The sequence below is a fragment of the Streptomyces sp. NPDC001832 genome (genome assembly GCF_040297265.1).
Lineage (GTDB): Bacteria > Actinomycetota > Actinomycetes > Streptomycetales > Streptomycetaceae > Streptomyces.
Window position 1 is genome coordinate 1 of the sequence record NZ_JBEOYU010000029.1, and the last position, 56,601, is coordinate 56,601.

Genomic DNA, 56,601 nt, shown 5'->3' on the forward strand with positions numbered 1-56,601 from the left:
CTGGACCCCCCGCTGCGGGCCGGGGGCCCCGCCGCGGCGGGGGGCACCCCCCTGGGTGGGGTGACCTCCGCCCGGTCGGAGGTCACCCGACAGGCTCTCAGGCCGCCGGCACCCGGTCCGTCGGCATGATCGTGGCCGCCGGGACGTGGGAGGTGTCGCGGCGGGCGAGCAGCCAGTACAGCAGGGCCGGTACGAGCAGGCCGACCATCCAGGAGATGTCCGCGCCGCCCAGCGGCTCCACCAGCGGGCCGGTGTAGAAGGTCGTCGCCAGGAAGGGGAGCTGGGCGACGATGCCGACTGCGTAGACCGTCAGTGCGTCCCAGCGCCAGGCGCCGTAGCGGCCGTCCGGGTCGGACAGGGCCGGAATGTCGTAGCGCTCGCGCGATATCAGGTAGTAGTCGACGAGGTTGATCGCCGACCACGGGGTGAAGAAGGTCAGCAGGAACAGCAGAAAGTCCTTGAACGAGGCGAGGAAGGTGTCCTTGCCGAGCAGGGCGACTGCCGTGCCCGCGATCATGATCACGGCGATGTAGGCGGAGCGGCCGCGCTGCGACAGCGCCCGCTGCCCGCGGAAGCCGCTGATTCCGGTCACCATCGACATGAAACCGCCGTAGGTGTTCAGCACGTTGATGGTCAGCTTGCCGAGTGCGATCACGAAGTAGAGCAGTGAGGCGATCAGCCCGGTGCCGCCCAGTGAGACGACGTAGCTGACCTGGTCGTCGAGGAACGCCTCGCCCGCGGATGCCGCGACCAGCACGCCGAAGGCCATGGACCACTGGGAGCCGAGCGTCGTGCCGGCCAGTGTCCACCAGAAGGTGGCGCGGGAGCTCGTACGGCGCGGCAGATAGCGCGAGTAATCGGCGACGTATGGCCCGAACGCCAGCTGCCAGGACGCCGCGATCGACACCGCGAGCAGGAACATCGGCAGGTCGAAGGCGCGGTCGGCGAGTGCGGCGCCGAGATCGATCCGGTCCAGCAACCGGATGCCGAGATAGATGAAGGCCAGCGCGCAGACCACACTGGCGACCCGGCCGAGGACGTGGACGACCCGGTAGCCGATCACCGCCATCAGTGCGGTGATCGCGGCGAAGACGAGGATGCCGGGGGTCTGCCCGAGGTGGGTGAGCTCGCCGACCGACTGGCCGGCCAGCACGGTGCCGCTGGCGAAGAAACCGACGTACATCACGACGACCAGGAGCAGCGGCACGACCGCGCCCCGCACCCCGAACTGTGCCCGGCTGGAGATCATCTGGGGCAGGCCCAGCCTGGGGCCCTGCGCCGAGTGCAGCGACATCACCGCTCCGCCGAGCAGATTGCCCACCAGCAGGCCGATCAGGGACCAGAAGGCGCCGCCGCCGAAGATCACCGCGAGTGCGCCACTGACCACCGCGGTGATCTGGAGGTTCGCTCCGAGCCAGAGGGTGAACTGGGAGAACGCGGTGCCGTGCCGTTCATCGTCCGGTACGACGTCGATCGAGCGGCGCTCGACGAGGGAGTCGGCCATCGGGGATTGCTCCTTGTTCTCTTAGCTCTTCTGCCAGGCCGTGTTCTTTTACTCTTCTGCCAGGCCGTGTGCCGCGGCCCAGCCGTGCGCCACGTCCTTTGGGTCCTTCCTGTCCTCGTCCACCAGACGGTTCAGCTCCGTGAGGTCCTTTGTCGTGAGGGTGGCGCCCAGGCGGGCCAGTGCCCTGCGGACCGTGGAGTCCGCCGCGCGGTCCGCGATCAGGGGGACCACGTGCTGGCCGGGGATCAGGTTCTTGGGGTCGGTGAGGACCACCCAGCCCTCGGCGGTGATGTCCGTGTCGGTGGTGAAGAGGTTGGCGACGTCGACATCGCCCTTCTTCAGCGCTCCCTTGACCAGCGGGCCGGAGGAGTCCAGCGACTTGAACTCCTTGAACTCGACTCCGTACACGTCCTTCAGGCCGACCGCCCCGACCGTCCGCTTCTTCACCTCGGGGGCCGCGCCGATGACCAGCTTGCCGTTCTGCTTCGCCAGGTCGGCGAGGGAGGTCAGGCCGTATTTCCTGGCGGTGTCCGATGTGACGACGAATGCGTCCGAGTCCTCCGCCATGCCGTACGGAAGGATCTGGAGGCCCTTGGGGAGGGCGATGGCCAGGGCGTTCTGCATCTCGCCCTCCTCGGTGGCCTTCGCCTTCGGGTCGAGGTAGTGCAGCAGGGCGCCCTGGTACTCGGGGAGCAGATCGATGTCGCCGCCCTCGAGGGCGGGGATGAGGATCTCGCGGGTGCCCAGGTTGGCGCGGACCTTTGTCTTCACTCCGGCGGCCTGCAGGGCTTCGGCGTACAGGTAACCGAGCACCTGGTTCTCGGTGAAGTTGGCCGTGCCGATGGTGACGCCGCCGGCGCTGGAGCCGCCGCCGGTGCCACCGCCGCCCTGGCCGTCCAGCGAGGTGATGCCACTGCTGCAGGCAGCGAGCGCGGGGACTGCGGCCGCGGCGAGGAGGCCGCCCAGCAGGGAGCGGCGGGTGGTGCTGCGGGGAGTGCGGGTCATGGGTGGTCTCCTCAGGCGGTGCGGTGACGGAAGAGGATGCGCTGCAGCCCGGACAGGGCCAGGTCCAGGAGGACGGCCACGACCGCCACCAGGACCGCGCCGCCCAGTACCTGGACGAGGTCGCGCTGGGCCAGGCCGTCGAAGACGTACCGGCCGAGGCCGCCGAAACTGACGTACGCGGCGACCGTGGCGGTGGCGACGACCTGGATCAGGGCCAGGCGCAGGCCGGTCATGATCAGGGGAAGGGCGAGGGGGAGTTCCACCTGCCACAGGATCTGGTGGCCGCGCATGCCCTGGCCACGGGCGGCGTCCTTGACCTCCGGGTCGACGGCGGTCATGCCGGCGTAGGTGTTGGTGACGATCGACGGGACGGCGAGCGCGACCAATGCAACGTACACCGGGGTCATCGACAGCCCGCTGGCCAGGAAGACGAGCACCACCAGACCGACCGTGGGCAGCGCCCGGCCGAACGACGAGAGGTTGATGGCGAGGAAGGCGCCGCGCCCCGTGTGGCCGATGAGCAGACCGATCGGGAGGGCGATCACCGTCGCGATCAGCGTGGCGAGGAGCGAGTACTGGAGATGCTCGGTGAGGCGGTGGGCGATGCCGTCCGGGCCCTGCCACTGCTCGGCACCGGTCAGCCAGGTGCCGAGGTCCGCGAAGAGTTCGTACATGTCAGGCCCTCTTTCGCTTCCAGGGGGTGAGCGCGTACTGCACGGCGACCAGCAGGGCGTCCGCGACCAGTGCGAGCAGCAGGGTCAGGGCGATGCCGACGATCACCGGGGTGGGGAAGTTGCGCTGGAACCCGTCGGTGAAGAGCTGGCCGAGACCGCCGTCGCCGATGTACGTGGCCACGCTGACCAGCGAGATCGACATGACCGTGGCGATCCGTACGCCCGCCATGATCACGGGGAGGGCGAGGGGGAGCTCGATGGTGAACAGGATGCGCAGGGGGCGGGTCCCCATCGCTTTGGCGGCCTCACGGGTGCGCGCCGGGACGGAGTCGAGGCCCTCGACCGTGTTGCGGAGGAGGACGACAAGTGTGTAGACGGTCAGGCCGATCACCGTGGTGGTGCGGGTGAGGCCTGAGACCGGCAGCAGGAGTACGAAGACCGCGATGGACGGGATGGTGAAGAGGATGTTCGACAGCCCCAGGAGGAAGCCGCGCAGGGGGCGCACCCGGTGGGCTAGGACGGCCAGCGGGAGCGAGATCAGCAGGCCGAGGAGTACGGCGGTCAGGGCGGCCTGCAGGTGGGAGACGGTCAGGGTGGTGAGGTCGCTCGCGTGGTCGGACATCCACGACCAGTCGATGGTCATGCGCTGCCCTTTCCGGCCGGGACCGTCGCGGGCCGAGGGGGCTCGGCCGCTGCGGAGTGGGCGGCGCCCGCCCGGGCGTGCACGGCCTCGCGTGCGGTGACCCCGGTCAGGACGCCGGCGTCGTCGATCCTGGCTATCAGTCCGGCCGGTGAGGTGACCGATTCGTTCAGCGCGGAGAGCAGCGAGTCCGTGTCGCGCAGCGGTCGTACGGGGAGGAGCGCGGCGTCCCCCGCCCGGCCCGGCCCGGTGGCTGCCGGGTCGAGCCAGCCGAGGGGTTCGCCCTTGGCGGAGACGACCAGTTGCCAGTCGGTGCGCCCGGCGGGGGCGGTTTCGTCGGCCCGCACCGTTGTCGCCGGTTGCCGGGGGAGGTCCGCGAGCGTGCTCAACGAGAGCAGTTTCAGGCCGCGTTCGGCTCCCAGGAAGTCGGCGACGAAGTCGTCGGCCGGGCGGGCGAGGAGTTCGGCGGGCGGTGCGCACTGCACGAGATGGCCGCCGGTACGGAAGACGGCGATCCGGTCGCCGAGCCGTACCGCCTCGTCGATGTCATGGGTGACGAAGACGATGGTCTTGCTCAGCTCCTGCTGGAGGCGGAGCAGCTCGTCCTGGAGCTGGGTCCGCACGACGGGGTCGACCGCGCCGAACGGCTCGTCCATCAGCAGGACCGGAGGATCGGCGGCGAGCGCGCGGGCCACGCCGACGCGCTGCTGCTGGCCTCCGGAGAGCTGGTGCGGGTAGCGCTTGGCGGCGTCGGCCGGAAGCCCGACCGTCTCCAGCAGCTCGGCAGCGCGGGCCCGGGCGCGCTTGCGTCCGTGGCCCAGCAGCAGCGGGACCGTGGCGATGTTGTCGAGGATCGTGCGGTGCGGAAAGAGTCCCGCCTGCTGGATGACGTAACCGATGCCCCGCCGGAGCTCGGCGGCGTCCGCTTCGAGGATGTTCCGGCCGCCGAGCGTGATCGTGCCGGAGCTCGGATCGACCATCCGGTTGATCATCCGGAGAGTGGTGGTCTTGCCGCAGCCGGACGAACCGACCAGGACCGTGATGCCGCCCTCCGGCATGGTGAGGCTGAGCTCATGAACTGCCGTCGTGCCGTTCGGGAAGCGCTTGTTCACTGCGTCGAATTTGATCATCGGTCGTCCCTTGCCCCGGCTGCATATAGTCATGCAGAGTTCTTGTTGACTGAATAGGTTGTCAATGCCTCGGGGTAAAACACTGGTGACAGAATCCCGAAAGGCAGGACCGGGTGTCCGGATGAGGAGTGATTGCGCATGATGTCGTCCCGCATGATGGACTCCTCGCCCTTCGGTGGGTGGGTCGCGGACCACGCCGTCACCATCGTCGAGCTCGACGGAGAGGCAGTCCCCGTCGCCGATGTCGTCCGGATTGCCCGCGGCGCCGCCCGGCCCGTGCCCGACGCCGAGGCGATGAAGCGGGTCGACCGGTCGTGGGTGGCCGCCCGGGAGCTCGCCGCGACCGGGCGGGTGTACGGGCGATCCACCGGGGTCGGCGCCAATCGCAACGAGGAGGTCCCGACCGAGGCCGCCGCCGACCACGGGCTGCGGTTGCTGCGCAGCCACGCCGGGGCCATCGGCGAACCGCTGCCCGCCCGCGAGGTCCGCGCGATGCTCGCCGTGCGTGCCAATCAGCTGCTCGCCGGCGGCGCCGGACTGCGGCCCACCGTCGTCACCGCGCTCTGTGAGGCGCTGGAGGCGGGGGCACACCCGGTGATCAATGAGTTCGGCTCGGTCGGCACCGGGGACATCGCCGCCCTCGCCCAGGCCGGGCTCGCGCTCGCCGGGGAACACCCCTGGCAGGGGCCCGGCGCCGCCCCCGAACCCCAGCCGCTCGACAACAACGACGCCCTCGCCCTGATCAGCAGCAACGCCCTCACCCTCGGTCAAGCCGCCCTCGCGCTCGACGAGCTGCGCCGGCTCGTCACCGCCACCGAGGTGGTCGCCGCGCTCTCGCTGCTCGCGGTCGACGGTTCGTACGAGGCGTACGCCGAACCGGTCCACGCCGCCCGTCCGCACCCCGGCTCTTACCGGGTCGCGGCGCGGATGCGGCAGTTGCTCGGTGCCCCAGACCGCCCGGGGCCCCCGCTCGGCCGGATTCAGGACTCGTACGGCTTCCGCTGTCTGCCGCAGATCCACGGGCCCGCGCAGGACGCCGCCGACGCGCTCGAACAGGTCCTCGCCATCGAGATCAACGCGGCCGCCGAGAACCCGCTGATCTGCCCGGACGCCGGCCTCAACGACAGTCCCGCCGCCTACCACCACGGCGGTTTCTACATGGCCCAACTCGCCCTGGCGCTTGACCACTTCAGGCTCGCTGTCGTGCAGGTCGCGCGGCTCTCGACCTCCCGGCTCTCGGCGCTCAACGAGCCGTCCTTCACCCGGCTGAGGCCCTTTCTCGCCGACGGTGAACCCGCCTCCTCGGGCGTGATGATCCTGGAGTACGCGGCCGGAGCCGCCCTCGGCGATCTGCGGGCGTTCGCCGCGCCCGCCTCGCTCGGCCACGCCGTACTGTCCCGGGGCGTGGAGGAGCAGGCGAGTTTCGCCTCGCTGGCGGCCCGCCAGACGCTGCGCGTGTGCGGCGCCTACCGGCAGGTCGTCGCCTGTGAACTCGTCTCCGCCGTAAGGGCGTTGCGGCTGCGCGATCTGCGGCCCGATCCCGGCCTGCCGGTCGGGCGGGCGTTCGAGCTGGCCGATTCGCTCCTTGAAGGGGAGTTCACGGACCGGCCGCTCACCGATGATGTGAAGGCGGCGGCAGGGGAGCTGCTCGACCGCTGCACGGACCTGTGGAACACCGATCTCACCACCACCAGCACCAGCATTAGGGGGACAGCATGAGCGGGAGCAGTCCGGCCGCGCGGTTGCAGCAGCTCTTCGAGGGGCACAGGCTCACGCCCACGCAGCGGCGGATCGCGCACTCGATGGTGCGCAGGGCCGGGGACGTCCCGTTCCTGTCGAGTGTGGAACTCGCCGAGCTCGCCGGGGTCAGCCAGCCGTCCGTCACCCGGTTCGCCGTCGCGCTCGGGTTCGACGGATATCCGGCGCTGCGCAGGCATCTGCGGGAGGTCGCGCCCGGACCGGTCGAGGGAGGTGCGGGTACCGCCGCCGATACCTACAACGAGTACCAGCAGGCCGTCCGCGCCGAGATCGAGAACCTGCAGCACCTCGCCGAACTCCTCGCCGACCCCGCTCCGGTCGAGCGGGCGGGGCGGCTGCTCGCCGCGTCGCGCCCGCTGCCGGTGCTCGGGCTGCGCGCCGCCTCCTCGCAGGCGCGCGGGTTCGGGTACTTCGCGGCCAAGGTCCACCCCGATGTCCGGGTGCTCGACGAGGGCGGCAGCATGCTGCACGACCGGATCGACGCCGCGCGGCGGGCGGGCGCCACAGCGCTGATCTGCTTTGCGCTGCCCCGGCATCCGAAGGAGGTCGTGGACGCTCTCGCGTATGCGCAGCAGCAGGGGCTGACCGTGGTGGCGGTCGCGGACTCCGCTTTCGCGCCCGTCGCCAAATACAGTGATCTGCTGATCCCGGCCGCCGTCGGCACCGGGCTCGCCTTCGACACGGCGTGTGCGCCCATGCTGCTGGGCCGGGTGCTGCTGGAGGCGATGTGCGACGACCTGCCCGATGCGCAGGCGCGGTTGGAGGAGTTCGACGCGCGAGCGGTGGCGCGGGGGCTGTTCGCCGAGTGACGGGTGGCGGCGACGGCCCGTTGGGGAGCCCCCCCACCGGCCTCGGCGATTCTCAGACATCGCTCATTTGCGGCGACTAATCTCCAGGCCCAGAAGGATCGACAGGAGCTGCAAAGAGAGGTACGGACGTGGGGCGCGGAGCGCAGTCGTTGGCGAGGGTGGCCGTGATCGTACGGGCCGGAGCCGCACCGCTGTGGTGGTTGGGGCTGCTCGCCGCGGCGCTCGGCGCATTTGTGCCGGGGCTCACTGGACTGAAGATCGGGCTGCTGGCCGGAGCGGCGCTGTTCCTGATCACCGCCGCCGTGGTGGCGCTCGCACGCGGTCGGCGGTACGCCGGACTGGCCAGTGGCGCCACCCGCGCCGGGCGGTCCGACTTTCTCCAGGACCGGGCCGTGACCGTACGCAACCGGCGACGCGGGAATCGGTGGTGGCTGCTCGGGGCGTTCCTTGGAGCGGTGGCGAGCGCGTTGCTGCTGCCCGCGGCCGGTGGGATGGTGCTCGCGGGCGCGGGGGCCGGGCTCTGGATCAAGGCTGTCAGGATCGGGCAGCGTGAGCGCCGGGACGACACCCTGTACTGGGTGCGGACCGACTGGGTGGAGCGTGGACGGCCCGCGGGCAAGCGGGTGAAGGGGTATCGGACGACTGGGCCGATGGCGGGTGACGCCGCGCCCGGCGGGGCGCGGCGTCGGCGCTGAGGCCGCCGGGTCAGACCTCCAGCTCGGCCTCGATCCGCTTCAGCTGGTGGCGGGCCATCGCCAGGTTGGCGCGGCCCGAGTCCAGCACCAGGTAAAGGAACAGGCCGTTGCTGCCGCGGGACTTGAGCAGCCGGATCATGTGGTACTGGGTGCCGAGCGTGATCAGGATGTCCTCGATCTCGTCCTGGAGGCCGAGGTGCTCCATGGTGCGGAGTTTGGCGCGTACGACATCGGTGTTGCCCGCGGCCGCGACCTCCAGGTTGAAGTCCTTGCCGCCGCCGAGGGTGCCCAGCGCCATTCCGCTGGTGTAGTCGACGAGGGCGACACCAAGGGTGCCCTCGATGGACGTCATCGCTTCCTTCAGTGACGCTTCGGTGTTCGCCATGAGTGCTCGTTTCCTTTCCTTGCCGGCCGAGGTGACCGGCTCCGTCTTCTGGCGTTCCTGGTGCGGTGCGACTGGTGCTACGTGCGGTGCGGGAGCGGGCCGGGGGCTGGGGTCCGTGGGCGCGGGGCATGCGGTGCCGGCGCGGGTTGTGCGGTGCGTTTCAGTGCGGCGTCGACCAGTTCGCCGATCCGGGTGCTCGCCCGGCGGCCTTCCAGGTGGAGCCGGCCGACGTTGATCCGGTCCTCGGCCAGCAGTGTGAGGAGGGCCGAGGAGCCTGCGGCGTACGTCGCGATGTAGCCGGTCTCGCCCCGTACGAGAAGTTCACGGAAGCCTCCCCGGCCGGTCGCCTCCGCCATCCGTATCGCGACGCCGAGCGCGGCCGCGGTCAGTGCGGCGACGCCCTCCGCCTCGACTCCCGGGGTGTCCTGCGCCAGGACGAGGCCGTCGGTGCTGGCTGCCAGCGCGCCCGCGAGGAGCGGCACCCGGGCCCGTAACCGCTGGAGTTCGTCCAGGACGTCCTGGACTTCGGCCTCGGGAACCATCAGATGTCTCCTCCCGGCACGCTGTCTGAGCGCGCGTATCACAGGGCCTCCAATGCGTCTCTGAGCCGGCGCAGCAGGGCGACCTCGGGGTCGGCCGTGACCTCGGGAAGCGTGATCCGGCCGGGCGCGGAGGCGGACGGGGCCGCCGTCTGCCGAACCGCTTCGACCAGTCCAGCGGCCGTGAGCCGCCGAAGGTCGACGAGGATGTGGAACGCCGAGCGGCCCAGGTGCTGGGCGATGTCGGATGCCGTACGTACTCCGTCCACCACGTCGAGTACGCGGCGCCGGCGCGACGGGACAGGGGCGTCGACGGGATGGGCCGCCCGGGCGAGCGGGGCGGTGTCGGTTACCGCGTCGGGCCAGATCCGGTCCAACAGCTCCCAGCGCCGGAGCGTCTCGCGCTGCACGGCATCGACGGGGACGGAGTGCACGGGGCCGATCCAGTGCGAAACCCCGTAACGGAACCGGGCCGGGGTCCGGGTGGAGGAGAGGGCGAAGAAGGCGGCGTCGTACAGCGCACTCAAGTGGCAGAGCTCCAGTGCGCCGCCGGGTATCCGTCCGCTGTCCACCAGGTAGCGGCCGACCCGCTGCCCGGCGCCCGCCTGGGCGACCGCGTCCCACCAGCCGTCGCGGTGCAGGGCGCCGTTCGCGGTGAGCAGGATGTCGAGGCCTGGTGTCGCGGGACTCTCGGCGTGCACGACCTGTCCGTCGGCGAGGTAGAGCGTGCCGCGGTCGCGCATCAGGGCGCCGGTGGCGTGCTCGGCGGCGAGACGCTGGAGCATGGGGGAGAGGGCGGAGGCTGCTCTCACGGGGAAGGGTCTCTCGGGTGAGGTTCTCGCGGGAGGTGTTCTCTCGGGCGCGGTGGTTCTCATGCCAGGACCAGTCGCTCCGCCATCTCGCCCAGCCTTATACGGGCCAGCGCCAGGTTGCCGTCGGAGCGGTCGAGCCACAGATGCAGGAAGACGCTGCTGTCGAAGGCCGTCTCGACGAATCGGATGATGTGGTAGCCGGCGCGGGTGGTGACGATGACGTCTTCCACCGGTGGCGCGGTGCCCGTCGAGGTAACGTCGTTCCCGTCCGGGCCTGCCAAGAGTTCCGGGACGGAGAGGGCGAACACGGGCTGCTCCACCGCCATGCGCGCCACCTCGGCCGTCTCGGCGGCGGTCGCCTCGTGATCGCCGTTGGGCGAGTCGCCGATGGCGCCTAGGGCGAGACCGCTCGTCCAGTCGACCACCGCGGCGCCGCGGGCACCGGGCAGCCTCATGACATCGAGCAGGCACTCGTCGATTCCGGGCATGCGGACTCCCTCCCGACCTGACGTGCGGCTGTGCCCCAGAGGCTACGCAACGTGCCCGCCCCAGGTGGGAGTTCTGGCATTTTCCATTGGTACATGCGGAAGGCGATCGGAAACGGTCGGACCCGCTGCCGCCCCTGTCATGTTCTGTCCGCGTTCGGTGTCGCATCCCGTCTTCAAGGCAGGTCTTTCGTGCGCGCCTGTTGACTACAAGTATTCAGAGAAGCAGGATGTGAATAGAAGCAACACAGTCGCGAGGAGGCATTGCCATGTCAGGACCCCGCCCCGTACGGGCGCCGCGCGGTACCGAACTGAGCGCCCTGGGATGGCAGCAGGAAGCCGCCCTCCGCATGCTGCAGAACAACCTCGACCCCGAGGTCGCCGAACACCCCGACAAGCTCGTCGTCTACGGCGGCACGGGCAAGGCGGCCCGCGACTGGCGTTCGTTCGACGCGATGGTGCGCACGCTGCGGACGCTCAAGCAGGACGAGACGATGCTCGTCCAGTCCGGGCGCCCGGTCGGCGTCATGCAGACGCACGAGTGGGCGCCGCGGGTCCTGATCGCCAACTCCAACCTGGTGGGCGACTGGGCGAACTGGGAGGAGTTCCGCCGTCTGGAGGCGCTCGGACTCACCATGTACGGCCAGATGACGGCCGGGTCGTGGATCTACATCGGCACGCAGGGCATCCTGCAGGGCACGTACGAGACGTTCGCCGCCGTCGCCGCCAAGAAGTTCAACGGGACGTTGGCCGGCACGATCACCCTGACCGCCGGGCTCGGCGGCATGGGCGGCGCCCAGCCGCTCGCCGTGACCATGAACGACGGCGTCGCGATCTGTATCGACTGCGACCCGCGCGCCATCGAGCGCCGCATTGAGCACCGCTACCTGGATGTGCGCGCCGACTCCCTGGAGCACGCGCTCCAGCTCGCCACCGAAGCGCGCGACGCGCGCAAGCCTCTCTCCATCGGGCTGCTCGGCAACGCGGCGGAGCTGCTGCCCCGAATGCTCGCCGAGGGCGCACCGATCGACATCGTCACCGACCAGACCAGCGCGCACGACCCGCTTTCGTACCTCCCGCTCGGCGTCGACTTCGACGACATGGCCTCGTACGCCGCCGAGAAGCCCGCCGACTTCACCCAGCGCGCGCGGGAGTCGATGGCCAGGCACGTGGAGGCGATGGTAGGCTTCATGGACGCCGGCGCCGAGGTCTTCGACTACGGCAACTCGATCCGCGGCGAGGCCCAGCTCGCGGGCTACGACCGGGCATTCGACTTCCCCGGATTCGTCCCCGCGTACATCCGGCCGCTGTTCTGCGAGGGCAAGGGCCCGTTCCGCTGGGCCGCGCTGTCCGGCGAGGCGTCGGACATCCACAAGACCGACAAGGCGATGCTCGAACTCTTCCCGGAGAACGAGTCGCTGCACCGGTGGATCAAGATGGCCGGCGAGCGCGTCCACTTCCAGGGGCTGCCCGCCCGGATCTGCTGGCTCGGCTACGGCGAGCGCGACCGTGCCGGTGAGCGTTTCAACGACATGGTGGCCTCCGGCGAGCTGGCCGCACCGCTGGTGATCGGCCGCGACCACCTGGACTGCGGGTCGGTGGCGTCCCCATACCGCGAGACCGAGGCGATGCTCGACGGGTCCGACGCGATCGCCGACTGGCCGCTGCTGAACGCCATGGTCAATGTGGCGTCGGGGGCCTCCTGGGTCTCCATCCACCACGGCGGCGGCGTCGGCATGGGGCGCTCCATCCATGCCGGGCAGGTGACCGTCGCCGACGGTACGAAGCTGGCCGGCGAGAAGATCCGCCGAGTGCTGACGAACGACCCGGGAATGGGGGTCATCCGGCACGTCGACGCGGGGTACGACATCGCGGAGTCCGTTGCCGCGGACAAGGGCGTGCGGGTTCCCATGACGGAGGAGCAGTGAGCCTGACGGGCGGAAGTGGTTCCGTGGGCGCCGAGGGTTCCCCGGCGCCCTCCCTCTCCCATGGTCCGCAGGGACCGAGAGGGGCCGGGCAGCCGTCCTTCCAGGCCATGTGGAAGGAACTTGCCCCCATCGGACGCCACCCCGAGAGCGGTGGGTACCGGCGGTACGCCTGGACCGGGGCCGATGCCGACTGCCGTGCCTGGTTCCGCGCGCAGGCCGAGGCACGCGGGCTCACCTACGAGGTCGACCGGAACGGCAATCAATGGGCCTGGCTCGGCGACCCCCTCGCGGGGGACGCCGTAGTAACCGGATCGCATCTCGACTCCGTACCGGACGGCGGTGCCTTCGACGGTCCGCTCGGTGTGATCTCCTCCTTCGCCGCGCTCGATGAACTCCGCCGCAGAGGAGCCGAGTTCACCCGGCCGCTCGCCATCACCAACTTCGGCGACGAGGAGGGGGCCCGGTTCGGGCTCGCCTGTGTGGGCTCCCGGCTCGCCGCCGGACAGCTGACCGTCGAGGCGGCACACCGGCTCCGCGACGGTGACGGCATTACCCTGCCGCAGGCCATGGAGGCGGCCGGGTACGACCCCGACGCCATCGGCCCGGACCCCGGACGGCTCGCCCGTATCGGTGCGTTCGTCGAGCTCCATGTCGAGCAGGGGCGCTCCCTCGACCTCACTGGCGACCCGGTCGGTATCGCCTCCGCGATCTGGCCGCACGGCCGCTGGCGGTTCGACTTCCGGGGCGAGGCCAACCACGCGGGGACCACCCGGCTGGTCGACCGGCGCGACCCGATGCTTACGTACGCCGAGACCGTGCTGGCCGCCCGCCGCGAGGCGGAGCTCGCCGGAGCCGTCGCCACCTTCGGCAAGATCAGCGTCGAGCCGAACGGGGTCAACGCCATCCCCTCCCTCGTCCGTGGCTGGCTCGATTCGCGCGCCGCCGACCAGGACACCCTCGACGCCGTCGTCATGGGCATCGAGCGGGCCGCCCGGGAGTACGCCGAGCGTGCGGGCATCGATCTCGATGTCGTACGGGAGTCCTTCACGCCCGTAGTGGAGTTCGAGCACGCCCTGCGCGACGAGCTCGGCAAGATCCTGAGGGGCCGGGGCGACACCGACCGCGCCGTACCCGTCCTCGGCACCGGCGCCGGACACGACGCGGGCATTTTGTCCGCTTCGGTCCCTACCGCCATGCTGTTCGTACGGAACCCCACCGGGATCTCGCACTCGCCGGCCGAGCACGCCGCCGAGGACGACTGCGTGGCCGGGGTGATCGCTCTCGCCGATGTACTGGAAGGTCTCGCGTGCAGCTGACAACGGAACCGACGGGCCGGCCCGTCGCCGTGACGTACTGGTTGTCCCACGCCTGGCTCGGCACCCATGTCGAGCCGGGCGTCGCCCTGGACGTGTCCGGCGGGATCGTCACAGGCATCCGCACCGGCGTCGCCAACCCGCCGCCGGGCGCCACCGTGCTGCGCGGGCTCACCCTTCCCGGGCTCGCCAACACCCACTCGCACGCCTTCCACCGCGCCCTGCGCTCCACCGTCCAGGTCGGCTCCGGCACCTTCTGGACGTGGCGCGAGACCATGTACCAGGTCGCCTCCCGGCTCACCCCCGATTCGTACTACGACCTCGCCCGTGCCGTGTATGCCGAAATGGCCCTGGCCGGCATCACCGCGGTCGGCGAATTCCACTATCTGCACCACGCGCCGGGCGGCACCCCGTACAGCAACCCGAACGCGATGGGCGAGGCGCTGATCGCCGCCGCCGACGCGGCCGGGATCCGGATCACTCTGCTGGACACGGCCTATCTCGCCGCCGGATTCGGTCAGCGAGCCGGCCGGTACCGGGAGCCCGACCAGCACCAACTGCGCTTCTCCGACACCACCGCGGACGCCTGGGCCGAACGCGCCTCCCTGCTCAAGGGCAGCGACCACGCCCTGATCGGCGCGGCCGTGCACTCCGTACGCGCCGTGCCCGCCGGGCAGTTCGCGACCGTGGCCAAGTGGGCCGAGGAGCGGCAGGCGCCCCTCCATGTCCACCTCTCCGAACAGACCGCGGAGAACGACGCCTGCCAGGCCGCCCACGGCTGTTCCCCCACCCGGCTCCTCGCCGACCACGGGGTCCTCGGCCCGCGCACCACCGGCATCCACAACACCCACCTCAGCAATGAGGACATCGCGCTGCTCGGCGTCTCGGCCACCGGCACCTGCATGTGCCCCACGACCGAACGCGACCTCGCCGACGGCATCGGACCCGCCGTCGCCCTGCAGCGCGCCGGCTCGCCGCTCTCCCTCGGGAGCGACAGCCACGCCGTGATCGACCTCTTCGAAGAGGCCCGCGCGATGGAGCTCAACGAGCGTCTGCGCACCCGTACCCGGGGCCACTGGACGGCGGCCACACTGCTGCGTGCCGCCACCGTCGACGGGCACGCCGCCCTCGGCCGGTCCGACGCGGGCACCCTGGAACCGGGCGCGCTCGCCGACTTCACCACCGTCGCCCTGGACTCCGTCAGAACAGCGGGACCGGTGCCCCGACTGGCTGCCGAAGCAGTCGTCTTCGCCGCCTCCGCGGCCGATGTGCGCCATACGGTCGTGGCAGGCCGGCACATCGTCCGCGACGGGCAGCACACGCTCGTCGAGGACGTCCCCGCAGCACTCGCCTCGGCCATCGCCGTCCTGCACGGCTGAGCCCGGACCCTCGCAAGGAGAGCAGTCCCCCGATGACGACGACCGCCATCACCAACATCGCCAGTCTGGTCACCAACGACCCCTCCCTCAGTGACGGTTCCCCCCTGGGCCTGATCCTGGACGCGGCCGTCGTCATCGAGGACGACCAGGTCGTCTGGACCGGTGAGTCAAGCAAAGCACCCGCCACTGACAACGCCGTCGACGCGGGCGGCCGGGCGGCGATTCCCGGCTTCGTCGACTCCCACTCCCACCTCCTGTTCGCGGGCGACCGCACCGAGGAGTTCAACGCCCGGATGTCCGGACGGCCCTACAGCGCGGGCGGCATCAGGACCACGGTCGCCGCCACCCGCGCCGCCACCGACGACGAACTCTCCGCCAACGTCGCCCGCTACCTCGCCGAGGCGCTGCGCCAGGGCACCACCACATTCGAGACCAAGTCCGGCTACGGCCTCACCGTCGAGGACGAGGCCCGTGCCCTGCGCATCGCGGCTCAGCACACCGATGAGGTCACCTACCTCGGCGCCCACATCGTCTCCCCGGACTACACCGACGACCCGGCCGGCTACGTCGCCCTGGTCACCGGAGCGATGCTCGACGCCTGCGCCCCGTACGCGCGTTGGGTCGACGTCTTCTGCGAGAAGGGCGCCTTCGACGGCGACCAGGCCCGCGCCATCCTCACCGCCGGCCGGGCCAAGGGCCTGCACCCCCGCGTCCACGCCAACCAGCTCGGCCACGGCCCAGGCGTCCAGCTCGCCGTCGAGCTCGACGCCGCGTCCGCCGACCACTGCACCCACCTCACCGATGCGGACATCGACGCCCTGGCCCAGGGCAACACCGTCGCCACCCTGCTCCCCGGTGCCGAGTTCTCCACCCGGGCCACCTGGCCGGACGCCCGCCGCATCCTCGACGCGGGTGTCACCGTCGCACTCTCCACCGACTGCAACCCGGGCTCGTCGTTCACGTCCTCCATGCCCTTCTGCGTCGCCCTGGCCGTACGCGACATGGGCATGACCCCGGACGAAGCCCTCTGGTCCGCCACTGCGGGCGGTGCGGCGGCCCTGCGCCGTACGGACATCGGCCGGATCGCCCCCGGCGCCCGCGCCGATCTGGTCCTCCTCGACGCACCCAGCCATGTCCACCTCGCCTACCGGCCGGGTGTCCCACTGGCCCACGCGGTCTGGCAGCGCGGCAAGCGCGTCGTCTGAGCGCGGCCGGCACAGACCGGCGTCCACGACAAGGCGCCCATGACGCCGCGTCAGACATGCGGAAGGACCCGCCCTTTGCCAGGCAGGTCCTTCCGCAAGGGGGCTCTCGGTGCGCCATGCGGGTGTCATGACCTTCCTCGCGATGGGGAGGTCGTTGCCGCGGGCACGCGCTGTGCCCGTTCACTCCTCCAGCGTCAGGCCCTTCCGGAGCTTGACCAGCGTGCGGGAGAGCAGCCGAGACACATGCATCTGGGAGATGCCCAGCTCCTCACCGATCTCCGACTGCGTCATATTGGCGACGAACCGGAGCGAGAGGATGGTGCGGTCGCGGCCAGGCAGTGAGGCGATCAGCGGCTTCAGGGACTCGACGTACTCGATGCCTTCGAGTCCGTGGTCCTCGTAGCCGATACGGTCCGCCAGCGCGCTTTCGTGCTCGCCCTCCTCGGGCTTGGCGTCCAGCGAGCTCGCGGTGTACGCGTTGCTCGCGGCCATGCCCTCGACGACCTCGTCGTTGGTGATGCCGAGACGGTCGGCGAGCTCGCCCACGGTGGGCGAACGATCCAGCTTCTGGGCGAGCTCGTCGCCCACTTTGGCCAGGTCGAGCCGCAGCTCCTGCAGTCGGCGCGGTACGCGCACCGACCAACTGGTGTCGCGAAAGAAGCGCTTGATCTCACCGACGATGGTCGGCATCGCGAACGTCGGGAACTCCACGCCACGGCTGAGCTCGAAGCGGTCGATCGCCTTGATCAGGCCGATGGTGCCGACCTGGATGATGTCCTCCATCGGTTCGCTGCGGGAGCGGAACCGTGAGGCGGCGAACTTGACCAGGGCCAGGTTCAGTTCGACGAGCGTATTACGGACGTACGAGTACTCGTGGGTGCCCTCTTCGAGGGATTCGAGCCGCTCGAAGAGCGTCTTCGACAGGGCCCTGGCGTCCAGCGGCCCCACTTCGTCGTAGGGCGGGATCTCGGGAAGTCCGTCGAGACCCTCGGTGACGCCGTGGAAGTCGACGCTGTCTACGGCGGTGCTGCTGGTACTGATGTTGCGCGTGCCATATCCGGCGTTCGCGGTGGGGGAGTCTGAGTGGGTCAGTCCCTGAGGACATGCTGACGTCGCGTCGTGGGTACGCGGTCCGTCGAGCCGGGGTGACATGATCGCCTCCATCGTTCTCGGCATATGGCTGCCGATGCCCATACGTGTTTCCTGCGGTGAAGCGGCGCCTCCAAAGCCGACCGTGTTTTGGGTGTCCCCCTACCCTTACCCGGTTTGGATGGGTAGTTACAAGCTCTAATTGTGGTCATATGTCCGGTTTGTGGAGGTCTTCGGGTACCACGTGGCGTACGGAACGCGTACTGTTCCAAGAACGTCAGCGACGGCTACAGCGAATCTGCGCACGCTGAGACGCAGACAGTGACGACGGCGAAGAGGGACGGGCATGGACCGCGGGACGGTCGGCAGTGCGAATCGGGGTCGGCTTCAGGTCGAGGCCCGCGCCGAGGGGTGCAGCGAGGTCGTGACGCCGGTGGGTGAGCTGGATCACCACACGGCGGATCTGCTGCGGGAACCCCTGGAGAGCGCGGTCGAGCAAGGGCGGGTACGCCTGGTGGTCGACTGCTCGCGACTCGAATTCTGTGATTCCACCGGGCTCAATGTGTTGCTCGGTGCCCGTCTCAAGGCGGAGGCGGCTGGGGGAGGGGTCCATTTGGCCGGAATGCTGCCGGTGGTGGCGCGGGTCTTCGAGATCACCGGGGCCGAGGCGGTCTTCACCGTCCATGAGTCCCTCGAAGCGGCCCTGGACACCTGATCTTGGCGCGTTTCGCGCCCCGGGGGCCCACGTGTTGCCCTCGTCACGCGATCCGCGTAGATGAAGCGGGTGTTGTCACGACTCCGCCGGGCAGGAGAGACCCGGTGGAGTCGTGGGCGGCCCACGCGCTCTGTATCTGTACTTGTAACTGTTCAATGGCGACACGGTGAATCGGTGAGGTGAAGCGCTGATGAGCACCACCCGGCAGCATCCGCCGGGCGACCTCGGCCGCGAGCCGGAGGACGCCGGTGTGGGCGCACACGCCGACCCGGGCGCCGGTGCGGCCTCCTCCGAGCCGGCCGAGTGGCAGTGGCGCAGGTTGTCGCTGCGGGGAGTCGGCGGCATCGTGCCGACGGCCCGGGACTTCGCCCGCCAGGCGCTTCACGACTGGGGCTGGCTCCCCGCGACGAGCGCCGACGGACGGGCCGCTGCCGAGGACGTCCTGCTGGTCGTCTCCGAGCTGGTCACCAACGCCTGTCTGCATGCGGGCGGTCCCGACGAACTGCGTATCGCGTGCACGGCGAAGGTGCTGCGGGTGGAGGTCGTCGACGGCGGTGTGGGACAGCCCGCGCCGCGCACCCCGCACCGGGCCGGCCGACCCGGCGGGCATGGCATGTTCATCGTGCAGCGGCTCTGCCTGGATTGGGGCGTCTTGAGGGTGGCGGGCCGAGCAGGTAAAACCGTCTGGGCGGAACTGGCCGCCCCCGCCTAAGGGTTGTCCCGTAAGCCGTCGCGCGCCCGCCACGGATTTCGGGACAGCCCTTAGGGTTCGGGACACGGGGCGCATGGCTCCGCATTTGTACCTTTGAAGAGCGCGCCGGATCGGCGCGCTTTTTGTCTTCCCTCCACAAGGCCCCAGGCGTACCTTGAGCGCCCAATCTGATGTGTCGTCAGTAACTTGCGTCGGTGAGAGACGGCGCGCGGCGACTTCCGGCATGAGGGGAACTCAGGTGTCCTACCAGAAGCGAACAGCTCTCGCGCTGGCGTCCGCGCTGGCGGGCACGGTGGTGCTGATGGCCGCGCCCGCCGCCCACGCCACGGTCGTGGACGTCGACTACCAGTGCAAGACCCCGATCGGGGACAAGAGCGCCGTGTCCCCCATCGACATCAAGAGTGTCAAGAGCGGCGGCGGCTACAAGCTCACGATGTCCTTCCAGAAGGGCGTCTCGTCCAGCCCCGTCGAACTGGGCAAGGGCGCGATGAGCCCCAGCGCGGTCATCGAGGTGGGGGGCGCGGACTCGGGCCAGGTCAAGGTCTCCGGCGCGCCGAACTCCGTGGCCATTCCCGCCAACACCCCCATCAAGATCAATGAGTTGTCGGGTACGTACACCCCGAAGAAGAAGGGCAAGGTCGACTTCACCGCCGGTGTGCTGACCATCAAGGCGCTGGGTACGACCACGACCTGCACTCCCTCCAACCACCCGGGGCCGTCGCTCCAGCTCGATGTGACGGCCGCGGGCAACGCGCAGAGCACCCCGGACGACGGCGGGCAGTTGCCGAAGACCGGTCCGCTCGACTCGGCCGTGGCGCTCGGCACGCTCGGCGGCACGGTGCTGCTGACCGGTGCGGCCGGAGTGCTCTGGCTGACCCGGCGCGGACAGGGGGCCGTGGGTCGATAGGGCCCCACGAACCCGCCGCCGCCGTCACGCACCAGGGAGCCGCCCATGCCGTCGCCGACCGGTCACGCCGCCCGACTCGCCCTCGCCGTGCTGCTGTTCACCTTCGCCCTGACTCCGGTGGCCGGCGCCGTGGCCCGGACGCCGGCGCCCGCGAGCCCCGCGCCGTGGACGGCGCAGCCCGCGGTGAGCGGCTTCGGCGCGGACGGCGGCAGACCGTACTTCTACCTGGAGGGCCCGCCCGGCACCGTCCTTCAGGACAGGCTTTCCGTCACCAACTCCGGTACGGCCCCGGTCACCGTGCGGCTGCGCGGCGCCGACGCGTACAACGCCGAGGACGGCGGCTTCGCGGTACGCGGCGGCAAGGGCTCCACCGGGACCGGCGCCTGGCTGCGGACCGCTGCCACCGAGGTGACCGTGCCGGCCCGCACCCGCGCCGATGTGCCGTTCTCCGTCACGGTGCCGGCCGGCGCGACGCCCGGCGACCACCCCGGCGCGATCGTCGTGGAGAGCGGGGGCCGCTCGGTGGGTGTGCGGGTCCAACTGCGGGTCGGCGGGCCGACGCTGGCCGCACTCACCGTCGAGGACGTCACCGTGTCCGGGCGGACCATCCACTACACGCTGGTCAACCGCGGCAACACGGCGCTGGCCCCGCGGATCGCGGTCGGTGCCGATGGAGTGTCCGGGACGCTGCTGCGGCGCGAGGCGCGCACGCTGCCGGTGGAACTACTGCCCGGACAGCACGTCAGGCTCAGCGAACCGTGGCGGGACGCCCCGGCTTTCGACTCGGTGACCGTACGGCTGCGCGTCACGGCGGCGGGCGGCGCGCACGGCGAGGCGACGGCCCGTGCGGTCTTCGTCCCGTGGGCGCCGGTGGCCGGTGGCGTGCTGCTGCTCCTGGCCGCCGTCGCCGCGGGCACGTACGCGTACCGGCTCCGGCGCTTACGCAGACGGCCACCGGACGACGACAGGCCCGGACAGTCTTCGGGAGATCAACAGCAGGTCGAGAGAAGGCACTTGGTGAAGGCGGGAGCGGAATCGTGACTGGACAGACCGGACCGGCGACATTCCGCGGAGGCAGCCGCCGGTGGGCGGCTGCGCTGCTCGGCGCACTGCTGCCCACCCTGCTGATACTCTCCGCGACCGGCGCCGTCGCGGCGGGTACGAGGGCCGCGGACGCGAAGCCCGTGGTCACCCTCTCCAAGCAGCAGGCGGGCAAGGGCGGTGGCATCACCGTCAAGGGCAGCGGCTGGCGTCCGAACACGCTGCTGATGATGCTGATCTGCGGACAGTCCACGCCGGACCGCGGCGTGGTCGGCGGCACCAACTCCTGTGCCAACGCCGAGGGTCGGGCCGTCACCACCGGCACCAAGGGCGATTTCAGCAAGAAAATGCCGGTCGCCGAGCCGCCCGCACCCTGCCCCTGCGTGGTGCATGTCGCCACCGTCACCGGGGAACAGGCCACCGCCGACGCCGTGTTCGTCGTCGCCGGTCACCCGGTCGCCGCGCTGCCGAAGGAGAGCGAGGGCGGCAGGCTCGCGGTACTGGCCACCACCCGGCTGGAGGGCGACAGCGGGATCCTCACCTGGTTCGGCGCCCCACCCGCCCGGCAGCTGGTCTTCACCGTGGGCAACCTCGGGTCCGCTCCCGTCAAGGACCCGGTCTTCCGGATCGGCACCGCGCACGGCGTTCTCGCCCCGCAGTGGGAGGAGCGGCAGTGGCGCGGCACCATCGAGTCCGGCCGCAAGGCGCAGATCAAGCTGCCGGTCGAACTGGCGGCGGGCGCCCACGGCGACTACCAGGTCTCGCTGAAGTACGGCAGCAAGGTGCTGGCCGAGCAGCCGTGGGGGGTCGGCCGCCCCTGGGGCGTCACCGTCTTCTGGATCCTGCTGTGCGTCGTCGTACCGGCCGCGGTGTTCCGGATCGGCATGGCGATCGTCGACAAGGTACGTCCCCGTACCTCCCGCGCCCCGGTCCGTGTCGGGTGCCACCGTCACCCACAACTGGCCGATGTGACCGCCAGGGTCCCGAAGCTGCGCCGCGCACCGGGGCAAGCCGAGAGCCCCGCGGCCGCGCCCACCACCACGGCCGTGCTGCCGTGGTTCACACCGGATTCCGCACCGTCAGAGAACAGACCGACGACGAAGGGACATTCGTGAGTACGCAACGCAGGACCGTCGCGGCGGGAGTCGCGATGATGCTCGGCGGCGCGGGCATGCTGCTGGCCGCGAGCCCGGCCCAGGCCGCCGACGTCTCGTACAAGACGGAGTGCATTCCCCCGTCCATCTCCGGACTGCCGCCCGTGCAGGGCACCACCGAGGTGCAGCTGACCGCGCCGGCCGGGGCAAAGGTCGGGGACACCGTCGAGGTGGTGTGGAAGACGGTCCGGGCCGCCTCCAACAACCCCGATGTCCTCGACCTGGACAAGGACACGGTCAAGCCGACCGGCACCATCAAGGTGGGCGGCGCGGCCACGGGCACCCTGCAGATGGAAGGGCCGCGGCAGAACCCGCCGATCCCCAAGAACAGCCCGATGGTGCTGTCCGACATGAAGGGCACGCTGAAGCTGGAGAAGGCCGGTGAGATCACGCTGACGCCGGACGCCTACAACATCAACGTCTCCAAGCCGATCTCCACGGACACCAAGTGCACCCCGAAGGAGACGGTGCAGCCGGGCGCGACCATCGAGGTCACGGACGGCAGCGGAGCCACGACGGCGGGCGGTACGACCTCCGGCTCCACCACCGGTTCCACGACCGCCGGCGGCACGACGGCCACGGGCGGCACGACCGCGGGCACGACCGCCGGCGGCACGACGGCCACGGGTGGTACCACTGCGGGCGGCACCACCTCGGGTTCCGGCGGCGGCAGCGGCCAGACCGACTTCCCCGGCAAGGAGGTCTCGGTCAACTTCGCCTGTACGTCCCCGGGACCGGCCGCCATCGCCTCCAAAGTGACCATCAACGCCAAAAAGAGCGGAGGAAGTTACGCGCTCACGGTCAAGACGGCCAAGGGCGTGATGGACAGCCCGGCCGCGCTGCCCGCCGGTGCGCTCAAGCCCTCCATGGACATCGTCATCGGCGGCGCCGACAAGGGCTCGGTGAAGGTCACCGGACCCGCCAACGCCGAGCCGCTGGAGCAGGGCAAGCCGGTCGATCTGTCCGACATGACCGGCACCTACAAGCCAGGTGCGTCCGGGAAGTCCACGCTCAGCCCCGGCACCCTGACGATCGATGTCACCCTGGGCTCCTCCAAGATCAACATCCCCTGCAACGTCAAGGGTCAGGTGGCCCCGTCGCTGGAACTCGACACCACAGCCCAGCAGGGCGGTGCCTCCGGCGGCACCACCACGGGCTCCGCAGCCTCCACGGCAGGCGGCACGGACTCCGGCGGCGGACTGGCCGCCACCGGGGCCGAGGACAACGGCACCCTGCGCGCACTCGGCCTGGTCGCGGGGACGGCGATCCTGCTGGGCGGCGCCGTGTTCACCTTCACCCCGTGGCGCAGGCTGCGCGGCACCAGGTGAGCTGAGCTTCGTACGGATACACGCGAAGGGCCGCTGCACCGACCTCGGGTTCCAGGAGTCGGTGCAGCGGCCCTTCGTACCACCGGGGTTCGGTGCGTCAGCGCACGTCGCCCATGAGCTGCTTGACCTTGCCGCGGTACGTGAAGATCGCGACACCCGCGGCAACGGCGAGGAAGGCCTCCAGCGTGACCACGCCGGTGCCGTTGAGCTCCACACCCGCGATGGAGAGCAGACCCGTGATGCAGTCACCGGCAGTGACGGCCAGGAACCAGACACCCATCATCTGGCTGGCGTACTTGGCCGGAGCCATCTTCGTGGTGACGGAGAGACCAACCGGAGACAGCGTCAGCTCGGCGAGCGTCTGGACGAAGTAGATCGCGACCACCCACATCGCGCCGGCCTTGTTTCCGTCGGCCGCGATCGTCAGCGGTATCAGGAAGAGGAAGAACGACGCACCGGCCAGCACCAGGCCGGAGCTGAACTTCACGATGCTGCTGGGCTCCTTGCCACGGCGGTTCAGCGCCAGCCAGAAGGTGGCGAAGACCGGGGCCAGCGACATGATCAGGACCGGGTTGACCGACTGGTACCAGGAGACCGGGAATTCCCAGCCGAAGACACTGTTGTCGGCCGACGAGGCGGCGAAGAGCGCGACCGTCGAACCGCCCTGGTCGAAGATCATCCAGAAGATGGCGGCGGCGGCGAAGAACCAGATGTAGCCGGACATCTTCGACTGCTCGGTGGCGCTGAGTTCCTTGTCGCGCTTGATGCGCACCAGGACGACGATCGGAATGACCAGGCCCGCGATGGTGATGGGGACCAGGAGCCAGTTGAGCGTGTAGACGCCGGTGACGACCGTGACGATGTAGAAGACGGCCGCGACGGCCAGCCAGATCATGCTCTTGCGCAGCGTGCTCGCCCGCTCGGCGGCGGACAGCGGCTTCGGGACGACGTGGCTGCGCTCGCCCAGGTGGCGGGTGCCCGCCAGGAACTGGAGAAGTCCCAGCCCCATGCCGAGCGCGGCGAGCGCGAAGCCCAGGTGCCAGCTGACGTTCTCACCGATGGTGCCGATGATCAGCGGCGCCGCGAAGGCACCCGTGTTGATGCCCATGTAGAAGATCGTGAAGCCACCGTCTCGGCGCGGGTCGTCCGGGCCGTCGTAGAGGTGGCCGACCATCGTCGAGATGTTGGACTTCAGCAGACCGGAGCCGATGGCGACCAGTCCGAGACCTGCGAAGAAGGTGGCCTGCGTGGGCAGCGCCAGCGCCAGGTGGCCGATCATGACGACGGTACCGGCGACGGCGACGGTCTTGCGGGGACCCCAGACACGGTCGCCGAACCAGCCGCCGGGCATGGCGAGCAGGTAGACCAGCGACACGTAGACCGAGTAGATCGCCGTGGCCGTGGCCGGGTTCATGTGAAGCCCGTCGGGGGCGATCAAGTAGAGAGGGAGCAGGGCTCTCATGCCGTAGTAGCTGAAGCGCTCCCACATCTCGATCATGAAGAGAGTGGCCAGGCCGCGGGGGTGGCCGAAGAAGGTCTTCTCCGATCCAGAAGTACTGGCCGAGTCCTTCGTCAGGCTGGACGCCATGGTCGATCCTTGCTTGCTCGGGACGCGACGCCTCGTAAGCGTTACGCGCCCGGTGGGGGGAGGCCGGCACCGAAACGGCCGGGTCCCACCCCCACGCCTGACAGGGGATTCGTCCCGACTGCCGGGCTCGCCGAGGAGCCGACTGAAGGAGACGGGGACCGACCGCATCGGGATCCACGCCCGGCGCGCATTCTTGCGCTCCAGGCCCGGCCGCAGGTCATTCACTGGGTTCACGACTGGCGGGTACCAGCCGGCAGAACAAAAAGACCCTTGGCGCTAAAAGCTGCCCAAGGGTCCTTGAGTAGTGCAACAGGCGTCGAGCAACCATACGTCACGACACTGCCGGATTTGAAAGGACTTGAGATATGGATCACAGGTCATGGTGGAGCCGCACTCCCGTATTCGAAGGCCCTTCTCCGCTTTCCTCACGGACCCGCAGGCCCTTCAGATCACCTCACAGCACCCGCCCGGCGCGGACTACCATCACTCCATGACCCGTGTACTGCTCGCCGAGGACGACGCATCCATCTCGGAGCCGCTGGCCCGCGCCCTGCGTCGGGAGGGTTACGAGGTCGAGGTCCGCGAAGACGGTCCGACCGCACTCGACGCCGGCCTCCAGGACGGAATCGACCTGGTCGTACTCGACCTGGGCCTGCCCGGGATGGACGGCCTCGAAGTTGCCCGCAGGCTCCGTGCCGAAGGCCACACCGCGCCGATCCTGGTGCTGACCGCCCGCGCCGACGAGGTGGACACCGTCGTCGGCCTGGACGCGGGCGCCGACGACTACGTCACCAAGCCCTTCCGCCTGGCCGAACTACTCGCCCGCGTCCGGGCGCTGCTGCGCCGCGGCGCCACCGAACCCGCTCCGCAGCCTGCCACCCACGGCGTCAGGATCGACGTCGAGTCACACCGGGCCTGGATGGGTGACGAGGAACTCCAGCTCACTGCCAAGGAGTTCGACCTGCTGCGGGTCCTGGTCCGCGACGCCGGCCGGGTCGTCACCCGTGACCAGCTGATGCGCGAGGTCTGGGACACCACCTGGTGGTCGTCGACCAAGACCCTCGACATGCACATCTCCTGGCTCCGCAAAAAACTCGGCGACGACGCGGCCAACCCCCGCTACATCGCGACCGTGCGGGGCGTCGGCTTCCGCTTCGAGAAGAGCTGACGTGCAGAAGCAGTCATGCGCCGCAGACTGATCAACTCCACGCTCGCCGTGGTGCTCGTGGTGATTTCCGTCTTCGGCGTCTCCCTCGTCATCGTCGAGAGCCGCACCATCAGCAACAGCGCCCAGGAGAGCGTCGACTCCGAGGCGCTGCGGCTGATCAACGTCGTCGAGAGCCGGGTCCTGGCGGCCGAACGGATCAACCCCTCGCTGCTCGCCGAGCAGATCTCCAGCAAGCGCTACGCACGGGTCGAGATCCCCGGACGCGCCCCCCTCGAAGTCGGTACGCGTCCCACCGGCAGGGTGATCAGCAGCACGGTCGAGGGAGAGGAGGGCGAGCGCGTCACCGTGGAGGAGTCCAGATCAGCCGTCACCCGCGAGGTCGGCCGCACCCTGCTGATCATCGGTGCGGTGGCGCTGCTGGCCATCATCTCGGCCGTGCTCCTCGCCGTACGCCAGGCCAACAAACTGACCTCGCCGCTGACGGACCTCGCCGAGACCGCCGAACGCCTGGGCTCCGGCGATCCGCGCCCGCGGCACAAGCGGTACGGAGTACCGGAGCTGGACCGGGTCGCCGACGTCCTGGACTCCTCCGCCGAACGGATCGCCCGGATGCTGACCGCGGAACGCCGGCTGGCCGCCGACGCCTCGCACCAGCTCCGCACACCGCTGACCGCGCTCTCCATGCGGATCGAGGAGATCTCGGTCACCAATGATCTGGACACGGTGAAGGAGGAGGCGAACATCGCCCTCACCCAGGTCGAGCGGCTCACCGATGTGGTGGAGCGACTGCTGACCAACGCCCGCGATCCGCGTACCGGCTCCGCCGTCGTCTTCGACCTCGACGAAATCGTCAAGCAGCAGATCGAGGAGTGGCGCCCGGCCTACCGGGGCGAGGGCCGCGCCATCGTCCGCTCCGGAAAGCAGGGGCTGCGGGCCGTCGGCACGCCGGGCGCGGTCGCCCAGGTGCTGGCCGCACTGATCGAGAACTCACTGATGCACGGCGGCGGTACGGTCGCGCTGCGCACCCGGGTCACCGGCAATCAGGCGGTGATCGAGGTCACGGACGAGGGCCCGGGCGTGCCTCCGGACCTCGGTGCCAGGATCTTCGAGCGGACGATCAGTGGCCGCAACTCCACCGGCATCGGCCTCGCGGTGGCCAGGGACCTCGCGGAGGCGGACGGCGGCCGCCTCGAACTGCTCCAGCAGCAGCCGGCGGTCTTCGCCCTGTTCCTCAGCCGGGTGGCCCTGAACAGACAGGATCCGGAACGCCCGGTGCGGTGAAAGCTAGTGCCGCGGCAGGCAACGTTTGCCCTGTCGCGGCACTAGCGCCGCACCGGGCGCTCCTTGACCCGCGGCACCTGCTCCGTACGCCCCTGCTTCAGGAAACCCTCCGGGCTCAGCACGGCCTCCTTCGCGGGCAGCGCCCTGAACACCCAGGTCCGGTAGGACCAGAAGCGGAACAGTGTCGCGATGCCGATCCCGAGGATCTTGAAGACATTGCTCTGGGCCGGGCTGTCCCACCCGAACCCGTACGTCGCCGTGAACAGCACACCGGTCTCGATGACCGCCCCCACCCCGCTGAACAGCAGGAACAGCGTCAGCTCCCGGGTCCGCCCGCTCTTGTCGCGGTCCCGGTACGTCCAGTAGCGGAAGCCGACGTAATTGAAGAGGATGGCGACGAACGTCGCCATCAGACCTGCCCGCACCACCGGGATGTCCGTGGTGCGCCAGAGCAGGTTGGACACGCCCATATTGACCACCAGGCCGAATGCGCCGACCGCGCCGAACTTGGCGACTTCCCGGGCCAGCAGATCCAGCCTGGCCCGCAGTACGCCCCGTTCGCTCATGGTGATCGCTCAGCCCGTCTGTCGGTTACGTCAGCCCAGCCATGCTAACCAGCCCGCCGATGGGTTTTCTGTGAATCTCCTGTCAGATGTGGCCATGCTGTGACGTACCTGCCCGCCGCGGCAGACGGAGGCCGTCGTCGGGCGACCCCGCGGGCGGCGGATACCCTGGAGGAGTGACGTTCCCGGTAGTCGGCATGGTCGGCGGCGGTCAGCTCGCCCGTATGACCCACGAGGCGGGCATCCCCCTCGGCATCAAGTTCAAGCTCCTCAGTGACACCCCCCAGGACTCGGCGGCCCAGGTGGTGAACGAAGTCGTCGTCGGCGACTATCGCGACCTGGACACGCTGCGTGCCTTCGCGCGCGGCTGTGACGTGATCACCTTCGATCACGAGCACGTACCGACCGAACACATGCGGGCCCTGGAGGCGGACGGCATTCCCGTACGCCCGGGACCCGATGCGCTGGTGCATGCCCAGGACAAGGGGGTGATGCGCGCGAAACTCGACGAGGTCGGTGCGCCCTGCCCCCGCCACCGCATCGTGAAGGACCCGGCCGACGTCGCGGCCTTCGCGGAAGAGGTCGGGGGCTTCCCCGTCATCCTCAAGACGGTCCGCGGCGGCTACGACGGCAAGGGCGTCTGGGTGGTCCGCTCCGAGGCGGACGCGGCCGACCCCTTCCGGGCCGGTGTCGCGGTCCTCGCCGAGGAGAAGGTCGACTTCGTACGGGAGCTGGCGGCCAATATCGTCCGCTCGCCGCACGGCCAGGCCGTCGCGTACCCGGTCGTCGAGTCGATCCAGGTCGACGGGGTCTGCGACACAGTCATCGCCCCCGCCCCGGAGCTGGACGAGCGGCTCGCGGGCGAGGCCCAGCAGCTCGCTCTCCGTATCGCCTCCGAGCTCGGCGTCGTCGGCCACCTCGCCGTCGAACTCTTCGAGACCCGTGGACCCGACGGAACGCCCGGCATCCTGGTCAACGAGCTCGCGATGCGCCCGCACAACTCCGGGCACTGGACCCAGGACGGCGCGATCACCTCGCAGTTCGCCAACCACGTCCGGGCCGTCCTCGACCTGCCGCTCGGCGACCCCCGCCCGCGCGCGACCTGGACGGTCATGTCCAATGTGCTCGGCGGCGACTACCCGGACATGTACCAGGCGTATCTGCACTGCATGGCCCGCGACCCGCAGCTCAAGATCCACATGTACGGCAAGGATGTGAAGCCCGGCCGCAAGGTCGGACACGTCAACACCTACGGCGACGACCTGACGGACGTGCGTGAGCGCGCCCGGCACGCGGCCGACTACCTGCGAGGAACGATCACCGAATGACTTCCCCCGCCACCGCCGCGCCGGTCGTCGGCATCGTCATGGGCTCGGACTCCGACTGGCCCGTCATGGAAGCAGCGGCCAAGGCCCTCGACGAGTTCGAGATCCCCTACGAGGTCGACGTCGTCTCCGCCCACCGCATGCCGCGCGAAATGATCGCGTACGGCGAGCACGCGGCGGACCGCGGCCTCAAGGCGATCATCGCGGGCGCGGGCGGCGCCGCCCATCTGCCCGGCATGCTCGCCTCCGTCACCCCGCTGCCCGTCATCGGCGTCCCGGTCCCGCTGAAGTACCTGGACGGCATGGACAGCCTGCTCTCCATCGTGCAGATGCCCGCCGGTGTCCCCGTCGCGACCGTCTCGGTCGGCGGCGCACGCAACGCGGGCCTGCTCGCCGCACGCATCCTCGCCGCCCACGACAGCGACCTGCGGGCCCGCATGGCCGAGTTCCAGCAGGAGCTGAACGACCAGGCGACGGAGAAGGGCAAGCGGCTGCGCAGCAAGGTCGAGGGCGCCGACTCCTTCGGCTTCGGGAAGTAGGCCCCCGATGGACCAGCTGAAGCGGGCCGCGGAGCTCCTCGCCGAGTACCCCGTCGTCGACGGCCACAACGATCTGCCATGGGCGCTGCGCGAACAGGTCGGCTACGACCTGGACGCCCGTGACATCGCCACCGACCAGTCCGCCCATCTGCACACCGACATCCCGCGGCTGCGCGCCGGCGGCGTCGGCGCCCAGTTCTGGTCCGTCTACGTACGGTCCGACATGGCGGGCGACGAGGCCGTCAGCGCCACCCTCGAACAGATCGACGTGGTCGCCGAGCTGATCGGACGCCACCCCGCCGACCTGCGGCGCGCCCTGACCGCCGACGACATGGAGGCGGCCCGCGACGAGGGCCGTATCGCCTCCCTGATGGGCGCCGAGGGCGGCCACTCCATCAACAACTCGCTGGGCACCCTGCGCGCCCTGCACACCCTGGGCGTCCGCTACATGACGCTCACCCACAACGACAACATCGCGTGGGCGGACTCGGCGACCGACGAGCCGGGCGTCGGCGGTCTCTCGCCCTTCGGCCACGAGATCGTACGGGAGATGAACCGCACCGGCATGCTGGTCGACCTCTCCCATGTGGCGGCCACCACGATGCGCGACGCGCTCGACACCTCCACCGCGCCGGTGATCTTCTCGCACTCCTCGTCGCGCGCGATCTGCGACCACCCGCGCAACATCCCCGACGACGTCCTCGGCCGGCTCCTGGCCAACGGCGGCATCGCCATGGCGACCTTCGTACCGAAGTTCGTCCTCCCGGCGGCCGTCGCCTGGACCCATGCCGCGGACGAGAACATGCGCGCCCACGGCCTGCATCACCTCGACACCACCGCGCAGGCCATGAAGATCCACGCCGCCTTCGAAGCGGCCAACCCGCGCCCGATGGCCACCGTGGCGACGATCGCCGACCACCTCGACCACATGCGCGAGGTCGCCGGGATCGACCACATCGGCATCGGCGGCGACTACGACGGCACGGCCTTCCTCCCGGAGGGCCTCCAGGACGTCGCGGGTTACCCGAACCTGATCGCGGAGCTGCTCGGGAGGGGCTGGTCCACCGCCGATCTCGTCAAGCTCACCTGGCAGAACGCGGTACGGGTGCTGCGCGACGCCGAGGACGTCGCACGCGAGCTGAGCACGCACCGGGCCCCGTCCCACGCCACGATCGAGCAGCTGGACACCCCGGCAGGCTAACGACCTGGGGAGCAATAGGGAGCGGGCTCCCGACGCCCTGCGACTCCGCCTCCCGCGTTGTCGTCGGTCACCGACGCTCCGCGTCGCCTCCCTCCTCCGCCTTGGATTCGAAGCCGCATGACGCCGCTCGCTGATCCACTCCCTATTGTTCCCCAGGTCGTAAGTGCCGCGCCCGCGCGCACCCACCGCGCGGGCGCGGCTGACACCGGCCCGAAGACCGGATGCGTCAGGCCTTCGGGCGCCCCATCGCCCGGTACGTCCAGCCGGCCTCGCGCCACAGCTCGCCATCGAGCGTATTGCGGCCGTCCAGGATGATCCGGCGGTACGCGACCTCGCCGAGCGCCGCCGGGTCCAGCTCGCGGAACTCGCGCCACTCCGTCAGATGCAGCACCACATCCGCGCCACGCACCGCGTCCAGCGCCGAGTCCGCGTAACCGAGGGTCGGGAAGAGCCGCCGGGCGTTGTTCATGCCCTTCGGGTCGAAGACCGTGACCTGACCGCCCTGCAGATGTATCTGCCCGGCCACGTTCAGCGCCGGCGAGTCCCGTACGTCGTCCGAGTCCGGCTTGAACGTCGCACCCAGGACCGCCACCCGCTTGCCGAGGAACGAATCGCCGCCCACGGCCTCCCGGGCTAGCTCCACCATGTGGCCGCGGCGCCGCATATTGATCGAGTCGACCTCGCGGAGGAAGGTCAGCGCCTGGTCCACGCCCAGCTCACCGGCGCGCGCCATGAAGGCCCGGATGTCCTTCGGCAGACAGCCGCCTCCGAAGCCGATCCCGGCCCGCAGGAATTTGCTGCCGATTCGCTCGTCGTGCCCGATCGCCTCGGCCAGCTTCTTCACATCGCCGTCGGCGGCCTCGCAGATCTCCGCCATGGCGTTGATGAACGAGATCTTCGTGGCCAGGAAGGAATTCGCCGCGGTCTTCACCAGTTCGGCGGTCGGGAAGTCCGTCACCACGAACGGCGACCCTTCGGCGACCGGCACCGCGTACACCTCGCGCAACAGCTTCTCGGCTCGCTCGCTCGCCACGCCGACGACGATCCGGTCCGGGTGCAGGGTGTCCTTCACGGCGAAGCCCTCGCGCAGGAACTCCGGGTTCCAGGCCAGCTCCGCTTCCGCACCCACCGGCGCCAGCTCCGCCAGCCGCGCCGCGAGCCGGGCCGCCGAACCCACCGGCACGGTCGACTTCCCGACGACCAGGGCAGGCCGGGTCAGATGCGGTGCCAGTGACTCGAAGGCGCTCTCGACATAGCTCATGTCGCAGGCGTACTCGCCGTGCTTCTGCGGAGTGTTCACACAGACGAAGTGCACATCGCCGAAGGCCGCCACCTCTTCCCACGAGGTGGTGAACCGCAGCCGTCCGGTGGCTCCCTCGATGCCCTCCACATGCTTGCGGAGCAGCTCTTCGAGGCCCGGCTCGTACATCGGGACCTTGCCGGCGCCCAGCATCTCGATCTTCTCGGGCACGACATCGAGGCCGAGCACCTCGAAGCCCAGTTCCGCCATGGCCGCGGCGTGGGTGGCGCCGAGATAGCCGGTGCCGATCACAGTGATCCTGAGGGCCATGTAGTGCTCCTGGGAGATGCGGACAGACGTGCGGTGAATGAGCATAGTCGTGCTCCCCGAAGGCCCGGTTTCCGGCTGCCTGCGCAGCTTGTACCACCCCTGTCGTGAAGCTCACGCACGCTTTGCATAGGCCAGCGCGGGACCGGCGCTCTAATATTGGGTTACTTAACGGTAGTTAGCGTCTATTGGGGAGTGAGCGTCTTGGCGGGTTCGACCGATTTCAACCTGTACCGTCCGGCCGAGGAGCACGAGATGCTCCGCGAGACGGTGCGTGCGCTCGCCGAGGCGAAGATCGCCCCACACGCGGCAGCGGTGGATGAGGAGGCGCGCTTCCCGCAGGAGGCGCTGGACGCCCTGACTGCCGCGGACCTGCACGCCGTGCACGTACCCGAGGAGTACGGCGGCGCGGGCGCCGACGCTCTCGCCACGGTCATCGTGATCGAGGAGGTGGCCCGTGTCTGCTGCTCCTCCTCCCTCATCCCGGCCGTGAACAAGCTCGGCTCGCTCCCCGTGATCCTCTCCGGCTCCGAGGACCTGAAGAAGAAGTACCTGGGCCCGCTCGCCAAGGGCGACGGCATGTTCTCGTACTGCCTCTCCGAGCCCGAAGCGGGTTCCGACGCGGCGGGCATGAAGACCAGGGCCGTACGTGACGGCGACTTCTGGGTGCTCAACGGTGTGAAGCGCTGGATCACCAACGCGGGCGTCTCCGATTACTACACGGTCATGGCCGTCACCGACCCGACCAAGCGCTCCAAGGGCATCTCCGCGTTCGTCGTCGAGAAGTCGGACGAGGGTGTCTCCTTCGGCGCCCCGGAGAAGAAGCTCGGCATCAAGGGCTCCCCGACCCGCGAGGTCTACTTCGACAACGTCCGTATCCCCGCCGACCGCATCATCGGCGAGGAGGGCACCGGCTTCGCCACCGCGATGAAGACTCTGGACCACACCCGCATCACGATCGCGGCACAGGCCCTCGGCATCGCGCAGGGCGCCCTCGACTACGCCAAGGGCTACGTCCAGGAGCGCAAGCAGTTCGGTAAGCCGATCGGCGATTTCCAGGGTGTTCAGTTCATGCTCGCCGACATGGCCATGAAGCTGGAGGCCGCCCGCCAGCTCACCTACTCGGCCGCCGCCAAGTCCGAGCGCCTCGATGGCGACCTCACCTTCTTCGGTGCCGCCGCCAAGTGCTTCGCCTCCGACGTCGCGATGGAGATCACCACGGACGCGGTCCAGTTGCTCGGCGGCTACGGCTACACGCGGGACTACCCCGTGGAGCGGATGATGCGCGATGCGAAGATCACGCAGATTTATGAAGGCACGAACCAAGTGCAGCGCATCGTCATGGCGAGGAACCTGCCGTAAGACGGTTCTTGCCTTGGCGTCCGGCCCCCGATGGCGCATCGGGGGCCGGACGTGTGTATGCGGCCAAGAGGGGGGAGTCCGATCGAGCGGTTCGCCCGCACCGGGGAATGGTCGGCCGGGTAGCGGCCCGCGTGACGGCCGGGCGCGGATGCCCCTCGGGCCGCTACCCCGACTGGATTGGACGAGATGGCGACCGGCTTCGGTGAGAACGGTCAGGACACCGAGGCAGTTGGCGATCAACCCAGCCATAAATGGTGACGGGAGATGACGTCATCGCCCGTGTCGCTGCTTGCGTTACGTGAACTATTCGCTGTGACGTGACGAGGAACATCCGTAGGGTCCGTGCATGGCAGATAAGAGTGAGCGGGCCGTTCAAGCGGCCATTGACGCGGAGATGCGGCTTCTCGACCCTGACGTGCGTGCTTCGGCGGTCCTGGTCTCGGAGCTCCTGGACCCGGAGTTCCTCGAGATCGGAGCGTCGGGACGGCGCTGGGACGCGACGTCGATCCTCACGGTGACGAGTGACGGTTCGGTGACCCCCGAAGCTCCGGTCGAGGTCAGCGATATGACCGGGGTCGTGCTCGCTCCTGGCATCGTCCATCTGACGTACTTCGCCGACCACGGCGGGCGCCGGGTATGGCGGAGCTCCGTGTGGCGTCTGACGGAAGTGGGCTGGCGCATGTACTTCCACCAGGGCACTTTGACGAGCTGAGCGATTCGGGATGGTCACCGCCGCCGACATCGCCAGGGTGCGTGACGGTAGCAGGCCTTCTTGTCGAGAGCATGGCAACGATGTTTAGTTGCCCCGGCGGATGAATCCATCTGCTGTCGACCGAGAACCAGCGCACGGGTCGACCCCAGCTCAGCAGCATGGGAGTCACACATTGCGCACTTCGAGGCATTCCAGACCGGCCGCGCGGAGGATCTCCGCGCGACTGGCCGCGTTCACCGCGGCGGCTGTCGCAGTCATGGCTGCGGGATTACCCGCAGCCCAGGCTGCCACCGGCGCCGAGGCAGCCGCTCCGGGTACCGTCGCCACCGCGACGCATCCCGGGGGCGGTCTCGCCGCCTCCGGCGTCGGCTCGCACGGCGAGATCTCCGGCGCCGTCACCGACAGCTCCGGCAAGGCGCTTTCCGCCGCCTCCGTCGTAGCCGGTATCTACCGGTCGACCACCGACGCCCAGGGGCACTACAGCCTGACGGTGCCACCCGGCACCTACAAAATGGCCGCGTACGCCTACGGGTACGCGCCCAAGAAGGCCTACGGCGTCGTCGTCGACGGTGGTGGTACCGTCACGACCGACTTCGCGCTGGACGCGGTGGCCCGGCAGACCGTGACCGGTAAGGTGACCGACGGCTCCGGCCACGGCTGGCCGCTCTACACGAAGATCACCATCGAGGACGTGCCCGGCGCCCCGGTCTTCACCGACCCGTACACCGGCGCGTACAGCGTCGACCTGCCGCAGGGCGTCGACTACACCCTGCACTTCACCTCCGTGTACCCGGGCTACGAGGCGGTCACCAAGCAGGTGACCGTGGATGACGCGGCGCAGACCGTGAACGTCGCGGTCCCGGTGGACGCCCAGGCGGCCACGGCGCCCGGTTACCAGGTCAAGCGGTCCGGTCCGACCGAGCCCTTCGGCTCCACCGCCGGCGCCCCCGAGGGCTGGAGCGTGGTCAACGCCGACGGCACCACCGGTGGCTGGGCCTTCAACGACTTCGGTAACCGGGGTAACAAGACCGGTGGTTCCGGCGCCTTCGCCATGGTCGACAGTGACAAGATCGGCAGCGGCAAAAAGCAGGACAGCTCGCTGATCACGCCGGTCTTCGACCTGACCGGCAACGACAGCCCGCAACTGGAGTTCGACACCGACTACAAGAGCTACACCAACCAAACCGGCAACATCGACGTCAGCACTGACGGTGGTGCGACCTGGACCAACATCTGGAAGCGCACCACCACCCTGACCGGCCCTGCCCATGTCGAGCTTCCACTGACCGCCTACGCCGGGAAGCCCGGCGTGCAGCTGCGGTTCCACTTCACGGGCAGCTACGGCTACTGGTGGGAACTCGACAACGTGTTCGTGGGCAAGCGGACCTACGAGCCTGTCAACGGTGGCCTGGTGGCCGGTACCGTGAAGGACGCCAACACCGACGACGGCGTCGTCGGCGCCACTGTCGTCAACACCGACGCCTCGCAGGACAAGGCCATCACCGCGGCCACCCCGGACGACCCGGCGCTCGACGGCGGCTTCTACTGGATGTTCATTTCCAAGACCGGCAGCCACACCTTCACCGCCTCCAAGTCGCACTACGCCGACCTGGACAAGTCGGTGGACGTGGCGGCGGACAGCACCAACAAGGCGAACTTCAGCCTGAAGGCCGGCAAGCTGGCGTTCACCCCCGGCTCGATCGACAAGACGGTCGACTGGGGCAAGAAGGCCACCCAGGACCTGACGGTGAAGAACACCGGCGGTGCGCCTGCCAGCCTCACCCTGGGCGAGCAGCCGGGCGGCTTCACCCAGCAGGTCAAGGGCGGCGCTCCGCTCAACCTGGTGAAGGGCAACTACTCCCCGCTGGCCCTCAGCAAGGGCAAGACCTCGGATGCGGCTCCGGCAGCCAACGCGGCCGGTGATGCCTGGCAGCCGGTGGCCAACCTGCCGACCGCTGTGCAGGACAATGCGGTCGCCGTTTACGACGGCAAGGTCTACTCCGCCTTCGGCTACACAGGCAGCGCGGACACCAACGCGCTGTACGCCTACGACCCCGACAGTGGCTCCTGGACCAAGCTGGCCTCCGCGGCCGACACCCGCGAGGGCAACCCGGCCCACGGCTTCATCGGCGGCAAGCTGTACGTGGTCGGCGGCTGGGGTGCCGGCGGCGACCCCGACGCCAAGCTGGAGGTCTACGACCCGGCGTCGAACAGCTGGTCCACCAAGGCGTCCTCGCCCAAGCCGTACGCCGGTTCGGGCAGCGCGGTGCTCGGCGGCAAGCTGTACGTCGTCGGCGGCTGCACCAGCAGCTGTGGCACCACGGACGCCACGGTCTACGACCCGTCGTCGGACAGCTGGTCCCAGATCGCCTCCTACCCGGAGCCGATCTCCTGGCAGTCCTGCGGCGGCATCGACGGCAAGCTCTACTGCGCCGGTGGCAGCAACGGCAACAGTTCGACCAAGCACGCCTACGTCTACGACCCGGGCGCCGACAGCTGGTCGCCCATCGCCGACATGCCCGCCGACCTGTGGGGTTCGGCGTACAGCGTGGGCAACGGCATGCTGCTGGTCTCCAGCGGTGTCGTCAACAACAGCGCCGCCATCACCAACCAGGGCTACGCCTTCGACCCGGGCACCGGCAGCTGGACCGCCCTGCCCAACGCCAACACCAGCGTCTACCGTGTGGGCGCCGCCTCCGGTTTCTACAAGGTCGGCGGCAGCCCCGGCGGCAGCTCGACGCCGCCGGTGTCCACCGTCGAGGTGCTGCCCGGCTACGACCAGGGCGGCGAGTCCTCGGACGTCAGCTGGCTGTCCACGAGCAAGGACAAGGTGACACTCCAGCCCGGGGAGAGCACCACGATCACCGTCGACCTGGACGCCACGGTCCCCGAGGTCACCCAGCCCGGCGACTACACCGCGGCGCTGACCGTCCAGACCGACACCCCGTACGCCGGCGTCCCGATCGACGTGAAGATGCACGTCAACCCACCGAAGGACTGGGGCAAGTACGCCGGCACCGTGCTCGGCGCCGACGGCAAGGGCGGCACCGCGCCACTGGCCGGGGCGACCGTTCAGATCAACGCCTCGACGACGAGCTACACCCTGCGGACCGCCAAGGACGGCACCTTCGCCCTGTGGTTCGACACCCGCAACAACCCGGTCAACGTGGTCGTGGCCAAGGACGGCTACCAGCCGGTGGTCACCACGGTGAAGCTCAATAAGGGGGAGACGACGACCGACAACTTCACGCTGAAGAAGACCTCGTGACCTCGTGACCCTGTTCTGGTGAAACAGCGCGGGCCGACCCCTCGGGGCCGGCCCGCGCTAGGCTCCGTGCGACGCGTACGGGAACTGACGCGCATGGCACCACGGGGGCGTTCACATGGCACACGCAGAGCACGAGGCCGGCGGAGCGGGCGGGGTGTCCCGGCGAGCCGCGCTCTGGGGCGGCGTCGCCGTCGCGGCAGTGTCGGCGGCCGTCCTTCCGGGCGGCACGTCGCAGGCGGCGGAGGGTGCTCCGCAGGGTGGCTGGATCGACGTCACGGCGGCTCCGTACGGCGCGAAGGGCGACAACGCCACTGACGACGGGACCGCCCTGCAGGCGGCGTTCGACGCCTGTCCCGAAGGCGGCACGGTCTATCTGCCGCCCGGCATCTACAAGACGAAGCAGACGCTCCACATCCGCCGCCGGAACATCACCGTCCGCGGTGCTCATGCCGGGCGTTGGCCCTATGCCACCCAGGCCCCCTCCTGCGTCAAGCCCTTCTACGGCTCGTTCACCGGTGCGGCTCTGATCCGCATCCAGGACCGGGAGGAGACAGGCCTCGCGTACGACATCGAGGGCGTGCGCCTGGTCGACCTTGCGTTCAACGGTGTCTTCCAGCCGGGCCCGCTCGACGGGCTGTCGGCCAGCGGGCTGGTCCGGGACCTGGTCCTGGACCGGTGTTCCTTCTGGCAGTTCGACGGTCACGCGGTACGCACCGCGCGGTACATCAGGAGCGACGGAAGCCGTGCCTTCCCCAAGGGCTGGCGACTCAACGAGGTAACGGCGTGGGCGACTCGGGGCACGTACGACGGCTTCCGCCTCGAGCACCTCACCGATGCCCAGCTCACGGACTGCCTGGCGGGCGAGTGCCACACGGGCTTCTACCATGTGGCGCCCGGTGATGTGACGTACGCGTCCTGCCGGAGCGTATGGAACCGGGAGCACGGCTACCACCTCGACACGTACTCCGACGGCATCATCTACAACGGCTGCTCGACCGACCGCAACGGCAGGGACGGCTGGCATCTGACTGCCCGGGGCGCGGCCAACCGCCCGGTCCTGCTGTCGGGTTGCTACGCGCGACGTGACGGCAGGACCGACACCTCCGCCGCCGGGCTGCGCGTCCTGGGCGCGACCGACGCCCCGCACCCGCCGGTTGTCGTCAGCGGTTTCGTCGCGACGACCGGCGTGGACGACGGCGGCCAGGGAACCCTCTCCCCCGCCTACGGTCTGCGCGTCACCGCGAGCAAGCCGGTGGTGGTCGCCGCCGGATTCCTGGAGGGTACCTCTGCCGGGCTGTTCAAGGACGGGAGTGTCGTGAACGCCGACGCCTCGGTTCTGACGCAGACCGCCAGGCCGTAGTCGATTCGCTGACCGAGGCGGGCGTGAGCCGGATCTTCTCCGAGGAGATCTCCACCCGCGCGCTACCCATCGGCCCGAGCTGGACAAGGCCGTCGGGCTCGCCGGAGAACTGGGCGCCTCCGGCGTCCTCGCGTCACCTTCGTCGTCCACGAGCACGAGAGAGCGCCGAATGCCGTAAAGCACCCAGATTCACGAAGGCCCGACCAGCCCCGCTTCCCACGCGACGATCGCCGCCTCCACCCGGTTGCGTACGGCGAGTTTGCTGAGGATCGCGCTGACATGCGCCTTCACCGTGCCTTCGACCAGATGGAGGCGGGCGGCGATCTCGGCGTTGGACAGGCCGGAGCCGAGCAGCGAGAGGACGGTGTGCTCCCGTTCGGTCAGCCGCTCCAGCGAGTGGTGGAGCGGGGTGCCGTTCGTCAGGCGGCCGGTGCGCAGTCCGGCGATCACGCGGGCGGCGACCTTCGGAGACAGGTAAGCGCCTCCTGCGGCCACCGCGTGCACGCCCGACAGCAGCTCCCTGGGGTCGTCCGCCTTGAGCAGGAAACCGCTGGCACCGGCCTGCAGGGCGTGCGCGATGAAGTCGTCCTCGCCGAAGGTGGTCAGCATGATCACAGCGGTGCCAGGCAGTTCGCGGTGGATCTGCGCGGCGGCGGCGATCCCGTCGAGGAGGGGCATCTGGATGTCCAGCAGGGCCACGGCCGGGCGATGCACGCGCGCGGCCTTGACCGCCTCGTGCCCGTCCGGAGCCTCGGCGACGACCTCGATGCCGGGATCCCGCGCCAGGATCGCGCGTACTCCGGCGCGGACCATCGCCTCGTCGTCTGCCACCAGCACTCGTACCACCGGCACAGCCTAACCGCGGGCCGCAGCGGGCGGACTGCCCGATCGTCAGGGGGTTCCTGACGAAAGTAGGGGGTGTGATCACCGCCGCGCGGCCGATGCCCGGAGGGGGCGGCGATTCCTACGGTCGAGGCAGTACGGAAGACACCGGAGGACATGTGATCACGCTCAGAGGGCTGACGAAACGGTACGGCGGAACCGTTGCCGTGGACGGTTTGACGCTCGACATCAGGGAAGGGCAGGTGACCGGCTTCCTGGGCCCCAACGGGGCGGGCAAGTCCACCACCATGCGGATGATCCTCGGCCTGGACCACCCGTCCGAGGGCGAGGCACTCATCGACGGCAGGCCGTACTCATCACTGCGGCACCCGATCCGCGAGGTCGGAGCGCTGCTCGACGCGAAAGCGCTGCACCCGGCCCGCTCGGCGCGCAGCCATCTCCTCGCCCAGGCCCGCAGCAACGGCATCCCCGCGAAGCGCGTGGACGAGGTGCTGGAGACGGTGGGGCTGGCGAAGGTGGCCAAGCGGCGGGCCGGCGCGTTCTCGCTCGGCATGTTCCAGCGGCTCGGCGTCGCGGGAGCTCTGCTCGGCGATCCTGGGGTGCTCATCTTCGACGAGCCGGTCAACGGTCTCGACCCCGACGGGGTGCGCTGGGTGCGTGAGCTCGTACGGACGCAGGCCGCGCAGGGCCGCACCGTCTTCCTCTCCAGCCATCTGATGAGCGAGATGCAATTGACCGCAGACCGGCTCGTCATCATCGGGAAGGGCAGGCTGCTGGCGGACCAGTCCATGGCGGAGCTGCTGGCCGGCGGCCCGCAGGCCTCGGTGCGGGTGCAGGTCCCCGATCCGGAGGACCGGCGCGCGCTGGTCGACCAGTTGGCTTCGCGCGGCGGTGTGCGGGTCGAAATGGCCGCCGACGAAGCCGTTGTCATCAAGGGCAGCACCGTTGGGGAGGTCGGCGACCTCGCCCACCGGCTCGGCATCCGGCTGCATGAACTGTCCGGCGTTACCTCCTCATTGGAGCAGGTGTACATGGAACTGACCGCTCAGAGCGTGGAATACGGGGCGGGCGATGACCGGCCGGTACGACTGGCGGAGGTGTGAGCACGATGCCGAGCGTTGTGGACGCCGCAGTTCCCGAGCACCGTCACGAACACCACTCCGGAGGCGGGTTCACCGGTGCGGTCGCCGCCGAGTGGACCAAGATGTGGTCCGTCCGCTCGCCGTATGTCTGCCTGTCGGCGGGTGCGGTGGCGGCGGGCATCTTCGCCTTCTACTACGGCTCGATCGCCCGGATCAACGACAAGCCGCTCCAGCCCGTCGGCAATGCCCCGGTGACCTCCCTTCTTCTCGTGCAGTTCGCCGTCGTCGTGCTGGCGATGGTCACGGTGACGAGCGAGTACGCGACGAGCAGCGTGCGCGCCTCGCTGCTGTGGGTGCCGGTCAGGCGCCGGGTGCAGCTGGCCAAGTCGCTGGTGAGTGCCGCGGTGGCCTTCATCGCCGGAACCCTGTTCGGTGTGCTGGGGATCGCGGTGGCGTGGGTGCCCTTCCGCGGCCACGCGACCTTCGAGATGTCCGAGGCGCTGTCCCAGGTGCTGGCGATGGGCTTCTACTGCGCCCTGATCGCCGTGCTCACCGTGGGAGTGGCGTTCGCCCTGCGGGCCTCGGCCGGAGCGCTGGCGGTGCTCTTCACCCTGATCTCGGCCCTGCCGAGCGTACTCACCGGGCTGGGCGGCGACGTGCTGCTGACGATCAACGACTGCCTGCCGCAGACGGCAGGTACGTATGTGATGCAGGGCGCCGACGATGCCCCGTACCCACGGGTGGCAGCGATGGCGATCCTGCTGTCGTGGGCGGTCGTCGGCCACCTGGCCGGCCGGCTCGTTCTGCAAAGGCGCGACGCCTGAGGACTGCTCGGCGCGGCGCCGGTCAACAGCCGCCTCGAAGACGGGCCCGGACTCAGCCACCGCCCGGCCGACCGGGCAGCACGTCCTTGGCGGCCAGCCGGGAGCCCGACCAACAGAGCCGGTACACATCCACCTGTTCCAGCAGATTGGCGTTCGACCGGTAGAACTCGCAGTCCGCGCCTAAGGGCGCGGGCTGCGCCTTCATGTGGTCGGACGGGTAGCGGAAGGTCTGCTGCGGCAACACGGCCGCATAGCTGCTCCGTGGAGCGCCGATGCGAAGCGCCGCGTAGTCCAGTGGCCGCAGCACGCACGTGGCCAGCTGATAGGCAAGCAGGGCGGCGGACAGTGCTGTAACGAGCCCGATTCCCGCGGGAGCGCCGAAGGCGAGGGCGAATCGCCATCTGGCAGTGCGCCGGACTGAGGCGAGCCGACGTACCGATTCCGATTCTGATGCTGGATCCCAATCCGAATGTGTGTTCTCCGCGTTCTCCGCGTTCTCCGCGTTCTCCGCGAACGAGGCACCGGAGGTCTCTGCGGTCCCCGGCCGGTCGGTGCGCACCCGGTCTGGCAGGGTGGCGATCACTTCGAACCCGCCCTCGTGCGGCGCCGCCCGCAGTGTGCCTCCGATCATCAGAACCCGTTCCTGTAGCCCGGTCAGCCCGTGACCGCCCGACATGGTGTCCGCCAACCTCCCTGTGACGAAAGGTGAGTTGACCACCTGTACCTCGGTTCGGCCACCGTTCCGGGTGATCCGTACGCGTATTCCGCTGCCGGGGGCGTGCTTGATGGAGTTGGTCAGCGACTCCTGCACCACCCGGTACACCGCCCGGTCGACGAGCGGCGGCAGGGCGGGCACCTCGCCTTCACAACGCAGGACCACATCGACCCCGGATCCCCGCACACGTTCGACGAGTTGCTCCACGGACTCGACGGACGACACCATCGGCTCCGCAGTGGCACCGTCACGCAGAACGCCGATGGTGTCCCGCAGGTGACCGACCGCGTCCGCGACGCTTGCGCGCAGCTGGGCGAGGTCCTTCCGGTCCTGGCCCGTCAGTGTCGGCGAGAGCTCCAGAGCGCCCGCGCGCAACGCGATGAGGCTGAGCTCGTGCCCGAGCGAATCGTGCATGTCGGCCGCGATCCTCGCCCGCTCCCGCATGCGCGCCTGCTCCGCGACGTACCCCTGCTGCTTCTCAAGGCTGCGCGCGCGTTGCCAGCCGCCGTGTACCAACGCCTGCCGGGCCCTCCAGTAGCGGCCCGTCAGCCAGGGCAGCACCAGGGTCAGCGGTAAAAGCGTCATCGCGTAGAACCAGTACACCGCGTCGACCCGCAGTACGGCGCAGAGACCCAGATCGACTGCCAGGCAACCGGCGAGCATCGGCAGCGCCGGGCTCGTACCGGCCGACCTGGTGCCGAGCAGGAAGCTCAGCACCGCCAGGGCCAGCAGGTACGCGTTCGCCGGTGTGCCGGGGGAGGCCAGACCCAGCGCGCACAGCGCATGGACGAGGAACACGGCGACGCCGGGCCGTCGGCGGCTGCCCGGAATCGCCGCCGCCAGCACCAGCAGCGGTATCACGAGCCCCAGCGTCAGGGACGACCGCGCACGGTCCAGGTACCAGAGGAGACCGGCACCCGAAAGCACCGTCCACAACAACACGTCGCGGACGGCGTGCCCCGCCACTGCAGAGGTTGTGCGTTTCATCGACCACACGTCTGCCTCGTCCATACCCGTACGAGTCATCACCGGCCGAGGGTACCGAGAGCCTTCCTGCCGGGCCGCAGATAGCGGGCTTCCGGGCCTGTGAGCCAGTGCAGGTGGTCGACCAGTCGGCCGACTGTCCTCGTGTCGCGCAGGATGACGCCGATCTCCACGTTGTCGGTGAGGGCGCGACCGGTGAGGTTGGCACTGCCCAGAAAGGCGATGCGCCGATCCGCGGCTATCACCTTGGCGTGCAGGCTGCCGCGGGCGGAGTCGTCCGCGCGGCGCCAGATCCGGACATGGTCCCTGAGAGGACCGAAGGCGCGGGCAGCCGAGGTCGACTCTTCCAGGAGCAGATCTAACGGACGTTCCGTGTGGCGGCTGTACGGAGCTCCGTCACTATCTCCGCGATTCCGTACGCGGCGAAGCTCGCTATGAGCAGTGACTCGCGAGCGGAACGTATGACTTCGATGGCGATGCCGCTGGTGAGGCGGACGGGGATGGCGGAGCTCGTCGGGCCGCTCACCACGAGCTCCGCAGGTGGCTCTCTTTCTTCCTCGGTTGCTGTCGCCGTGGCGAGGGGCAGTGCGAGGGCCGTCCCGGGGAGTTGAGGGGCCTCGTCCTGCCACGCCTTCCGTACCGCGCTCAGCTGGGCGGCGAGGCCGGCTGCCGGGTGGTCGGCGGACCACCGGTCGAGCAGGGGATCCGCCGGGCCGTCAGCCGCGCGCAGATGGTGCTGCAGGTCGGCCAGCCGGTCTGCCGGGAGGCGCTGGCCGAGCGCCGCGAAAAGCCCGGGCAGCCGACCGGTCATGACAGGAAGGCGCCGAGATCCCCGGCGAGGGTCTCGACGAGGAGTGCGCGGTCCAGGTAGTGGTTGCCGCGTTCGCACGACGTCTCGGCGGGCTTTCGGACGGGCACAAACCCGGAGCGGAGTTACAGCGTCGGGCGTTGCTCGTCGAAGAGCTCGTCGACGCATGAGGCACTGGGGGCACGGAGAAGCCAGCGGGTCAGGGCGTCCATGTCGTCGCAGTCCGTGATGCGGTCGCGGGTCTCGTCGGGTACGTGGAGGGCGGTCTGTGCGAGGAGAAGCAGGACGCCCAGTGCCAGGCCATGGGCGCGGCCTTCGATCCGCAGGCGCTGAGCAGTCTCGGAGGGGAAGAACGCGAGGTCGGTTTCGGCCATGAGATTTCTCCACGTAGTGACGGCGGGGCGTTCGCCCAGGCCGAGTTCCACGATTTCGGCGAGGAGCAGATTGTCTACTGGGCGTTCCCGCGGCCTCGGCTCGGTGCCTTCGAGGAGCGGGACGGGCGGCTGGAGGACTGTCCCCGTGTAGGGAAGCGGGATGTCCGGCGATGAGTTGACCACGCAGAAAACGCTAGGGGTGGTACGCCAGTGACATATGCAGAACGTGACCGGTTCACACGTCGTAGTGAGGATGCGCTGAGGAGTTGACGGGACCGAGCGGGCCCGCCCTATTGCGGCGCCCCGGGCGAGTTCTCTTCATGGGGCGACGGCCCAGCCTCAAGGTCGAGAGCGAGTTCCTCGGCTGCGACCCCGAGGAAGTGGTACTCCGTCGCCGCCACGTGAGACGCCCTCTTATGTGTCGTGGGGCGCGGTGACGTGGCTCACCGGGTCGTGGGTTTCCGCGACCCGGTGGAGCGGTCGCGGTGCGAGGTTGATCTCGGCTCAGACCGCCTTGCGGGGGACGGGCCCGAGGTCGATGCCCCAGCGGTCGGCGAGTGCCTCGACGAGCAGCAGGCCGCGCCCTGATTCCGCGTCGTCGGCGGGGGCGGATGTGGTGCCGGGCGTGGGAGGTAGTTGCTCGTCCCGGGTGTCGGTCACCTCGATCCGCAGGAGTGCGTCGCGGTTGACGGCGACGCCCAGTTGGAAGTTCCGGCCCGGTACGTGGCCGTGGACCACGGCATTGGTGGCCAGCTCGGCGACGATGTGCGCGGCGTGCTCGGTGGGCAGGCCCCAGTCGCCCAGATGCGCCGTGGCGAGGAGACGGGCGAGTCTGGCGCCGCGGCGGGTGGGGGAGAGCAGCACGGTGAACTGCCGGGTGGGAGTGGAATGTTCGATTCGAGTGATTTCTTGGGTCACGGCACTCAGCCTGGACTGGTCTGCGTACGGTGAAGAGCGACGAGACGGTTACGTACGGTGATTGTCCCGTGCTTGTCCAGTGCTGTCCCGGCTGTCCGGGGTGACGTGCTGGGGACGACCAGGGTTGAGCAGGAACACATGCACGTCGGAAGTGGGGCACGGATGAGCGTGGATGAGACCAGTACGGAGCGCGGGGACGGCGGGGCGGACGAGCCCGGTTGGGATGTCGATCCCGATGACGAGTCGGGGGTGGCGGTGGTCGCTGCGGTGGGCCGCCAGATCAAGGCGTGGCGGGAGGCGGCTGGGCTGCGGGCCGGCGAGTTCGGGGCGGCGATCGGGTACGGCGAGGACCTCGTCTACAAGGTGGAGGGCGGTCGGCGTATCCCCCGGCCGGAGTTCCTGGATCGGGCGGACGAGGTGCTGGGTGCGGGCGGGAAGCTCGCTGCGATGAAGCGGGACGTGGCGGAGGTCCGGTACCCGAAGAAGGTACGGGAGCTTGCGAAATTGGAGGCCCGAGCGGTGGAGTTGCTGGCCTATGGCAACAGCAGCTTCCATGGCCTGCTGCAGACGGCGGAGTACGCGCGTGCGTTGTTTGCGATGCGGCAGCCCGCGTATCCGCAGGATGAGGTCGAACGGGGCGTGGCGGCGCGCATGGCTCGGCAGGCCATCTTCGAGCGGTCACTCGGCCCGACGCTCGGGTTCGTCCAGGAAGAAGTGGTGCTCCGGCGCCCTCTTGGAGGCAAGATGGTGTTGCGACGCCAACTCGAACACCTTCTGGAGGTCAGCGAGTTGCGGGGCGTCACGGTTCAGGTGATGCCGATGGACCGCGAGGAGCATGCGGGAATCGACGGGGAGATCCAGGTGCTGAAGTTCAAGGACGGTACGGCGGTGGGACGCTCCGAGGGGGCGTTCGGTGGCCGCCCCGTCTCTGATCCGAAGCAGCTCCGAATCCTTGAGCTGCGCTATGGCATGGTCCGGGCCCAGGCTCTCACCCCTCGGGAGTCGATGGCCTTCATCGAGCAAGTGCTGGGAGAGACATGATCCGCAAGCTGTCTGCCGGGGACGCTTCCGCGTTGGAGTGGGTCAAGAGCAGCTATAGCGACAGCAGTAACGGCAGCGAGTGCGTTGAGGTGGCGAGGACCTCCGACGCGGTACATGTCCGCGACTCGAAGAACCTGCCAGGGCCACATCTTGGTTTCGAACCGACAGCGTGGGCGAGCTTCGTATCGTTCATGTTGGTGGGCTGATCACCGCGCCCCGAGCCCGTTGAGTCGGGCGTCGGGGCGCGCTGATGCTGTCAGAAGAGCCCGTTGGGATGGGCGAACAACCCGTCCTGGAAACCCGCGTCGGGATCGGGCCGTGTTTCCGCCTCGGGCTATCGCTTCGGAGCAGCCCCTTTTCCTCGCCCCGGGGACGTGGAGACCAGCCTTCTGTTCCGAACCGCCCCGCGCCCGAGGCGAAACGGGGCCCGGACGGCGAACCGTCCGGGCCCCGCGTCCGCCTGCCGTCAGTTGTCGGAGACGGTGACCTTCTCGTCGTTGTTGAGCTGGTCCACCAACTGCTCGACCTTGGCCTTGTCCCAGATCAGATTGCCGCCGGTGGAACCCGAGATGGGCATGTTCATGGACGTGCCGTCGCCGCCCGTGACGCCCTTCATGGCGAAGAACATCTGCCCCAGAGCCCAGAGCGACATGTCCTCGTCCACGATCAGGGTGTCCAGACCGGCGCTCATCGTCGGGTAGAACTTGAACGGGTTGAGGATCGTGGACGGCGTCGCCGCCTGGTTCGCCAGCGCCGCGAGGAACTTCTGCTGGTTCTTCGTACGGTCCAGGTCGCTGCCCGCGAACGCGTACCGGGTCCGCACGAAGGCGAGCGACTGCTCGCCGTTCAGCGTCTGCTTGCCCGCCTTGAAGTCGGCGCCGGACTTCTCGTCCTTGAACGCCTTGGGGATGTCCAGCTCCACCCCGCCCATCGCGTCCACGATGTTGGCGAAGCCACCGAAGCCGATCTCGACGTAGTGGTCGATGTGCAGCCCGGTGTTGAACTCGACGGTACGGACCAGGAGTTCGGGACCGTCCTCGGCGTATGCGGCGTTCAGCTTGGTGAAGCGGCCACGGGCCGGGTAGAGCTTGCCCGAGTCGGATCCCTTGTACGAGGGGATCTCGACGTTCGAGTCACGCGGCAGGGAGATCAGCGTCGGGCCGTTCGACCCGTCGTGCAGGATCATCATCGAGTCGGTCCGCTTGCCCTCGGCGGAGCCGGTGTGGAGCCTCTTCTTGTCCTCGTCCGACATGCCCGCGCGGCTGTCGGAACCGACGATCAGGTAGTTGGTGCCGTCGCCCTCCTCCGGCCGCTCGATGACCTTGGAGAGGTCCACCTCGCGCTTGAGCTTGGAGTCGGCCCAGAAGTACGTGCCTATGGAGACCGCGAGCACCACGACGGCCAGGGACAGCGCGCCTACCTTTATTCGGCGGCCCCAGTTGGGCGCCGGACGACTCTGGACGTGACCGCTGTCGCTCCGGCCGCCGCCACCGTAGCCATTGCCCCGGCCGCCGCCGTTGCCGCCGCCGCTGTAGACCTGGCCCGTGTTGTAGCCGCTGTCGTACCCCGCGCCGGCGTCGTAGCCGCCGGAGTACTGCGGCGGCTGCCGCTGCCGGGGCGGTGTGGGCCGCTGCTGCGGCGGTGGTGGTGCGGGACGTCGCTGTACGTGCCGCATCACGCGGGCGCCCTCGGGCCGGTCGCTGTCGCTGCCCTGCCCGTAGCGGTTGCCGCTGCGGTTGTCGTCGGTCCAGCCCTCGGGCCAATCGCTCATGCGGTCCAGTGTGCAGGCCGGGCCCACACCCCTTACAGAGGGTACGGGAAATCGCATCAGGGCTGTTGCGAAGCTGATGCATTGCTGCCGGGTGGAAGTCCCCGCATAAGGTGGACGGTATGACAGATCAGGCCCCACGCCCGGAGGGCGATATTCCGGGCAAGCCGACCGCCGCTTCCCGTACCACCCTCAGCCACATCATGACCGGCAGTGACACCAATCTGCTGGGCACGGTGCACGGTGGCGTGATCATGAAGCTGGTCGACGACGCGGCGGGCGCCGTGGCCGGCCGGCACTCCGGCGGACCCGCGGTGACGGCCTCGATGGACGAGATGGTCTTCCTGGAGCCGGTCCGGGTGGGTGACCTTGTTCACGTCCGCGCCCAGGTGAACTGGACGGGCCGCTCCTCGATGGAGGTCGGCGTCCGGGTCATGGCCGAGCGGTGGAACGAATCCACCCCCGCCCAGCAGGTCGGCAGTGCGTATCTGGTGTTCGCCGCGGTCGACGCGGACGGCAAGCCGCGCCCCGTACCGCACGTGATCCCGGAAACCGAACGCGACAAGCGGCGCTACCAGGAGGCGCAGATCCGGCGCACCCACCGCCTCGCCCGCCGCCGCGCGATCAAGGAACTGCGCGAGAAGCGCGTGGCGGACGGCATCGAGGACTGAGAGCCTGTCAGGTGACCTCTGATCGGGCGGCCACGCCCTGGCACTGAACCCCGACGTGCCCGCGGTCACGGGCAGATCATCTGGTCGCCCGTGACCGTGCCGAATTCGCCGCGGTTCGTCTCCTCGGCCCGTACCCGCTGCACCTTCTCGAAGTCCGCGCCCGCCGTCACCTTCATCGTGGGGCCCTGCCCCTTCACCGCCCGCAGCTCGGCCCCGGGCAATGCCACGGCCAGGGACTTCGCGGACTGGTCCCAGCGCGGGTCGTAGGTGATCAGGGTGTGCTTGAGATCCTGCGGCTCCCCGTTCTGCGGGGCCCGCGTGGTGTTGAAACCTGTGGCGCGCAGTGCGTTGTCGACCGCCTTGCCGAGCCCGTCCTTCGAAGTCCCGTTGTAGACCTGGACCCGGATCTGCCGCGGGGCGACACCGACCTTCATCACGTCCTTCGGCTGCTCGGGCCGCTCCGGGGCGAGCGGCCGGTCGTCGCGCAGTGCCTTGAAGAGCTTCTTCGACTTCTGCTCGTCCCACTTGACCGTGGTGCCGATGCCCTTGACCGGGTGGGCGACGTTTCCCAACGGTACGGAGGCGAACTCGGTTGAGGCGGGGGAGAAGCCGCGCATCGCCTGGCCGAGCTCCAGCATCTGCTCCGTACCGAACCCCGTGTCGGCCCGGACCGAGCTCAGCATAATCGAGGCGACGTCCCGGAACTTCACCGGGTTCAGCAGCACACCGCTGCTGGTCGCCTGCTTGATCAGCGAGGCGAGGAACTTCTGCTGGCGCTGCATCCGACCCAGGTCGGAGGCCCCGTCGATATGCCGGGAGCGCACGTAGCGGAGCGCCTGCCCGCCGTCCAGATCATGGGTGCCCGCGGGGAGATCGAGACCGGTGTACGAGTCCTTCAGCGGCCGGGCCGCGCAGATCCGCACCCCACCCAGGGCGTCCACCGTCTTCATGAAGCTGGTGAAGTCGACCTCCAGGTAGTGGTCGATCTTGACGTCCGTCATCTGCTCGACGGTCCGCACGGCCAGACCGGGCCCGCCCTCGGCGTAGGCGGCGTTCAGCTTCACCGGGTGGGCGGCGCGCATCCGGCCGGTGGCCCGGTCCTTGTGCTCGGGGATCTCGGCGTAGCTGTCCCGCGGCAGCGAGACGATGCTTGCGCGCTCCTTGTCCGCGGACAGATGCACCAGCATGACCGTGTCGGTGCAGTTGCAGGGCGCACCGCCCAGGCGGTACTTCTTCTTCTCTTCCTGAGTGATCTTGTCGCGGCCGTCGGTGCCCACGAGCAGCAGATTCGTGCCGTAGCCCGCCCGGGGCCGGTTCTTCATGTCCTTGAACGGGTCGATCCGGTCGATCCCGGTCTCCAGGCTGGTCACCACAGCATGGCCGACGCCGCCGGCCCCGAGCACCAGCACGGAAATTCCGGTCACCAGCCGCATGCCCCAGCGCGGCCGTTCGTCCTGCTTTCTGGACCTGCGCTGCGGCGGAAGAGGGCGGGAGCGCGGTGAACGGGGGGAGGGGTGCGGCGTGGGCACAGGGGGAACCTCCGCGGTGCAAGGGGGATCGTTCGCACAGTAGGCCCATACGATCTGCGGTCTGCGAAGCCACCCGGTGGCGCGCGCCGGTGTCCCCCCATTCGCGGTAACGTGGCGGCCGAATAACGCCGCCTGGTGGGGTGCGACCCCCCGGCGCCCCGAGGACCACCCGAGGACCACCATGTCTGCCGCGCAGCACCCCGCCGTCTCCGTGATCATGCCGGTGCTCAATGAGGAACGCCATCTCAGGAACTCCGTCCGGCACATCCTGGAGCAGGAGTACGCAGGTGAGATGGAGGTGGTGATCGCGCTGGGTCCCTCCACGGACCGTACGGACGAGATCGCCGCGGAGCTGGTACGCGAGGACCCCCGGGTCCACACCGTCCCGAACCCGACGGGCCGCACCCCCGCCGCCCTCAACGCCGCGATCAAGGCCTCCCGCCACCCCATAGTCGTGCGGGTCGACGGTCACGGCATGCTCTCGCCGAACTACATCGCGACGGCAGTCCGTCTCCTCGAGGAGACGGGCGCGCAGAACGTCGGCGGCATCATGCACGCCGAGGGCGAGAACGCCTGGGAGGACGCCGTGGCAGCGGCCATGACGTCGAAGATCGGCGTCGGCAACGCGGCCTTCCACACCGGCGGCAAGGCAGGCCCGGCCGAGACCGTATATCTCGGTGTGTTCCGCCGTGAGGCCCTGGAGAAGGCGGACGGCTACAACGTGGAGTTCATCCGCGCCCAGGACTGGGAGCTGAACTTCCGCATCCGCGAGGCGGGCGGTCTGATCTGGTTCTCGCCCGAGCTGAAGGTGCAGTACCGGCCGCGGCCCTCCATCAAGGCGCTCGCCAAGCAGTACAAGGACTACGGCCGCTGGCGGCACGTCGTCGCCCGCTACCACTCCGGTTCGATCAATCTGCGCTACCTGGCGCCGCCCACCGCCGTCTGTGCGATCGCGGCGGGCATCGTGGCCGGTGCGGCGCTCACCCCGTGGGCTTTCGTCGTCCCCGCCGGGTACGTCGCGGCGATCGTCGCCGGGTCCGTCCCGGCGGGCAAGGGCTTGTCGCTGAAGGCGCGGGCACAGATCCCGGTGGCCCTCGCGACCATGCACATGTCGTGGGGGTACGGCTTCCTGACCAGTCCGCGCTCGCTGGCGAAGAAGGTCATCGCCAGCCGGCGCCCGGCCGTCACGGTTTAGGGCGTGTTTCGAAAGTCCCGCCTGCCCCGCGACGCCTGGCGCGCTGCCGTTCGTCCGTCAGGTTCAGGACTCCGGCGGTCTCCCCTTCTTGAGTCCCCGTCGCGTCGACGATGGCGGTGAGGGCGGCCTGGGCATCCGAGGGCCAGGGGAGGTCGGATATGAGATCAATATCCGTCGAAGCCGCGTCAGGTGAACGCCACCTACACCGCCTTCCGCGAGGTCGCCGCGTGATTCGCACCGTGCAGCTCCTGCGCTATCTCTCAGATGCCCCGCTTCGCCGGCGGGTGACGGCGGCGACGAACAAGGTCGAGTCGTTCAACCGGTTCTCGCAGTGGATCGGGTTCGGCAACCGCGGCGTCATCGCGGACAACGACCCGGTCGAGCAGGAGAAGGCGATGAAATTCAATGCTTTGCTCACGAACGCGGTCATTTTTCACAACGCCCTGGACATCGCCGAGATCGCCCGGCAGCTGCTGGAAGAGGGCTGGACGATCGATCCGGAGGACCTGGCGCACATCTCGCCGTACCTGACCGAGCACATCAACCGGTTCGGCGAGGACTCCACGCACGAGCTGGGCATCCAGCCCGAGGCGTACGACCCGAAGCTGGACGTGGACTTCACCCCGCTGCGCGAGCAGGACCCGGCCGCGGCCGGCTTCGGTCAGGCCGCCTGAAAGGCCAGGGCCGGTCCGCAGCCTGGCACGAACCGGTGCCTCGACACCTTGGCCACCAACTGCGTCCGCCCCCGTCCAGGCACTGCTTGGTGAGGGAGCAGGCCAGGTGGGCCCGCAGGCCGGCCGCGTTGGTCTCCGGGTCTCCCCTCGTGTGCCCGGGGGCGGACGTTGACCGGGTTGCTGTCGCGGTGCGCCGGGCGGGGTCAGGGAGGTGTGAGGGTGTCGAGCCGGGCGGTGAGGTCGGGGTGGGCGGCGGCCAGGTGCGGGCGGGCAGCGGTCAGGGGGGCGATGAGGTCGGCGGGATCGTCGTGGGCGAGGGCCGCGTGGAGCTCGCTGATCGGGCGGTGGGCGGCGGGGGGAAGGTCGGTGAGTGCGGTGATCTGGCCGGCGAGGCGGCGCAGGTCGGCCGCGTTGCGGCAAGCCCAGGCGGCGGTGCTGCGGTCGGCGGCCCGGGCCTGACGGGTGGCCTGGACACGCTGCTCGCCGGTGGTCCCGGCCGGGCCGGGACGGCCGCGCAGGTAACGGCGTTCGGCGGCCTGGCGGCTGGCGACGCCGAGGGGGTGGGCGAGGTCGGCCCAGCTGGCGCCCGCGTTGCGGGCCGTTTCGATCAGGCTGGTCTCCCACCCGGCGAGCTGCTCGCGCACCTGCCGCAGCAGCGACAAGGAGGCCAGGGCCTGTTCCGGACCGGGGGCGGGGGCGTTTGGGGTCTTGTGCTGGGCTTCGCGCAGGGCGGCGTCTATGGCGTTAAGGGCCGCCGCGGCGGCAAGGAACGGCACCGGGCCGTGGGCGTCGGTGCGGGACAGAGACGGCTGGTCGGCCGGGGTCACGGACACCTCCCTCGGGTTGTCATCAGGCTGACGACATCATGTTTGTCATCCATTGGATGACATGCTACAACGGTGTCAGTGAGGCGCATTGGCAGTAACTGCCTGAACCTGCTGGAGGTGTTTTCACGATGTTGATGCGCACTGACCCCTTCCGTGAGCTGGACCGGCTGGCGCAGCAGCTGATGGGCCCGGGTACCTGGTCGAGGCCATCGGCGATGGCGATGGACGCCTACCGCGAGGGTGACGAGTATGTGGTGGCCTTCGACCTTCCCGGCGTCACCGCGGACGCGATCGACATCGACGTCGAGCGGAACATGCTGACCGTCAAGGCCGAGCGCCGGCCGGTGGCGAAGTCCGACGACGTGCAGATGGAGCTGTCCGAGCGGCCGCTGGGCGTCTTCTCCCGCCAGATCGTGCTCGCCGACACCCTCGACACCGAGCACATCCAGGCCGACTACGACGCGGGCGTGCTCACCCTGCGCATCCCGATCGCCGAGCGCGCCAAGCCCCGCAAGATCTCCATCGGCGTCGGATCCGACGGCCGCAAGGAGATCTCCGGCTGACACCGGCCGGACGGGTGCGGAGGGCACCTGATCTCCCCTCCGCCCTCCGCACCCCGTGGGCAGTCCGAAGAACAAGGGGTGGTGGCCGAGATGACTCTGCGGCGCGAGGCGTTCCTCGACCATGTGAAGGAACGCGGTGAGTACGACACTGTGGAGGAAGCCGAGCGCGCCGCCCGCGTGGTGCTCGCCCTGCTCGGCGCGCACCTGGTCGGCGAAGTCCGCGCCCAGCTCGCAGCCCGCCTGCCGGAGGACTTCGCCCTCATCCTCCTCAACCCGCTGCAGAGCGCCGAACCGCTGTCGCCGGAGCGGTTCGTGCGGGCGACCGCAGCCTGGATCGAGGGCGCCACCGAGCAGACCGTGACGTGGGATGTCAGCGCAGTGCTGTCCACGGTCGCCGACACTGCCGGCGACGACCTCCTCAAAGAGATCCTGCTCCAGCTCCCCGCCGGCTACGACCTCCTCTTCGGCCGCCCGCAGCCCACCTGACCACTGTCTCGGTGCCGCACACCGGCACCACCCCACCCTGGCTCCACGAAAGGTATGCACCGCAGTGATCACCGACGTGCGCGCACCGCTTGAGCACCAGCAGCCATGCGGGACGGCGTATGAGCAGATGCTGGAGAAGGTCCGCTACGAAGGCGCCTACCCCACCCGCGAGAAAGCGGACGAAGCCGTCCGCCTGGTCCTCGCGGGGCTGGGACGCCAGTTGACCGGCGACGAGCGCGTCGACCTGGCCGCCCGGCTGCCCCTGGAGGCCGCACGTGTCCTGACCGCGCAGATCCCCGACACGCAGCCGCTTACCGGCTGGGCCTTCGTCAAGGACCTCGCCGCCCGCACCGGCGCCTCCCTCGCCACCACCCGCTGGGACACCGGCTCCGTCTTCTCCGCCGTCGCGGCCTGTGCCGGCCCCGACCTCCTGACCCGCATCCTGCACCAGCTCCCCTCCGGCTACGCGCTGCTGTTCGGCCGCGCCGAACTCACCCCCGCCGCGTAAACGGGCACCCGGCAGCCGCGTCCCCAACCTCACGGGTCAGTACACCTAGCAGCCGACAACCGGGTGCGGGGGCCTTCCGCTGTGCCGGAAGGCCCCCGCCGTGCGTCTTGCCCGGTCCGGGGCTACCAGCCGAAGCCCGGCTGGATGTCCATGCAGGCCTCTTCGTCGTCGCCGTTCAGGGCGCGGGCGCTGTCCGGAGTCTTCTCCTTGGTGCTGGACGCGGGGTAGGCCCCGTTCTCGCGCCAGTCGGCGCCCACGGCCAGCGTGATGCCCGAGACCTCGGTCGACTTCTTCACCGCCGACAGCGGGATGCCGAGTGCCTTGGCGACGGCCTGGGCATTGCCCTCCATGTCCACGCTGGGGAAGAGCACGCTCGTCCGCGCCGTCGCGTCGGTGTTCTGCGCGTCGACCGTTGCCTGGGTGAAGCCCTCTCCGGCCAGCAACTCCTTGACCGCCGAGGCGCGGCCCTTGGCCGGGTACTCGGTTTCGGTGCGGGTCCCGTTGCGGACACTGACCGGGATCTCGGCGACGGGCGACGTGGACTTCTTGGCGGCCGGGGGCTTGCGCTTGGATTCCTTGCCGTCGAGCGGGATGTCGTCGCGAACCATCTGGAACAGCTGATCGGCTTCGACGGGCTTGGGGAGCACTCGGCCCTCGTTCACGCCCGTTCCGTAGACGTTCGGCATCGTCGTCATCGTGATGCGTTTGGTGGGTGCCTTCTGGAGCTCGCCCGCGAGGTCGTACAGCTTCTTGACCGTGTCGAGGCCCTTGTCGACCGTCAGCGCGTCGATCGCCGCCTCGGCGAGGCTCGTCAGCTTGCCCGGGTCGGTGAGCTTGGTGCCCTTGCGCAGCTCACGGACCATCGAGTTCATGTACATGTGCTGGGCGTGCGTACGGCCGAGGTCGGTGCCGTCCTCGAAGCCGTAGCGGGTCCGCAGCCACTGGAGGGCCTGCTTGCCCTTGACCTTGGTGGTGCCCTTCTCCAGCTTCAGCCCGGAGCCCTTGCCGCCGCTCGTGTGGGAGTAGACGTTGCCCTTGACGCAGACCGGGACGCCGCCGATCGCATCGGCCATCGAGACCACACCGGCGAAGTCGATCATCATGAAGTGGTCGATGGTGATGCCGGTGAGCTCGTACCAGGTGGCCACGGTGCATCCGGGACCGCCGCGGTCGAGCGTCTCGTTGGTCATCGTCAGGTCCGTGGTCGCGGGGTAGACGTGCCCCGTCTTCGGGTCGGTGCACTTGGGGATCTTCAGCAGCGTGTCGCGCGGCATGCTGATCACCGACATGTTGCTGCGGTCGGCGGAGAGATGAAGCAGCATCTGCACATCGGCCAGCGGGGGCGCCCCGAAGGTCTCCTTGGCCCCGCCGAGCTTCTGGTTCTCATTGGAGTCCCGCGCGTCCGAGCCGATGAGCAGGATGTTCAGCGGGGTCTGACCGGCGGCATTGGCCTTGTGGTCGGCCATCTTCCTGTCACCGAGTGTCAGGTCTTCCTTCTTGATGTTTCCGTTGAGGTGCTCGTAATACATGTACCCGGCGCCCGCGCCGCCGACTATCAGCAGCGCGAGAACCGCAGCGCCCCAGCGCAGTGCCCGTCGCTTGCCCTTCTTGCCGTGCGACTTCGGGGCACTGCGCCGATGGCCGCTGTCC

General features: G+C 69.5%; 55 protein-coding genes (1 of these 55 only partly in view). 32 read left to right on the top strand and 23 right to left on the bottom strand.

What is annotated here, in order from left to right; all coding sequences use genetic code 11:
• Positions 1–97: 97 nt before the first annotated feature.
• From ABT115_RS21460 to ABT115_RS21480, 5 genes are read right to left on the bottom strand one after another with little or no spacing between them, the layout of a single operon-like run.
• Complete coding sequence (locus ABT115_RS21460) at positions 98–1,504, bottom strand: purine-cytosine permease family protein (RefSeq protein ID WP_351792151.1); 1,407 nt, start codon at positions 1,502–1,504, stop codon at positions 98–100.
• Between the two features lie 48 nt (positions 1,505–1,552).
• On the bottom strand, positions 1,553–2,509 hold the full coding sequence (locus tag ABT115_RS21465) for an ABC transporter substrate-binding protein (protein WP_351792154.1): 957 nt from the start codon (positions 2,507–2,509) through the stop codon (positions 1,553–1,555).
• An 11-nt stretch (positions 2,510–2,520) separates the two neighbouring features.
• Entirely contained in the window at positions 2,521–3,183 is a 663-nt protein-coding gene (locus tag ABT115_RS21470; protein WP_351792157.1) for an ABC transporter permease, read from the bottom strand.
• A 1-nt stretch (position 3,184) separates the two neighbouring features.
• Positions 3,185–3,826, bottom strand: coding sequence for an ABC transporter permease (locus ABT115_RS21475; RefSeq protein ID WP_351792160.1), 642 nt, complete (start codon positions 3,824–3,826; stop codon positions 3,185–3,187).
• A complete protein-coding gene (locus ABT115_RS21480) occupies positions 3,823–4,953 on the bottom strand; it encodes an ABC transporter ATP-binding protein (RefSeq protein ID WP_351792163.1) in 1,131 nt (376 codons plus the stop codon). Before ABT115_RS21480 ends, ABT115_RS21475 begins: the two co-directional genes overlap by 4 nt.
• Before the next feature lie 156 nt (positions 4,954–5,109).
• Here ABT115_RS21480 and ABT115_RS21485 point away from each other — a divergent pair, with 156 nt between their 5' ends.
• The 3 genes from ABT115_RS21485 to ABT115_RS21495 all read left to right on the top strand — a co-directional run bounded on the left by ABT115_RS21485 (position 5,110) and on the right by ABT115_RS21495 (position 8,215).
• Positions 5,110–6,672: an aromatic amino acid ammonia-lyase gene (locus ABT115_RS21485; protein ID WP_502969141.1), complete on the top strand. Its 1,563-nt coding sequence runs from the start codon at positions 5,110–5,112 to the stop codon at positions 6,670–6,672.
• Complete coding sequence (locus ABT115_RS21490) at positions 6,669–7,520, top strand: MurR/RpiR family transcriptional regulator (protein WP_351792166.1); 852 nt, start codon at positions 6,669–6,671, stop codon at positions 7,518–7,520. The genes ABT115_RS21485 and ABT115_RS21490 overlap by 4 nt, the downstream gene beginning before the upstream one ends.
• A 128-nt stretch (positions 7,521–7,648) precedes the next feature.
• Complete coding sequence (locus ABT115_RS21495) at positions 7,649–8,215, top strand: hypothetical protein (RefSeq protein WP_351792169.1); 567 nt, start codon at positions 7,649–7,651, stop codon at positions 8,213–8,215.
• Between the two features lie 10 nt (positions 8,216–8,225).
• On the opposite strand, the gene ABT115_RS21500 is transcribed toward ABT115_RS21495, so the two are convergent.
• From ABT115_RS21500 to ABT115_RS21515, 4 genes are all read right to left on the bottom strand, one after another.
• Entirely contained in the window at positions 8,226–8,600 is a 375-nt protein-coding gene (locus ABT115_RS21500) for a hypothetical protein (RefSeq protein WP_351792172.1), read from the bottom strand.
• Between the two features lie 77 nt (positions 8,601–8,677).
• A complete protein-coding gene (locus tag ABT115_RS21505; RefSeq protein WP_351792175.1) occupies positions 8,678–9,142 on the bottom strand; it encodes a roadblock/LC7 domain-containing protein in 465 nt (154 codons plus the stop codon).
• A 38-nt stretch (positions 9,143–9,180) separates the two neighbouring features.
• A complete protein-coding gene (locus ABT115_RS21510) occupies positions 9,181–9,924 on the bottom strand; it encodes a transcriptional regulator (RefSeq protein ID WP_351792302.1) in 744 nt (247 codons plus the stop codon).
• An 86-nt stretch (positions 9,925–10,010) separates the two neighbouring features.
• Positions 10,011–10,439: a hypothetical protein gene (locus ABT115_RS21515; protein ID WP_351792178.1), complete on the bottom strand. Its 429-nt coding sequence runs from the start codon at positions 10,437–10,439 to the stop codon at positions 10,011–10,013.
• A gap of 266 nt (positions 10,440–10,705) precedes the next feature.
• Here ABT115_RS21515 and hutU point away from each other — a divergent pair, with 266 nt between their 5' ends.
• The 4 genes from hutU (at position 10,706) to hutI (ending at position 16,261) form a co-directional block, all read left to right on the top strand.
• Entirely contained in the window at positions 10,706–12,364 is a 1,659-nt protein-coding gene (gene hutU / locus ABT115_RS21520) for a urocanate hydratase (RefSeq protein ID WP_351792181.1), read from the top strand.
• A gap of 107 nt (positions 12,365–12,471) precedes the next feature.
• Positions 12,472–13,680 (top strand): allantoate amidohydrolase, encoded by a 1,209-nt coding sequence (locus ABT115_RS21525; protein WP_351792305.1) that lies wholly within the window; start codon positions 12,472–12,474, stop codon positions 13,678–13,680.
• Positions 13,671–15,056: a formimidoylglutamate deiminase gene (locus tag ABT115_RS21530; protein WP_351792184.1), complete on the top strand. Its 1,386-nt coding sequence runs from the start codon at positions 13,671–13,673 to the stop codon at positions 15,054–15,056. Before ABT115_RS21525 ends, ABT115_RS21530 begins: the two co-directional genes overlap by 10 nt.
• 32 nt (positions 15,057–15,088) lie before the next feature.
• Entirely contained in the window at positions 15,089–16,261 is a 1,173-nt protein-coding gene (gene hutI, locus ABT115_RS21535) for an imidazolonepropionase (protein ID WP_351792187.1), read from the top strand.
• A 180-nt stretch (positions 16,262–16,441) separates the two neighbouring features.
• Here hutI and ABT115_RS21540 read toward each other — a convergent pair whose 3' ends face one another.
• The gene (locus tag ABT115_RS21540; protein ID WP_351792308.1) at positions 16,442–17,413 is read right to left on the bottom strand and encodes an RNA polymerase sigma factor SigF; all 972 of its coding nucleotides are present in this window, start codon (positions 17,411–17,413) and stop codon (positions 16,442–16,444) included.
• A gap of 283 nt (positions 17,414–17,696) precedes the next feature.
• On the opposite strand from ABT115_RS21540, the gene ABT115_RS21545 reads away from it, so the two are divergent.
• From ABT115_RS21545 to ABT115_RS21570, 6 genes are all read left to right on the top strand, one after another.
• Positions 17,697–18,065: an STAS domain-containing protein gene (locus ABT115_RS21545; protein ID WP_351792189.1), complete on the top strand. Its 369-nt coding sequence runs from the start codon at positions 17,697–17,699 to the stop codon at positions 18,063–18,065.
• Positions 18,066–18,255: 190 nt separating this feature from the next.
• Positions 18,256–18,777 (top strand): ATP-binding protein, encoded by a 522-nt coding sequence (locus ABT115_RS21550; RefSeq protein ID WP_351792192.1) that lies wholly within the window; start codon positions 18,256–18,258, stop codon positions 18,775–18,777.
• A 238-nt stretch (positions 18,778–19,015) separates the two neighbouring features.
• A complete protein-coding gene (locus ABT115_RS21555) occupies positions 19,016–19,684 on the top strand; it encodes a peptidase (protein WP_351792311.1) in 669 nt (222 codons plus the stop codon).
• Between the two features lie 45 nt (positions 19,685–19,729).
• A complete protein-coding gene (locus ABT115_RS21560) occupies positions 19,730–20,725 on the top strand; it encodes a COG1470 family protein (protein WP_351792194.1) in 996 nt (331 codons plus the stop codon).
• Positions 20,722–21,840, top strand: a complete 1,119-nt coding sequence (locus tag ABT115_RS21565; protein WP_351792197.1) for a hypothetical protein — start codon at positions 20,722–20,724, stop codon at positions 21,838–21,840. The genes ABT115_RS21560 and ABT115_RS21565 overlap by 4 nt, the downstream gene beginning before the upstream one ends.
• A gap of 35 nt (positions 21,841–21,875) precedes the next feature.
• Positions 21,876–23,207 carry a hypothetical protein gene (locus tag ABT115_RS21570; RefSeq protein ID WP_351792313.1) on the top strand — a complete coding sequence of 444 codons (1,332 nt, stop codon included), beginning with the start codon at positions 21,876–21,878 and terminating at the stop codon, positions 23,205–23,207.
• A gap of 97 nt (positions 23,208–23,304) precedes the next feature.
• Here the strand turns inward: ABT115_RS21570 and ABT115_RS21575 are convergent, their stop codons facing one another.
• Positions 23,305–24,795: an oligopeptide:H+ symporter gene (locus tag ABT115_RS21575; protein WP_351792200.1), complete on the bottom strand. Its 1,491-nt coding sequence runs from the start codon at positions 24,793–24,795 to the stop codon at positions 23,305–23,307.
• A 490-nt stretch (positions 24,796–25,285) separates the two neighbouring features.
• Between ABT115_RS21575 and ABT115_RS21580 the strand changes: the two genes are divergently transcribed.
• Positions 25,286–25,963 carry a response regulator transcription factor gene (locus tag ABT115_RS21580; protein WP_351792203.1) on the top strand — a complete coding sequence of 226 codons (678 nt, stop codon included), beginning with the start codon at positions 25,286–25,288 and terminating at the stop codon, positions 25,961–25,963.
• 15 nt (positions 25,964–25,978) lie between these two features.
• Positions 25,979–27,244 (top strand): sensor histidine kinase, encoded by a 1,266-nt coding sequence (locus ABT115_RS21585; RefSeq protein ID WP_351792206.1) that lies wholly within the window; start codon positions 25,979–25,981, stop codon positions 27,242–27,244.
• 41 nt (positions 27,245–27,285) lie between these two features.
• Here ABT115_RS21585 and ABT115_RS21590 read toward each other — a convergent pair whose 3' ends face one another.
• The gene (locus ABT115_RS21590; protein WP_351792209.1) at positions 27,286–27,810 is read right to left on the bottom strand and encodes a GtrA family protein; all 525 of its coding nucleotides are present in this window, start codon (positions 27,808–27,810) and stop codon (positions 27,286–27,288) included.
• 173 nt (positions 27,811–27,983) lie between these two features.
• On the opposite strand from ABT115_RS21590, the gene ABT115_RS21595 reads away from it, so the two are divergent.
• The 3 genes from ABT115_RS21595 to ABT115_RS21605 are packed head-to-tail and all read left to right on the top strand — an operon-like array spanning position 27,984 to position 30,872.
• On the top strand, positions 27,984–29,135 hold the full coding sequence (locus ABT115_RS21595; RefSeq protein WP_502969138.1) for a 5-(carboxyamino)imidazole ribonucleotide synthase: 1,152 nt from the start codon (positions 27,984–27,986) through the stop codon (positions 29,133–29,135).
• Positions 29,132–29,671: a 5-(carboxyamino)imidazole ribonucleotide mutase gene (gene purE / locus ABT115_RS21600; protein ID WP_351792214.1), complete on the top strand. Its 540-nt coding sequence runs from the start codon at positions 29,132–29,134 to the stop codon at positions 29,669–29,671. The genes ABT115_RS21595 and purE overlap by 4 nt, the downstream gene beginning before the upstream one ends.
• Positions 29,672–29,678: 7 nt before the next feature.
• The gene (locus tag ABT115_RS21605; RefSeq protein WP_351792217.1) at positions 29,679–30,872 is read left to right on the top strand and encodes a dipeptidase; all 1,194 of its coding nucleotides are present in this window, start codon (positions 29,679–29,681) and stop codon (positions 30,870–30,872) included.
• Positions 30,873–31,098: 226 nt separating this feature from the next.
• Here the strand turns inward: ABT115_RS21605 and ABT115_RS21610 are convergent, their stop codons facing one another.
• Positions 31,099–32,442 carry a UDP-glucose dehydrogenase family protein gene (locus ABT115_RS21610; RefSeq protein WP_351792316.1) on the bottom strand — a complete coding sequence of 448 codons (1,344 nt, stop codon included), beginning with the start codon at positions 32,440–32,442 and terminating at the stop codon, positions 31,099–31,101.
• Between the two features lie 201 nt (positions 32,443–32,643).
• Here ABT115_RS21610 and ABT115_RS21615 point away from each other — a divergent pair, with 201 nt between their 5' ends.
• From ABT115_RS21615 to ABT115_RS21630, 4 genes are all read left to right on the top strand, one after another.
• Positions 32,644–33,801: an acyl-CoA dehydrogenase gene (locus ABT115_RS21615; RefSeq protein ID WP_351792220.1), complete on the top strand. Its 1,158-nt coding sequence runs from the start codon at positions 32,644–32,646 to the stop codon at positions 33,799–33,801.
• Positions 33,802–34,147: 346 nt separating this feature from the next.
• Positions 34,148–34,513, top strand: a complete 366-nt coding sequence (locus ABT115_RS21620) for a nuclear transport factor 2 family protein (RefSeq protein WP_351792223.1) — start codon at positions 34,148–34,150, stop codon at positions 34,511–34,513.
• 256 nt (positions 34,514–34,769) lie between these two features.
• Positions 34,770–37,781, top strand: a complete 3,012-nt coding sequence (locus ABT115_RS21625) for a carboxypeptidase regulatory-like domain-containing protein (RefSeq protein ID WP_351792226.1) — start codon at positions 34,770–34,772, stop codon at positions 37,779–37,781.
• 115 nt (positions 37,782–37,896) lie between these two features.
• Positions 37,897–39,141: a glycosyl hydrolase family 28-related protein gene (locus tag ABT115_RS21630; RefSeq protein WP_351792228.1), complete on the top strand. Its 1,245-nt coding sequence runs from the start codon at positions 37,897–37,899 to the stop codon at positions 39,139–39,141.
• Between the two features lie 189 nt (positions 39,142–39,330).
• Here ABT115_RS21630 and ABT115_RS21635 read toward each other — a convergent pair whose 3' ends face one another.
• Positions 39,331–39,978: a response regulator gene (locus ABT115_RS21635; RefSeq protein ID WP_351792319.1), complete on the bottom strand. Its 648-nt coding sequence runs from the start codon at positions 39,976–39,978 to the stop codon at positions 39,331–39,333.
• A gap of 164 nt (positions 39,979–40,142) precedes the next feature.
• On the opposite strand from ABT115_RS21635, the gene ABT115_RS21640 reads away from it, so the two are divergent.
• Both ABT115_RS21640 and ABT115_RS21645 read left to right on the top strand, forming a co-directional pair.
• Positions 40,143–41,087, top strand: a complete 945-nt coding sequence (locus ABT115_RS21640; protein WP_351792231.1) for an ABC transporter ATP-binding protein — start codon at positions 40,143–40,145, stop codon at positions 41,085–41,087.
• Between the two features lie 5 nt (positions 41,088–41,092).
• A complete protein-coding gene (locus ABT115_RS21645) occupies positions 41,093–41,890 on the top strand; it encodes an ABC-2 transporter permease family protein (protein WP_351792234.1) in 798 nt (265 codons plus the stop codon).
• A 52-nt stretch (positions 41,891–41,942) separates the two neighbouring features.
• On the opposite strand, the gene ABT115_RS21650 is transcribed toward ABT115_RS21645, so the two are convergent.
• From ABT115_RS21650 to ABT115_RS21670, 5 genes are all read right to left on the bottom strand, one after another.
• Positions 41,943–43,631 carry a sensor histidine kinase gene (locus ABT115_RS21650; protein WP_351792322.1) on the bottom strand — a complete coding sequence of 563 codons (1,689 nt, stop codon included), beginning with the start codon at positions 43,629–43,631 and terminating at the stop codon, positions 41,943–41,945.
• A complete protein-coding gene (locus tag ABT115_RS21655) occupies positions 43,631–43,945 on the bottom strand; it encodes a phospholipase D-like domain-containing protein (RefSeq protein WP_351792325.1) in 315 nt (104 codons plus the stop codon). The genes ABT115_RS21650 and ABT115_RS21655 overlap by 1 nt, the downstream gene beginning before the upstream one ends.
• Positions 43,946–43,947: 2 nt before the next feature.
• Positions 43,948–44,400: a hypothetical protein gene (locus ABT115_RS21660; RefSeq protein WP_351792338.1), complete on the bottom strand. Its 453-nt coding sequence runs from the start codon at positions 44,398–44,400 to the stop codon at positions 43,948–43,950.
• 122 nt (positions 44,401–44,522) lie between these two features.
• Positions 44,523–44,954 (bottom strand): hypothetical protein, encoded by a 432-nt coding sequence (locus ABT115_RS21665; RefSeq protein ID WP_351792237.1) that lies wholly within the window; start codon positions 44,952–44,954, stop codon positions 44,523–44,525.
• Between the two features lie 321 nt (positions 44,955–45,275).
• Positions 45,276–45,689 (bottom strand): ATP-binding protein, encoded by a 414-nt coding sequence (locus ABT115_RS21670; protein ID WP_351792240.1) that lies wholly within the window; start codon positions 45,687–45,689, stop codon positions 45,276–45,278.
• A 162-nt stretch (positions 45,690–45,851) separates the two neighbouring features.
• Between ABT115_RS21670 and ABT115_RS21675 the strand changes: the two genes are divergently transcribed.
• Together ABT115_RS21675 and ABT115_RS21680 are read left to right on the top strand one after the other, a co-directional pair.
• Positions 45,852–46,730, top strand: a complete 879-nt coding sequence (locus tag ABT115_RS21675) for a helix-turn-helix domain-containing protein (protein ID WP_351792243.1) — start codon at positions 45,852–45,854, stop codon at positions 46,728–46,730.
• Positions 46,727–46,936 (top strand): DUF397 domain-containing protein, encoded by a 210-nt coding sequence (locus ABT115_RS21680; protein ID WP_351792246.1) that lies wholly within the window; start codon positions 46,727–46,729, stop codon positions 46,934–46,936. The genes ABT115_RS21675 and ABT115_RS21680 overlap by 4 nt, the downstream gene beginning before the upstream one ends.
• Positions 46,937–47,196: 260 nt before the next feature.
• Here ABT115_RS21680 and ABT115_RS21685 read toward each other — a convergent pair whose 3' ends face one another.
• Positions 47,197–48,501: an LCP family protein gene (locus ABT115_RS21685; RefSeq protein ID WP_351792248.1), complete on the bottom strand. Its 1,305-nt coding sequence runs from the start codon at positions 48,499–48,501 to the stop codon at positions 47,197–47,199.
• Positions 48,502–48,620: 119 nt separating this feature from the next.
• Between ABT115_RS21685 and ABT115_RS21690 the strand changes: the two genes are divergently transcribed.
• On the top strand, positions 48,621–49,169 hold the full coding sequence (locus ABT115_RS21690; RefSeq protein ID WP_266361095.1) for an acyl-CoA thioesterase: 549 nt from the start codon (positions 48,621–48,623) through the stop codon (positions 49,167–49,169).
• A 65-nt stretch (positions 49,170–49,234) separates the two neighbouring features.
• Here ABT115_RS21690 and ABT115_RS21695 read toward each other — a convergent pair whose 3' ends face one another.
• Complete coding sequence (locus ABT115_RS21695; protein WP_502969139.1) at positions 49,235–50,698, bottom strand: LCP family protein; 1,464 nt, start codon at positions 50,696–50,698, stop codon at positions 49,235–49,237.
• Between the two features lie 76 nt (positions 50,699–50,774).
• Between ABT115_RS21695 and ABT115_RS21700 the strand changes: the two genes are divergently transcribed.
• Both ABT115_RS21700 and ABT115_RS21705 read left to right on the top strand, forming a co-directional pair.
• On the top strand, positions 50,775–51,893 hold the full coding sequence (locus ABT115_RS21700; RefSeq protein ID WP_502969140.1) for a glycosyltransferase family 2 protein: 1,119 nt from the start codon (positions 50,775–50,777) through the stop codon (positions 51,891–51,893).
• Between the two features lie 227 nt (positions 51,894–52,120).
• Positions 52,121–52,567, top strand: coding sequence for a Tn3 family transposase (locus tag ABT115_RS21705; protein WP_351792254.1), 447 nt, complete (start codon positions 52,121–52,123; stop codon positions 52,565–52,567).
• 203 nt (positions 52,568–52,770) lie between these two features.
• Here the strand turns inward: ABT115_RS21705 and ABT115_RS21710 are convergent, their stop codons facing one another.
• On the bottom strand, positions 52,771–53,394 hold the full coding sequence (locus ABT115_RS21710) for a type III effector protein (protein ID WP_351792256.1): 624 nt from the start codon (positions 53,392–53,394) through the stop codon (positions 52,771–52,773).
• 128 nt (positions 53,395–53,522) lie between these two features.
• On the opposite strand from ABT115_RS21710, the gene ABT115_RS21715 reads away from it, so the two are divergent.
• The 3 genes from ABT115_RS21715 (at position 53,523) to ABT115_RS21725 (ending at position 54,951) form a co-directional block, all read left to right on the top strand.
• The gene (locus ABT115_RS21715) at positions 53,523–53,957 is read left to right on the top strand and encodes an Hsp20/alpha crystallin family protein (RefSeq protein ID WP_351792259.1); all 435 of its coding nucleotides are present in this window, start codon (positions 53,523–53,525) and stop codon (positions 53,955–53,957) included.
• Between the two features lie 90 nt (positions 53,958–54,047).
• Positions 54,048–54,443 (top strand): DUF2267 domain-containing protein, encoded by a 396-nt coding sequence (locus tag ABT115_RS21720; protein WP_351792330.1) that lies wholly within the window; start codon positions 54,048–54,050, stop codon positions 54,441–54,443.
• 64 nt (positions 54,444–54,507) lie between these two features.
• Positions 54,508–54,951, top strand: a complete 444-nt coding sequence (locus ABT115_RS21725; protein WP_351792262.1) for a DUF2267 domain-containing protein — start codon at positions 54,508–54,510, stop codon at positions 54,949–54,951.
• Positions 54,952–55,073: 122 nt separating this feature from the next.
• On the opposite strand, the gene ABT115_RS21730 is transcribed toward ABT115_RS21725, so the two are convergent.
• A protein-coding gene (locus ABT115_RS21730) for an LCP family protein (RefSeq protein ID WP_351792264.1) crosses the window boundary here: on the bottom strand, positions 55,074–56,601 show its 3' portion. The gene runs 146 nt beyond the window's last position; the window shows 1,528 of its 1,674 coding nt (coding positions 147–1,674); its start codon lies off the right edge, out of view; the stop codon is at positions 55,074–55,076.

Coding starts and splice junctions, on each gene's coding strand:
- ABT115_RS21460 (WP_351792151.1), bottom strand. CDS start 1,504: ATGGCCGACTCCCTCGTCGAGCGCCGCTCGATCGACGTCGTACCGGAC.
- ABT115_RS21465 (WP_351792154.1), bottom strand. CDS start 2,509: ATGACCCGCACTCCCCGCAGCACCACCCGCCGCTCCCTGCTGGGCGGC.
- ABT115_RS21470 (WP_351792157.1), bottom strand. CDS start 3,183: ATGTACGAACTCTTCGCGGACCTCGGCACCTGGCTGACCGGTGCCGAG.
- ABT115_RS21475 (WP_351792160.1), bottom strand. CDS start 3,826: ATGACCATCGACTGGTCGTGGATGTCCGACCACGCGAGCGACCTCACC.
- ABT115_RS21480 (WP_351792163.1), bottom strand. CDS start 4,953: ATGATCAAATTCGACGCAGTGAACAAGCGCTTCCCGAACGGCACGACG.
- ABT115_RS21485 (WP_502969141.1), top strand. CDS start 5,110: ATGGACTCCTCGCCCTTCGGTGGGTGGGTCGCGGACCACGCCGTCACC.
- ABT115_RS21490 (WP_351792166.1), top strand. CDS start 6,669: ATGAGCGGGAGCAGTCCGGCCGCGCGGTTGCAGCAGCTCTTCGAGGGG.
- ABT115_RS21500 (WP_351792172.1), bottom strand. CDS start 8,600: ATGGCGAACACCGAAGCGTCACTGAAGGAAGCGATGACGTCCATCGAG.
- ABT115_RS21505 (WP_351792175.1), bottom strand. CDS start 9,142: ATGGTTCCCGAGGCCGAAGTCCAGGACGTCCTGGACGAACTCCAGCGG.
- ABT115_RS21510 (WP_351792302.1), bottom strand. CDS start 9,924: ATGCTCCAGCGTCTCGCCGCCGAGCACGCCACCGGCGCCCTGATGCGC.
- ABT115_RS21515 (WP_351792178.1), bottom strand. CDS start 10,439: ATGCCCGGAATCGACGAGTGCCTGCTCGATGTCATGAGGCTGCCCGGT.
- hutU (WP_351792181.1), top strand. CDS start 10,706: ATGTCAGGACCCCGCCCCGTACGGGCGCCGCGCGGTACCGAACTGAGC.
- ABT115_RS21525 (WP_351792305.1), top strand. CDS start 12,472: ATGTGGAAGGAACTTGCCCCCATCGGACGCCACCCCGAGAGCGGTGGG.
- hutI (WP_351792187.1), top strand. CDS start 15,089: ATGACGACGACCGCCATCACCAACATCGCCAGTCTGGTCACCAACGAC.
- ABT115_RS21540 (WP_351792308.1), bottom strand. CDS start 17,413: ATGTCACCCCGGCTCGACGGACCGCGTACCCACGACGCGACGTCAGCA.
- ABT115_RS21545 (WP_351792189.1), top strand. CDS start 17,697: ATGGACCGCGGGACGGTCGGCAGTGCGAATCGGGGTCGGCTTCAGGTC.
- ABT115_RS21550 (WP_351792192.1), top strand. CDS start 18,256: ATGAGCACCACCCGGCAGCATCCGCCGGGCGACCTCGGCCGCGAGCCG.
- ABT115_RS21560 (WP_351792194.1), top strand. CDS start 19,730: ATGCCGTCGCCGACCGGTCACGCCGCCCGACTCGCCCTCGCCGTGCTG.
- ABT115_RS21570 (WP_351792313.1), top strand. CDS start 21,876: ATGATGCTCGGCGGCGCGGGCATGCTGCTGGCCGCGAGCCCGGCCCAG.
- ABT115_RS21575 (WP_351792200.1), bottom strand. CDS start 24,795: ATGGCGTCCAGCCTGACGAAGGACTCGGCCAGTACTTCTGGATCGGAG.
- ABT115_RS21580 (WP_351792203.1), top strand. CDS start 25,286: ATGACCCGTGTACTGCTCGCCGAGGACGACGCATCCATCTCGGAGCCG.
- ABT115_RS21585 (WP_351792206.1), top strand. CDS start 25,979: ATGCGCCGCAGACTGATCAACTCCACGCTCGCCGTGGTGCTCGTGGTG.
- ABT115_RS21590 (WP_351792209.1), bottom strand. CDS start 27,810: ATGAGCGAACGGGGCGTACTGCGGGCCAGGCTGGATCTGCTGGCCCGG.
- purE (WP_351792214.1), top strand. CDS start 29,132: ATGACTTCCCCCGCCACCGCCGCGCCGGTCGTCGGCATCGTCATGGGC.
- ABT115_RS21605 (WP_351792217.1), top strand. CDS start 29,679: ATGGACCAGCTGAAGCGGGCCGCGGAGCTCCTCGCCGAGTACCCCGTC.
- ABT115_RS21610 (WP_351792316.1), bottom strand. CDS start 32,442: ATGGCCCTCAGGATCACTGTGATCGGCACCGGCTATCTCGGCGCCACC.
- ABT115_RS21620 (WP_351792223.1), top strand. CDS start 34,148: ATGGCAGATAAGAGTGAGCGGGCCGTTCAAGCGGCCATTGACGCGGAG.
- ABT115_RS21625 (WP_351792226.1), top strand. CDS start 34,770: ATGGCTGCGGGATTACCCGCAGCCCAGGCTGCCACCGGCGCCGAGGCA.
- ABT115_RS21630 (WP_351792228.1), top strand. CDS start 37,897: ATGGCACACGCAGAGCACGAGGCCGGCGGAGCGGGCGGGGTGTCCCGG.
- ABT115_RS21645 (WP_351792234.1), top strand. CDS start 41,093: ATGCCGAGCGTTGTGGACGCCGCAGTTCCCGAGCACCGTCACGAACAC.
- ABT115_RS21650 (WP_351792322.1), bottom strand. CDS start 43,631: ATGACTCGTACGGGTATGGACGAGGCAGACGTGTGGTCGATGAAACGC.
- ABT115_RS21660 (WP_351792338.1), bottom strand. CDS start 44,400: ATGACCGGTCGGCTGCCCGGGCTTTTCGCGGCGCTCGGCCAGCGCCTC.
- ABT115_RS21675 (WP_351792243.1), top strand. CDS start 45,852: ATGAGCGTGGATGAGACCAGTACGGAGCGCGGGGACGGCGGGGCGGAC.
- ABT115_RS21680 (WP_351792246.1), top strand. CDS start 46,727: ATGATCCGCAAGCTGTCTGCCGGGGACGCTTCCGCGTTGGAGTGGGTC.
- ABT115_RS21685 (WP_351792248.1), bottom strand. CDS start 48,501: ATGAGCGATTGGCCCGAGGGCTGGACCGACGACAACCGCAGCGGCAAC.
- ABT115_RS21690 (WP_266361095.1), top strand. CDS start 48,621: ATGACAGATCAGGCCCCACGCCCGGAGGGCGATATTCCGGGCAAGCCG.
- ABT115_RS21715 (WP_351792259.1), top strand. CDS start 53,523: ATGTTGATGCGCACTGACCCCTTCCGTGAGCTGGACCGGCTGGCGCAG.
- ABT115_RS21720 (WP_351792330.1), top strand. CDS start 54,048: ATGACTCTGCGGCGCGAGGCGTTCCTCGACCATGTGAAGGAACGCGGT.